We start from the raw sequence: 55326 nt of genomic DNA, 5'->3' as shown, positions 1-55326 counted from the left end.
GTGCCAGCGCAGGCCCGCGTGGGCGTTGAGTCCCAACAGTGCCGTCCGGCTGGCGTTGGAGAGCCCGATCAGCGGAAAGTGTTCAGCAAGGCGGGCAAGCCCCAGCACAGTGTCGGGCCAGGTCGGCAGGCGCCGGCCAGCCAAGGCAAGCGCGGCGACGGCGGCAGGGTCGTCGATTCCGGCGGCGTCGGCGACGAGACGGGCGGCTTCGCGGTCCAGAGCGTCGCTGGCGATGTACGGCCGGCTGCCGTCGACGATGCGCCGTATCTCGATGTCGATATGCCGTTGCCACAGCTGCAACAGCCCGTCGACAGCGGGACCGGCAAGCGACGGAGCGAGATCACGGATACCGGCGCGGATCCCGGCGGGTTCGTCGACGAGCGTGCCGAGGACGTCGAGCACGAGGGCATCGATCTCCAGGGCGTCGAACTCAGGGACGTCGAACTCAGGGGCCTCGACCTCAGGGGCGTCCATCCCGAGGGCATCGATCTCAGGGGCTGGCATGAGCAAAGCCTCCCTGGCGCAGAGGTGGCGGCCGCGAACGTCCACCCCGTACCATCATGTAAGAGCTAAAATGATTGTTAGCCGTGAACCTAGCGAGAGGCCGGTAAGAGATGCAAGTTGCGTTAGACGATTACGTCTGGGCGGCGGGCATCGCGACCGAACTGATCAACACCACCGCCGAGGTCTGGCGCGGCGACGACCGCCTGCCCGACCTGGGCGCCCTGATCGCGTTCGTCGATCTTCACGCGAGAGACGGCCACGAGGGCCCCGGCGAACTGTCCGCGCTCGCCCGCCGCGCCCGTCCCGCTGACCTACAGGCGGTCCGTTCGCTACGCGCCACGGTGCGCGACCTGGTCGATCACCCCGACCAGGGCCATCTCATCGCCGGCGCCGCCGCACTCACCTCCTCCGCCGGTGGCGCCACCCTCGTTCCCGACCCCGCGTACGATCACCGCACCCGCTGGGCCGTATCGCTCCGCCCAGAGGCGACCATCTACGACGCTCTCTCACTGATCTGCGGCGTCGGAATCCTCGGCGTTGTCCACACCCTCGGCGAGGGGCGATTCCGCCCATGCGGCGCGCCCACCTGCCGCGGCGCGTTCATCGACACCACCCGGCCAGGCCGGCGGCGCTACTGCATGCCCGGCCTGTGCGGGAACCGCATCAACGTCGCCAACCACCGCGCCCGCCAGGCTGCGGCACGCGAACCGGACACCACTGAATAGACCTCAGCGAGGAACGCTCAGGCATCGAGAAAGCTCCCATGACCGAGCCGCACCTCGCGCGACCGTCATGCGTCGAGATGTCGTCAGCGGGTTGGTGACAGGTTCGTGTCAGCCGGTGAGGCCACGTTCCAGCAGCCGGCGCAGTTCGGCGGCCGGCTGGACACCCAAGACCGGTGGCCTGCCGTCGATCACCAGAGAGGGGACGCTCGTGACACCGTGCTCGGTCGCGCGACGCCGGTCGGACCGAACCCGTTCGGCGTAGTCGTCACCGACGAGGACGGCGCGCACTCGGGTGGCGTCCAGTCCGGCCTCCTCCCCCAGACGCTGCAGGATCTGGAGGTCGGCCACGTTGAGTCCTTCGGAGTGATAGGCGGCGAGCAGGCGCTCCATCATCCGGTCGGCCCGGCCATCCTCGGCGGCCAGCCCGCACAGCCGGTGGGCGTCGAAGGTGTTCACCGGCCGGGCCAGACGCAGGTCGAGCTCCAGCCCTTCCGCGGCGCCCAGGGACTGGATCCGGGCGATCCGGTCGGCCGCCTGATCACCCCACCATCCGGCCATGGCCTCGGCGGCCGTGAGGCCGGGAACCCGGCCTGCCTCCGGCCCCAGCTCGTAGCCGCGCCAGACGATCTCCACACCGGTGCGATCGGCGAGGCCCTCCAGCGCCGTGGTCAGGCGTCTCTTGCCGATGTAGCACCACGGACACAGCACATCGGCATAGATCTCGACCTTCATGGGACGTCCTTCGCTGTGATCGGCCTTCATTGCGATCGGCGGCGTACAACAGACGTGCCGCCCGGGTGTACGCAGCACGGGGGTTCGCCGGCACTGGGGTAAGCGCTGCCCCAGCGCGCCCTGCCATCTGGCGAGAGCGCGGCTGAGGCTTCCGGTTCGATCAGGGGTCCAGGCGCTGCGGCCCAGGTGCGACCTCTGCGACGACGGTGTAGGTCGGAATCCCGCTCATGCGCGCTTCCGCCTTGCCCGACAGGCCCTGCAGGGCCTGGTCGATGGCGGCCATCCGGCCTTCGGTGTCGGAGATTTCCACGAAGTTGCGGTAGTCGGCCTCACCGGCCCAGTGCACGATGTTGTACACACGGGTGCCATCGGTGCTGACGTGCAAGCGGGCCGACCGGTAGCCGGGGTAGAAGCGCACCCACCGCTCCTGGATCTCGGCGAAGGCCGCCACGAGCTCCCTTTGGGTGTCGACGCCGTCGACGGTGTAGTCGATGATCGAGTAGAAGCCTGCGTCCGTGCTCACGGAGATCCTCCTCAGCCAGCGGCAAGGGCGGCGCCCCTGATCACTGCTGATCTTTGAGCCTCAACCGCAGTTGAGGTCAAGGGTGACTCTGGTCGCCGCCGTTCGCCACGGCTCACCCGGCCGCACGACGCCCCGCCCGCCTCGGCCGCCTCGGCCGCCTCGGCAACCGTTGCCTGCGAGCTCCAACGCGAGTGCCCCCGCGATCATCGGCCCTACCAGCCCGGCTCCGCCTCGACGGGGAAGTGCGGCGATCCGCGGGGCGAGTCGCGGCAGCCGGTGGAGCGTTCCCGCAGCCACGGCATGCGCGATGTGCAGGGCTGCGAGCGGGTGAATGTCGAACGCGCTGTGCGCCGTACCGGGCAGCGGAACGAGGACGCCTTCGGGGAGCAGGCCGACGACGCGTTCGGCCACCGGACGTGGCGTCCGCAGGTCACGTTCACCGGAGACGACGGCCGTCGGCCAGTGGAATCCGGGCAGTTCGGCGAGCATGTCGACGGGGAACCCGGCGAACGCGGGCCCCCGCCGCGCGGCGTCGGCGAACACCTCCTCCGGGTCGAGCGGCAGGCCGTCGGGCGCGGCACCGTACCCGAGCTGGCCGTACGAGATGCCCGCGACCAACTCCGGCTCCATGACGTAACGGCTACCCGGGCCGTCGATCTCGCCGGCGCCCAGTTCGGCGACCCACCGCCAGGTTCGCCGGGCACGGCCGCGCAGCCGGGCCGCGAGCAGCCGTTCAAGGGTGGCTGGACCGGCGAACTCGTATACGACCTGAACGACGTGGCCGGCCTCGGCGACGGGTACCTTGCCCGAGCCGACGAGCTCGCGCAGCAGCGCCGACGCGCGGCCCGTACCGTCCCAGAGGAGCCCGCGACGGTACGCGCGGACGGTGTCGACATCGTCGGCGGAAAGGATCGGCGAGTCGAGCACCATGCCCGCGACCCGCTCCGGGTACCGCACTCCGAACACCTGGGCCAGATAACTGCCGTACGACGCGCCGTACACGACCGCCCGTTCGACGGCGGCGGCATCGAGGACGGCGGCCAGGTCGTCGGCGGCGTTCTCGATGGTCACCTGCTCGATGGCCAGATCGGCGCCCGTCGTGTCCGTCCGCGACAGCCCGACGCCCCGGTGCTCGACCATGAGCACGTCCAGCTCCCGCCGGGCGGCCTGTTTCCTGAAGCCGCGATAGGGCAGCACCGACGCCACTCCCGGCCCGCCCGGAATCACTAGGATCGGCACGGTGCTTCCGTCCCCGTGACGCGAGCGCACCGCAGCGATCTCGACGGTACGTCCGTTCCCCGCCTGCCTGAGCACCCGTATCCCGGCCGGCGGCCGCATCTCCCGCTCGGCCAGTGCCGGCGCCCGTTCGTGCCTCACATCTTGATCAACGAACGGGAGTGATCACAGGTGCCCCTGATCAAGACCGCCCTGGTCGAACGCCTCGAACAGGACGCCGCGTGAGCGCCGTCGTGCTGCGGCCGGCCACGCCCGCCGACTGCGAGTTCTGCTTCCAACTGCACAAGGCCGCCATGGGCGACTACGTCACCGCGATCTGGGGGTGGGACGAGCAGGCCCAGCGCGACTTTCACACGCGCGGATTCGACCCCGGCCACTGGCAGATCATCACCACCGACGGCGCCGATATCGGCATGCTCAACGTCGAGTACCGCGCCACCGAGATCTACCTGGGCCGCATCGAAGTCCATCCCGACCATCAGGGACGCGGCATCGGCACCCGCCTCATCACCGCGCTGCTGAACGAGGCCGAGCGGCGAGAACAGGACCTGGTCCTGGACGTACTGGTGGTCAACCACCGTGCACACGCCCTCTACCAGCGACTCGGCCTGCGGGAAGTAGCACGCCACGGCGACGGCAACATCAAGATCACGATGCGCTCCACCCGGCGACCCCGCTGACCGCACGTGATCCGACGGACCGTTCAGGCGCACATGATCGCTGGCCGCGCGCGCAGACCCGCGACGATCATGACCAGGCCTATCGTGACCAGGCCTTGACTCTGTCAGCGGGCCGCAGCGGTGCGAGTGCGGCGCCTGTAGTAGGCGACGGTGACGATGGCGAGCAGCGGCCCCCACGCGATCAGCGGCGCGTACGTGATCTCCAGCGCGAGCGCGGCCGGTCCGGTGGTCGGCAGAGTCTGCCCGGTGTCGTTCATCGGCGGTACGAAGTGGAAGAAGTAGTTCAGGATGCCGTAGGCCCACACGGCGGTGATCACCACGGCCCCGACCGCCGCGGGGACAACGACCGCCAGCGTCGGGATACGCCTGCCGCCGACGACGGGCACCCACCCGGGCACCGTCTCCCCCCAGGGGCGGACGAGCCCCAGAGTGAGCAGCGCCAGCCCTTCCGTGATGATGGACAGCGAGAGAATGTAGAGCACTTCCGACGTCGGCAGGGTGCTGGTGTCCAGGCCTGCCACCCCGGCCACAAGAGCGATCCGCCACAGACCAGAGGGCAGCACGCACAGCGGGACCGCGTGAGCCAACCAGACGAGCCGGCGCGACACTGGTGGGAAGACAGGTGCCGGGGTACGCACGGCGAGAGTGTTCGTCAACGTTTCCTACTTACGGTCGGGAAGCCATCGCTTCCACGATCTCCTGCACCCCTGGCCAGAGACCTCCCCCGCCGGCACCACCCCTCTCCCCCTCGCGGGTGAACCCTATCCAGGCTCTCGAGCCGTGGCCCGGTCTACGAGGCCACAGTTCACCAACCAATAACGCTTTCGGGGGTATTTCTGAGAATGAATGGTTTTCAGTACCTCTCTGCGTCAAGCGGCGGCGAGCAGAGAGATATTCGTTAACTGGATACAACCGTATTTCTCCAGGTTTTTCCGAGACTTCCGTGGTGACGGATGGTGCTCACGCGAGGAGTATCCGTTTTCGGAGTAGTGGTAGCCGGGCTCGGCCGTAGGTCTGCCGATTGAGCAGCTTGATCTTGTTGACGACTCCATCCCAGGGGCCGCTGCTGTAGGGCAAGGCGAGACCGGCGGCGACGGCATCGTGGTGGACGAGCAGGCCCTCGGTGAGCAGGCGTAGGTGAGCAGGCGCAGGGCAAGCACCGCCGGGGACGGCGCGGACCTGCGCGATCCAGGAGTCCAGGCGTGCGGTGTGCTGGTGGAGGTTCCCATCGTGGTCGGCGTGAGCAGCGCGGCAAAGAACCGCACGTGTTCGGCGTCGGCGCGCGGTTCGGGGCAATGCTTGAGGCCGTGTTCCGGGCGCGTCTGCGTGGTCGCGGTGAGGCGGGCGGGGCCGCGGTGAGGCGGGCGGGGTCGGTGGTGATCTAGCCGGCCAGGCGGCGAGGCAGGGGCGGTGGGATGCTCGCCGTCGGCGCGACCTGGTCCAGGTAACGGTAGAGCGGCCTGGATCCGCCCTGGTAGCCCATCGCTTTGATCTCGCCCAGCAGGATCCACGGGGGTGACGGTGGGCTCCCGGGCGTGGCGGCGGCGCAGGCCTGGGTGATCTCGTAGTCGATCAGGCTCGTCATTGCTGTGGTGGAGTGGCGTCGGAGTGCTCGCGTGATGTTCACGCCGCTGTGGTGTGGGGACCGGCGCGGTTGCGGTGGAAGATCGTCTTTGTTGGGCGCCCCTCTCCCGGTGACCAGGGGTAGAGGGTTCGGGGTCTGTGGTCGTGTCCGGACGGTGGCAGGAGTTGGTAGACGAATCGTCCGTTCTTATCTGTCTCGATGCTGATTTGGTGGGGGTTGGTGTGGCGCCAGCGGTTGTGCCAGCCGCAGCACAGGGTGAGGCGGTCGATGTCGGTGCCGCCGTTGTTCAGGGCCCATCCGTCGACGTGGTCGACTTCGGCCAGGGTGCCGGGGACTTGGCAGCCTTGGACGGCGCAGGTGGGGTAGAGGGCTTCCAGGACGCGGCGCTGGGCAGGGCTGGCGAACCGGGCCCGCCGCCCCAGGTACAGCGGGAGACCACCAGATCCCAGCAGCAGGGGCGACACCCCGGCCGACAGCGCGATCCGGCGTGCCTGTGCGGCGGGGATGGGGGTGCCGTCGGGCAGCCGTGCGGGGGTATCACCGCCGGTGAGGGTGTCCAGATCCACGATCAGGGTGACCTTGGTGGTGTGGTGGCCGCCGGACAGGACGGTGGTGAGGGCGGCGGCGGTGCGTTCGGCCAGGTCGCGCAGGTCCTCGGGACCGGCAGGCTTGGCCAGCGGCCCTAAAGTGCCGTCGAGGACGGCGGCGTCTTCGGCGTTCAGCCAGCCTTTGATGTACCGGCCGCCGTCCAGGGACCGCGTGGAGGTGAGCCAGGAGCGCTGGTACCCCCGTACCGCGTCGTCGGGAGCCTGCTCGGTGCCGTCGCGTTCGGCGATGACGTCCCGGATCCGGGAACCGAACGCGGCGACCTTCCCGGCGGAGAACCCGTCGTCGGCCATGGCCAGCAGCAGCGTCTCAGCCCTGCCGCAGTCCTCATCGTCCAGCCGCGCCACCGATTGAACGATCGCGACCGCATGCCCCAGCGACAGCGAACCGCCGGCGAGCCGCTCAGTGACCACCGACAGCCGGGGCAGGTGCCGGGCCAGCAGGACGCGTTCCTTGGCGCGGGCATCACGCATCCCCAGGCGGGAGCGCAGCCACGCCTGCGCCGATGGATAACCCCACCGGCGCATCTCACCAGCGGCGTCCACCTTCGCGATCAGACGAGCCAGGAAGCTCTCCTGCACATCAGACGCGCGCGCCAGGATCTCGGCCTGCTCCATGCAGGCGGCGGCCGATTCGGGGGTGTCACGGCGGGCCAGTTCGGCCGCGATCGACGCCGCCGCGTCCACCAGCTTTCCGGTGGACAGCGACTCCACATCGACTCCGCTCGAACACATGAGCTAATACTACTGACCGCATCCGCATGATCACAATGAGTTTCCTCATGAAAGCCCACCATCTTCGCCTCACCCGGCTCCGCCGGCTGACTACACAGCGGTCTTAACTACGCCACCGGCAGTTCCGTCGCTGCTCGGACGCCGGTTGCACCCGATGCGGATGGACGACAGCGTGCATAGCTGCTGCGCTAGATGGTGTCTCAAAGGGGCGCGGCGGGCGGCCGGTGAGGCGGCGCAAAAGGATCATGCTCATCTTCGGGTAGATGACGCTCTCGGAGGTATTGGCCCCCGAGTCGGCCGCCCGTCCAAGTTCGACGTCCAAGTTCGGCAGGACGAACGACTGCAAGCAAGCGGCATGCGGTCGAGTGCGGGATCAACCGGCTCAAGCGCTGCGGCGCGGTCGCCACCAGGTACGGCGAACCCGCAGTCCGCTGCCATGCGAGCGTGCTGGTCGCCGCCAGCAACGAATGGCTTTGACCAGCGCATTGTCAGCCGGGCCTATCCGCCTTGCACGATCTGGCCCGCTGGAGTTCCGTAGTACCAGTGCCGCTCGGCCGGAGCCGGAGGGAGGGTGCCGGCAGCCAGGTCGACCAGAGCCTGTGCCAGTTCAACAAGCGGAGCCGCGTTGATGTGCTCTGCACCGCGCAGGAAACTGGTCGCGCTCTCCTCCAGTTCGGGCCAGGTCGAGACTTCGGCTCGGTCCACGCCGCCCCGAACCTCGATCCGGCGAGCCGCCTCCACGACACAGTTCAGGAGCACCTGTCGCCGGTCCTCGCCGAAGCCGTCCAGCAGGACTGCGGAACTGCTGCCTACCAACGCATGTGTGCGGAGATCCTGCTCCAACTCCGGCCACCATGAGGGCCGGAGGTCCGTCGGCGCCTCCGCACCGACTCGCGCCGCTTCGATGAAGAGAACGCCGAGCGCCACGTCATAGGCCCACAACATCGTGCCATCGAAGATCACCGGTACTGCCTTGCTCAACGGCGCTCCTCCGAAGCCGATTGCTTCCAGCGCAAATCACTGCCTAGCGCACATCATGGCTTATCGACCTGAGTGCGCTTCCCTCGGCAGATCGCGCCTTGAACAGCGATCAACACTTTCACAACAGGCCCTAGTCCTCGTCCAAGGGCTCATCGCTCCAGCGGAACCACGCCTGATCGTCCTGGATGTGAAGTAGGAACTCCGCTACCGGTCCATGAGGCGCCAGCAGTTGCACACTACCGGCGATCTGCTCATAGACCGCCTCCCACGCCTCATAGTCACAATCGATCTGGTCGAGAAGCGTCAACTCTTGGGAGAACAACGGTTCCAGGCGGGGGAATCCAGGCCCCGCAGCGAATCGCCCGTTGAGCCAAGGCCAATCCGCCGTCTCGATGGTGATCTCGCCGACCAATTCGTCCTGGCACATGACCCGCCAGACGTTGCCCTCGAAGCCCACTGCGAGCGTCCTCTCCGCACACCGCCCAATCCAAGCGGCTCACCCTACTCAGGGACACCGACACTGACCGAGCCTCGGGTGGAGACCCTCATGTGACCCGCCGGGTCGGTGGCGGCCCGCGTCATGGCTCCGTTGCCCGCCGGGCGCGGAGGGCCCGGAGCTTGTGCCGGTTGCCGCACCGTTCCATCGCGCACCAGCGTCGGGCCCCGGGACGGGACGTGTCGACGAACACCAGCGGGCAGTTGTCGCTCGCGCATTCGCGGATGCGCTCGGCGAACGGTCCGGACAGCAGCTCGATCATCTCCCGCGCCAGTGTCGACAGCGCTTGCGTCGCCCGTACCGGCGGCGCCCACCCCGCGATCGAGGTGTCGGCGGCCAACTCGGGGACCAGCGGCGCAGCAGCCGCGGCCCGGTTGATGGTCGCCACCGCCCCGTCGGGGAGCGCGCCCCGCGCCGCCCGTACGTGCGCCACGTCCCAGATCGCCTGGCGGAGGGTCTTGGCCGCGGTCAGCTCACGGGCCGTCACAGGGACCGTCATGACTGCCGCCAGCGGCGGCTGGGCCAGCCATTCGCCCAGGTCGGCAGGCTTATGGAGGGACTCGAAAACCGCGTACCGACCCTCACCGCCCGTGTGGGCGAAGTCCAGGCAGACGGCGCCGGCGTCGAACCGGAACGACCCGCCCTTGGGGTCGTGCAGCACTCGTCCGCTTGTGTTCGCTCGCATGCAACCACTATAACTGGTGTCGTACGACACCGCTATTACCGGTGTTATCACCCACTATCGCCAGTGGCATCACCTAGGAGGGCGACACATGACCACACGGCACATCAACCCCGAGGGACTCCACCGCAGCCCGGCCTTCAGCCAGGCCGTCGTGGTCGAGCAGCCCACGAAGACCATCTACATCGGCGGGCAGAACGGCGTCGACGCCGAGGGCAAGGTCGTCGGTTCGACGATCGGGGAACAGTCCGTCCAGGTGTTCCGCAACCTCGCGACCATCCTGGAAAGTGAGGGAGCGACCCTGGCGAACATCGTGCACTGGACCATCGCCACGGTGGAGGGCCACTCGTTCGACGAGGGTGTGGCCGCCTTCCAGCAGGTGTGGAACCAGGCCGACCCGCCGCCGGCCATCACGGTCCACGTCGTCGCAGGCCTCAACCCCGGCTGCCTCGTCGAGATCGACGCCATCGCCGTCGTGTGACACCCATCGCCAGAAGACCAGACGTCGAGGTGGCCGATTTTCAGAGCACCACCGAGGTGCCCGGGATCAGGTGCCCTACTGTCGTGGACGCCAACACGGTCGTGGTAGAACCGGGCAGCGGCCGTAGCGTCGTCCACCTCGACAAGGACGAATTCAATGGAAGCCATGCGGTGAGTCTTCGGCTGGCGGCGTACGCCGTGTGCATTGAGGGCGGGCGCGTGCTGCTCGCCCGTCACGTACCTCCAAAGGGCGGGACCAACTGGACTCTTCCAGGCGGAAGGGTCGAGCACGCGGAGGATCCGTTCGACGCGGTGATCCGGGAGGTCGCCGAGGAGACCGGCTGCGACGCGGTGGTCGAACGGCTGCTGGGCGTGGACTCAAGGGTGATCCCCGCGGCTGAGCGCACCATCCCCGGCGGACCCGAGCACCAGAATGTCGGCATCTTCTACCAGGTCCGCGTCACCGGCGGCCGGCTCCGGCCTGAGCCGAACGGCGAAACCGCCGAGCCGACCTGGACTCCGATCCCCGACGTCGCCCGCCTGCGCCGATCGTCACTGGTCGATATCGGGCTCACCCTCTCGCAGACCCTCCCGGCGACCGGCCACGTCGCTTCCGTCCCGGTCGGTGGCCTGATCCAGCACTGAGGCGGTGGCCTGATCCAGCACTGAGGTCAACGGTCAGACTGGATCGTTGCACCACCGCTATGGGGTGGACTCCCGCCAGCGCTCCATGATCCCCCTCCCGTACCGAAGCCGGAGAGGTGCTCGCCCCCGGAACGACAGGTCAGGTGTCGAGGTGGCCTTGCTTCACAAGGTCAAGAAGCTCCGCAAAGCTCGCGGCAGGGAGGGTGAGATGTCCGGCGTCGGGGGCCTTGCTGTCACGGAGGCCGATGCCTTCGTTGAGAGATGCCAACTCAACGCACTCCTGGCCGCCTGCGCCTCCGCCACCGCTGTGCCTCGACTTACGCCAGGTGATCACGAGAATCGCTTTATCGCTTGCGCTATCAGGTCTCGAGAAGAGTCCCATGGCAGGGCACTTGCGCCGATTCGATCCCAACGTACCCTGAACTCGCTTACCTCTGTACTCCCTTGGATCAGCCTCCCGCCACCCGGCGCCTCAACGAAGGCCAGTTCTCCTGTCTCCAGGCTCAGGCTGTTGAACGAGCCCTCCAGGCTAAGATAGAAGCCCGCCGCATGAGGCACGACTCGTATCATTACATGCGGCATCTCTACCGCTTCACGCAGTCGATCAAGTTGCTTATACATCACACCAGTACTCCCTATCTGGCGATAGAGAACGCTCTCGTCTATCAAGCCCCAGACAAGCGGCGGATCTTGTCGAGCGAGCACCTCTTGCCGCATCATGCGAGCCTCCACTGCAGCTTCGATGTCGTTCACCATTCGTGACGCAGAGAGGAGGGCGCAAGTGTAGTCGGGGATTCGAAAGAGGCCGGGAATGTTCAGGCGCTCTCGCAGGAATGCGGCGTACGGCGGACCGAGCCCACGGGCAAATGGGTCTGGTCGCGGCTCAAGGTCTGATGACGGAAGGTCAGCCCGTACGGGCCGTGATCACCGCCGTACGAGAAAGGTGGAACCCACGTTGGGGAAGCTCTCACTGCCGGACGCGTCGGCGGGCATGGTCGCCGCGCATCCAGAGGTGGCGCAGGCCAGGGTGTTGCTGCGGCTCGTGTACGACGAGGCGATGCGGCGGGGCGGGATACGCGCAAGACGGGTCGCGAAGATCCATGTGCTCGCGGACCGGATCCTGAACGACTTGGACGATCAGCCGGTGTAAGGCACGGCGTAGGGCACGCTGCTGACGAGAGCATGTGGAGAAGCCCGCAGGCAAGCTCGGGATGCTCGGGATGAATGTGGCGCCCGGCCCCGGAGGTGAGCGACGGTGGTCCTATGCGCCAGGCTCGACCGCCGTGTCGACGTGGAAGCGTTCCGTGAGGAGGAGGCGTGACAGTGGCACGAGTACTGGTGGTCGGCCTCGATCCCGCCAAGCTCGAAGGCTGGGATCCGGAGCCGGTCCAGGCGGCGATGGCGCGCGGTCAAGCCCGTTTCGACGATCTCGGCCTCGGGGCCGACTGGTGCCTCGTGGCACCCGATGAGAACCCCGAAGGAACGATCGTCGAGTCCCTGACCCGTGAGAAGTACGCCTGCGTGGTGATCGGGGGCGGCATCCGCAAGCACGAACCGTTGCTCGAACTCTTCGAGCAGGTGGTCAACCTGGTCCGGCAGCACGCACCCGACGCCGCGATCGCGTTCAACAGCAGCCCGGAGGACTGCGCCGACGCGGCTCTGAGGTGGCTGCGCTAGCCGCGGGCGGCGGACGGCGGCCTGCCAGAACCACCGTTCACAGGCCCAAACGCCCGTGGCAGAATCAGCGGGTGCAGATCGGAATGCTTGGCCCATTCGAGGTCCGCACTAACGCAGAGGTCGGCACTGACGCAGAGGTCCACACTGACGCAGAGGGCCACACTGACGTCGAGGGCCACACTGACGTCGGCGGTTTGGCCGACGTGCCGGGCGCACGGCTGCGCGGACTGCTGATCGCCCTCGCGCTCAGGCCGGGTCATGCGGTGCCGAAGGCGTCGCTCATCGACTGGATCTGGGGAGAGCACCCGCCCGCCGATGCGACCAACTCCCTGCAGCGCCTGGTCTCCCGGCTGCGGAAGGCGCTGCCGGACGGGGTGATCGAGGGGCGGCCGGACGGTTACCGGCTGGCAGTGGAGCCCGACGCCGTTGACGCCGTGCGGTTCGAGCGCCTCCTCGTCGCGGGCCAGGCCCGTACCGAGGACGGTTCCCGGCGGGTACGGCTGCTGCGCCAGGCCCTCGGACTGTGGCGCGGTACGGCCATGCAGGACGTCGGTCTGCATGACAGTGCCGCGTTCGACGCCGCGGTCGCCCGGCTTGAGGCGTTGCGCCTGACGGCCACGGAGGAGTGGGTCGACGCGGAGGTCGCCCTCGGGCGCGGTGCGGAGATGGTCACGGAGCTGACCGACCTGGTGGCCGCTCATCCGGTACGGGAACGGCTCGTCGCCGCGCTGATGCGTGCCCTCGCCGCAGCCGGTCGCGGCAACGAGGCGCTGCTCGTGTTCCAGCGTACGAGAGAGGCTCTGGCCGACGCGCTGGGCGTCGATCCGTCCCCGGAACTGTCCGCGTTGCACGTCGCGCTGCTGCGGGGCGAGTTCGGAGGGCGGGAGGAGAACCGGAAGACCAACCTGCGTGCCGAGCTGACCAGCTTCGTCGGCAAGGACGCCGATGTCGCCGCGGTCCGCGAACTCGTCGCCGAGCACCGGCTCACCACCCTGATCGGGCCGGGCGGTTCGGGAAAGACGAGACTGGCCGCGGAGGCCGCGCGCACGCTGCTCGGCGACCTGCCGGACGGGGCCTGGCTGGTGGAGTTCGCGGCCATCGGCGCCGACGGCGACGTGGCGCAGGCGACGCTCGACGGGCTCGACCTCCGGGACGCCCTGCTCAGCGAGGCATCGAGCTCGCAGCAGTCCGACCGGGAGCCGGCCGACCGGCTCATCGCCGCGATCCGCGAGCGGGAGGTGCTGCTGATCCTGGACAACTGCGAGCACGTGATCGAGCCGGCGGCGGTGCTCGCCCATCGCATGCTCGGCGAGTGCCGGCGGCTGCGGATCCTGGCGACGAGCAGGGAACCACTCGGCATCACCGGCGAGGCGCTGTGGCCGGTCGTGCCGCTGGCCTTGCCGGAGGGGGACGCCGGCCCTGGCGAGATCGAGTCCTCGCCTGCCGTCCGGCTGCTGCGGGATCGGGCGAGCGCGGTGCGCAAGGATCTGGTGGTCGACGCCCCCACGCTGGCGACGATGGCGCGCGTCTGCCGGACGCTGGACGGGATGCCGCTGGCGATCGAGCTGGCGGCGACCAGGTTGCGCACCATGTCCATCGATCAGCTCGCCAACCGGCTCGACGACCGGTTCCGCCTGCTGACGGGCGGCAGCCGTACCGCGTTGCCCCGGCACCGGACGCTGCGCGCGATGGTCGACTGGAGCTGGGAGCTGCTGACCGTCCCCGAACGGATGGTCCTGCGCAGGCTCTCGGTGTTCTCGGGCGGGGCGAGCCTGGAAGCGGCCGAGCGGGTCTGCGCCGGCGCTCCGGTGGAGCAGGTGGAGCAGGAGCGGGCGCGGGGACAGGTGGGCGGGGAGCAGGTGTTCGAGCTTCTCACCGCGCTGGTGGAGAAGTCGCTGCTGGTCGCCTCGGATGACGGCGCACCGCGCTACCGGATGCTCGGCACGATCAAGGAGTACGCCGCCCAGCGGCTGGCGGAGGCGGGGGAAACGGACCTGACTCGCCAGGCGCATCTCGCGTACTTCACCGAACTCAGCGAGACCGCGGATACGCACCTTCGCCGCGCCGGCCAACTGGAATGGCTCGCCACGCTCGATGCCGAGCACGACAACATCGGTTCGGCGATGCGCGGTGCGCTCGCGGCCGGGGAGGCGCACGCGGCGATGCGGCTCGCGGCGGGCGCCGGCTGGTACTGGTGGCTCGGCGGGCGCAAGGCCGAAGGCATCGAGCTGATCATCGCGGCCACGAGGACGCCCGGCGAGGTGCCCGACGAGCTCCGGGCCATGGTGTACGGGCTGGTCGTGCTGTTCGAGACCTCCGGGCTGGGCGACGAGCACAACGCCGAGGAGTGGATCCACCAGGCCTACCGGCTCAGCAAGGGGGGCTACGGCCGCTACCCGCTGCTGAGCCTCATCGTCGCGATGGAGCACATGTTGCAGGCACCGGACGCGATCCTGCCCGTGTTCGAATCCTTGCTGGACGATGACGACCCCTGGGTACGCGCACTGGCCCGCTTCCAGCTCGGCAAGATGCGAATCTGGCACGGCGACAGCGACGACGGGCAGGAGGCGGACGCCCATCTCGAGCTGGCGCTCACCGAGTTCCGAGCCCTCGGCGAACGGTACGGGATCTCGCTGGCCCTCACCGAGCTGGCGAACCGGATCGCCATGCGCGGCGAGTTCGCCCGCGCGTGCGAGCATCTGGAGGAGGCGATCGCGGTCGTCACCGAGATCGGCGCCGTCGACGATGTCATCCGGATGCGGTCGCGACAGGCACAGCTGTACCGGCTGCTGGGCGATGAGGACTCGAGCGCCGCCGCGATGGCCGAGGCCGAGCAGTGCGCGGAACGGGTCACCTGGCCGGACTCGCTGGCCGCACTGGCCCTCACGAAGGCGGAGCTCGCTCGCTGGGGCGGCGACGGCGAGGAGGCCTACCGGCAGCTCGGCGTCGCGACGGCGCTGCTGGGCGATGAAGCGGAGCAGGCGCCCATCCGCATGATGATCGACGACCTGCTCGGCTACCTCACCGACGACCTCGGTGAGGCCCGTACGCACCGCATCGCGGCCTTCCGGGCGGCGTCCGAGCTGGGCAGCGTACTCATGATCGCGCAGGTCCTCGTCGGGGTCGCGGACCTGGCACTCCGCCGCGACGAGTACGAGCAGGCCGCGCGGCTGCTCGCGGCGAGCACCGGCTTGCTCGGGCTGCCGCTTCGCTCCCAGCCGGACACGGCCAGGATCGAGCGGGACGCGAAACGTCACCTCGGCGAGGCACGGTTCGCCGAGGTGACGCGGGAGGGGGCGCGGACGAGCCCGTCCGAGCTGGTCGAGGCCACGCTCGCTTCCTGAGGTCAGGCTCGTTCCCAGGGTCACGCTTGCTTCCCAGAGTCAGGCCCGACTTCTGGAGTCGGGCCCGCTTCCTTGGTCGGGCCCGCTTCCTTGGTCGGGCCCGCTTGCTTGGTCGGGCCCGCTTGCTCGGTCAGGCCCGCTTCTTGAACGTGGACCGCGCCCACAGGTACCCGACGAGGGCGATGCCGACGCACCACGCGACGGCGGTGATCGCGTCGCCGGAGGACGGGGTGCCGTTGAGCAGCCCGCGCAGCGTCTCGATGATCGACGTGAAGGGCTGGTACTCCGCGAACTGCCGGATGCCCGGCCCCATCTTGTCCGCCGGGACGATCGCGCTGCTGAAGAAGGGCAGCATGACCAGCGGCACGGCGGCCATACCCGCCGTTTCCGGAGACTTCGCCGCCAGTCCCAGGGCGACCGTGAGCCAGCCGGCCGCGAAGCCGAGCAGCAGGATCATGCCGGCCACGCCGAGCCAGTCGACGAGACTCGCCGACGGGTCGAACCCCAGCAGGAAGGCCACCCCGACGAGCGCCACGATGGCGATCAGGTTGGTCAGCAGGCTGGCGACGACGTGACCGGTCAGCACCGCGCCGCGGGAGACGTCCATGACCTTGAACCGGTTGATGATGCCCTTCGTCATGTCGGAGTTCACCCCCGTCGCGGTGGCCCCCAGCCCGTAGCAGACGGCCATCAGCATCAGCCCCGGGGTCGCGTAGTCGATGTAGTCGACACCGACGTTGAAGGCGTCTCCGAGCATGTAGACGAACATGAACAGCATCACGATCGGCATCAGGACCGCGTTGAACACCGAGGTCGGATTCCGGGCGATGTGCTTGAAGTTGCGGCGCAGCATCACCGTCGAATGGCTGGTGCTCATTTTGCGGCCTCCGTGGTGCGGCCCGTCAGGGCGAGGAAAACGTCATCGAGATCGGGGGTGTGGACGGAGAACTCCTCCGCGCTGAGCGAGTACTCGCCGAGCCTGTCGAGCAGGGCCCGGAGCGATTCCGTACCGCCATCGCTGGGAACCCGCAGCGCCAGGGCCTCGTCGTCCCGCGTGGCGTCGGCGAAGAGGCGCTCGGCGGCGTCGAGCTGGGAGACGGTGGTGAACCGGAGCCGGACGTGCGTCCCGGGCATCTGGCGCTTGAGCTCGCCGGGAGTGCCCTGGGCGACCAGGCGGCCCTGGTCGAGGACCGCGATCCGGTCGGCCAGCTGGTCGGCCTCCTCGAGGTACTGGGTGGTGAGGAAGATGGTCACGCCGTCGGCCACCAGCTCCCGGATGATCGTCCACATCGTGCGGCGGCTGCGCGGGTCCAGTCCCGTCGTCGGCTCGTCCAGGAAGATGATCCGCGGTTCACCGACGAGCGTCATCGCCAGGTCGAGCTTGCGGCGCATGCCTCCCGAGTAGGTCGTCACCGGCTTCTTCGCCGACTCGACCAGATCGAACCGTTCCAGCAGCCCGGTGACGATCCGCTTGCCGTCGCGGGAATTCACCCGGCGGTTCAGATCCACCATCAGCTGCAGGTTCTCCAGCCCTGTCAGCAGTTCGTCCACCGCCGCGAACTGACCGGTGACCCCGATCGTCGAACGCACCGCCTTGGCCTCGGTCGCGACATCGTGGCCGGCGACGCGGATCGTCCCACCGTCGGCGCTCATCAACGTGCTCAGCACGTTCACCGTCGTCGTCTTCCCGGCCCCGTTCGGACCGAGGAGGGAGAAGACCGATCCGGCGGCGACATCGAAGTCGATGCCGTCGAGCACGACCTTGTCGCCGAATGCTTTGCGCAGTCCTGAAACTGCAATCGCTGAACTCTTCATGGCTTCACGATCTCGGCCGGGCCTGTCACCCGTCTGTCACGCCCCTGACGCGGCCAGTGACGCGGCCAGTGACGCGGCCAGTGACGCGGCCTTCGTGCAGATCAGCCCTGGTCAGGGCGTCGCACAGCCCGCAGTCCTCAGCAGGGACGGCCGTTCAATCAGCAGGGACGGCCGTTCAGGATGCAGGGGCTCGGGGGTCCCGCACGGCCGCTGCCCTGGAAGTTGATGGTGGTACGGCCGCCGGGCGGCAGGGAGGGCCCGAAGCCGCGGAGCCGGTCACCGTGATGGCCGATGCGGACCGTTCCATCCGACGACCAGGCCGAGTAGATCCTCCGGCCCGGGAACACCGCCGACAGGTGCCAGCCGGAGATCCGGGACGAGCCGCGGTTGGTCACGGTCACGCTGCCGATGAACCCCGAGCCCCAGGTCCTGGACGTCGCGTACGAGGCGCCCAAGCCGCCTCCCGCCGACGCGGGCTTCGGTGACGCGGTCGTACGGGCAGGCGACGGGGAGACCGTGGGGGTGGCCGAGGCGGTGGGACGAGTGGTCTGCACGGCCGAAGAAGGACGGGTCGGAACGAATTCGCCGATCGTGTGCTCGGCCGACGGCGTCGCGGCCACCATGGCGCAGCCGCCCGGACATTCCTCCGCCGCAGGCTCCCCGCCGCCATCGTTCATCGCGTTCACGCCGAATCCCGCCACCAAGCCGACGGCCAGAATCCCGGCGGCGAAAGCGCCCATCCGGCGCGGCGAGGAAAGGCGCAGGCGCTCGCGCACTGCGGGCTTAGGGCGGCGACGCCGTCCACCATGTCCACCGGGGCGGTTCTGGCCGCTCGCCGCATCGTCGCCCACCCGGACACCCCGTTCACGCTGCCATGACACGCTCGCGCACCCATGAGGCCACCGGGGTGGCGGCCACGCCATGAATGCCAGAAACCTACCATTTAGTCTTTGGAAAGCAACGCAGGATCTTTGGAAAGCAACGCAGGGCATTCGGCGGCCGCCTGCCTGCCCCGGCAACAAAAGTTCGATGCCGGGACCGGCCCGGGGACTTTTCGACGAATCGGCTGTCCAGGATCGGCCGTCCAGGAAGGAGTGCCCCTCAAACGCGCTTCGAATCGTTCGGGTAGCGGAGAGTGATCACGGTGCGAGGCGGGCCTAAGACAGGACCAGGAAAGGGCGAGGGGCTAGGAAAGTGGTGCAGCGTTGAAATCCGAGCTGGAGAAAGGCGCGTCGGCCTTTCCGGTACGGCGCAGGAAGTAGGCGCCCGTGACGATCAGGAGCAGCGGGCCCCATGCCAGCAGGGGCGCATAGCAGGCGGTCATCAGCACTGCGGCCGCGCCGTCGGGAGCTTCGGGAACGCTCATCTGCTCCAGCCAGCCGCCCATGCCGAGGAAGGTGATCAAGGTCATGGCCACGGCGCCCAGGGTCGCGGCGGTGACGGCCGCCATCGTCGGTACGCGCCGTCCGCCGAGGAACGGGATCCAGCGCGGGAAGACCTCCCCCCACGGCCGGACGAGCCCGAGGGTCAGCAACGCCAGCGCCTCCACGAGGATGCTCAGCCCGAAGACGTAAGGCGTACCGATCGGGTGCGGGAAGTCCGCCAGATCGCTCCCCTCCGCGAAGCCCAGCGGGACTCCCAGGCCCATCGCGAACCTCCAGAGCCCTGAGGGCAGGGCCGTCAAGGCGGTGACGCGGGCGGTCCAGACGACCCAGCGGGGCACTGGGCGGGCTGTGGTCGTGGCTGCGGCGGTGGCCATGAGTTCTCCAGGTGAGGCGGGCTTCGCGGTCACCTCATGCTCTTGGCGCGGCCTTGCTCGTCGCTTCCCGCTGCGGTACCGCGGGATTCCCCCGCAGGGGTGATCCACTTTGCGGTCGCCCAGTGTGGGTGGCCGGTGTGGGTGGCCGGTGTGGGGGCGGGAGTGTGCGGCGCCACGTGAACCTAACCCCCAGCCCCGCAACCTTTGGTCATGGGGCGTTCGTTGTGTGGGTAGGGCTCCGGTCCCCGACCGGGGGCCCGCCACCCAGGAGGAACCATGGCACTCGTCGACAAGATCAAACGCTTCATCTCCGGCCCCCAGGGCCAGAAGGCGCGTGCGCGTGCCGAACGGCTGGCCCGCGACCCGCGCAACCAAGCGAAGGTACGCGGGCTGCTGGCCCGGTTCAAGGGCGGTGGGCGCCGGCACTGATCGCCACGGGCGATTTCACCGATCACCGGTTACCAGGGAGTACGTACACTGGCCGCCGTGAATGCGGACTACTTGCACTGGTTGAGCGTCCCCACGCGCTGGAAGGACAACGACCTCTACGGCCACGTCAACAACGCGGTGCACTACTCGCTGATGGACACCGCCATCAACGAGTGGATGATCAACCGGGCGGGGTTCTCGCCGCAGGCGGCCGACGAGATCGCGCTCTGCGTCGAGTCCCACTGCGCGTTCAAGGCGGAGGTCTCCTTTCCCGACACGATCGATCTGGGCCTGCGGATCGGCAAGCTCGGCCGTTCCAGCGTGCGCTGGGAGGCCGGGCTGTACCGCTCGGACGGCACCCTGATCGCCGAGGGGCACTTCGTGCACGTCTTCGTGGGACGCGAGGACCGGCGGCCGACGCCGATTCCCGACCCGATCCGCGCCGAGATGCAGAAACTGGTGGCCAGCCCGTGATCGGAGACACAGCCTGATGGGGACGCGAGAGCCGCAGGAGACGCGGGCGGCGGTGCTGGTGGAGTCGGGACGGCCGGGGCCGTACGGCGAGTCGGGGCCGATCGAGATCGCGACGCTGGCGCTGGATCCGCCCGGGCCGGGCGAGATGCTCGTCAAGGTGGGTGCGGCCGGGCTGTGCCACTCGGATCTGTCGGTGATCAACGGATCCCGGGTACGGCCGCTGCCGATGGCGCTCGGGCATGAGGCCGCGGGCGAGGTCGTGGCCGTGGGCGAGGGCGCCGAGTTCCAGCCGGGCGATCATGTGGTGATGGCGTTCGTCCCGGCCTGCGGCAGTTGCGACCGGTGCGTGGGCGGACGACCCGCGCTGTGCGGGCCCGGCGCGCAGGCGAACGGGGCCGGGACGCTGCTGGGTGGCGGGATGCGGTTCACCGCGCAGGACGGGAGCCGGCCGTTCCACCATCTGGGTGTGTCGGCGTTCTCCGAGTACACGGTGGTCTCGTCGAAATCGGCGGTGAAGGTCGATCCTGAGCTGCCGTACGAGATCGCCGCGCTGTTCGGCTGTGCCGTGCTCACCGGGGCGGGGGCGGCGTTCTACAGCGCCGAGGTCAAGCCGGGTGACAGCGTCGCGGTGTTCGGCCTGGGCGGGGTGGGGCTGGCGGCCCTGCTCGCGGCCAAGGCCGCCGGGGCGTCGCGGATCGTGGCGATCGACGTGGTGGCGTCCAAGCGGGAACTGGCGCTCAAGCTCGGCGCGACGGACGTGGTCGCGGGCGGGCCGGACGCGGTGGACGCGATCCGCGAGCTCACCAAGGGCGGCGCCGAGAAGGTCATCGACACCACGGGTGTCGTGCCCGTTCTGGAGCAGGCGTACGCGGCGACCAGGGCCGGCGGTACGACGGTGACCGTCGGGCTGCCCGCGCCGGGCAAGCCGGTGACGCTGCCTGCGCTGAGCCTGGTCGCGGAGGAGCGCACGCTGCGCGGCAGCTACCTGGGCTCCAGCGTTCCGAGAAGGGACGTACCGCGCTTCATCGACCTGTACCGGGCCGGGAACCTGCCGGTGGACGCGCTGCTCTCGCACCGGCTCAGGCTGGAGGAGATCAACTCCGGGTTCGACCGGCTGCACGGCGGCGAGGCCGTACGGCAGGTCATCACGTTCACCTGACCCTCAGCCCCACCCGACGCCTCGACGCCCCGACGTCAGCCCTGCCAACGTTGACTCGTGGCATGTTCGCCCTTCCAGGGCGGGAGAACAGGCGAACACGCCACGAGTCAACGGAGGCGGGCGAGCTAGTCGTTTCGGGCCAGCAGGGAGTGGCGGCGGCTGTAGACGAAGTAGATCAGCGTCCCGAGCAGGAACCAGGCGGCGAAGCGGAGCCAGGTCTGCCACTGCAGGAACGTGATCAGCCAGACCGAGAACACGACGCCGATCGCCGGGATCACCGGCATCCACGGCGTACGGAACTCGCGCTCCAGGTCGGGCTCCCGGTAGCGCAGGACGATCACGGCGATGCAGACGACGATGAAGGCCAGCAGGATGCCGATGTTGGTCAGCTCGGCGGCCTCGGCGATCGGCAGCAGGCCGGCGATCAGCGCGGAGCCGATGCCGAGCAGCCAGGTGATCCGGGTGGGGACCTTGCGGGTCGCGTGGGTCTTGGCGAACCACATCGGCAGCAGCCCGTCCCGGCTCATCGAGAACCACACCCGGGTCGCGCCCATCATGAACGTGAACAGCACGGTCAGGATGCCGAGGATGGCGCCGACCGCGATGATCAGGCCGACCGTCTCCATGCCCACGGACTCGAACGCCGACGAGAACGCGGCGGTCGGGTTGATGTCCTGGTAGGAGACCATGCCGGTGAGGACCAGGCAGGCCAGCACGTACAGGACCATCGAGAACACCAGCGAGTAGACGATCGCCTTCGGCATGTGCTTGCGCGCGTCGTGCGACTCCTCGGCGGCGGTCGACATCGCGTCGTAGCCGAAGACCGCGAAGAACACCGTCGCGGCGCCGGTGACCGCGCCGCCGACACCGAACGGGAAGAACGGCGAGTAGTTACTGGTGTTGATCTTGAAGACGCCGACCACGATGACCAGCAGCACGATGCCGACCTTGAGGTAGACCAGCGCCGTCTCGAACCGCGCCGCGCTCTTCATGCCCAGGTTGAGCACGTACGCGATGAGCAGGCAGAGCACCACGGCGAACAGGTTGACCTTGTAGCTGCCGGCGGCGACGCCGTCGGGTTCGGTGCCGGGCGCGCCGGACATCCACAGCGGCAGGTCGATGTCCATGAAGCCGAGCAGGTCGTTGAAGTAGCCGGAGATGCCGATCGCGACCACGGCCACGATCGCGGTGTACTCCAGCAGCAGGTCCCAGCCGATGGCCCACCCGGCGAACTCGCCGAGCACCACGTAGCCGTAGGTGTAGGCCGATCCGGCCTTCGGGATCATGCCGGCGAACTCGGCGTACGAGAGCGCGGCGGCGGCGCTGGCGATGCCGGCGATCAGGAACGAGAGCAGCACGGCCGGTCCGGCCTTCTCGTTGGCGACGGCACCGGCCAGCGAGAAGATCCCGGCGCCGATGATGCCGCCGATCCCGATCGCGGTCAGCTGCCAGAGGCCGAGCGTCCGGCTGAGCCCGGTGGTGTCCTCGTCGATCTGCTCGATGGGTTTGCGGCGGATCAGATCGTTCAATGCCTTGTGGGCCATGGCCCTTTCTTCCCCCGAACGTGGGATTCGGGCAAGGCGCACCCGATCACGATTTCGGCAAGGGTTTGTTCAGAGGGCTTTGTCCAGGCAGAACGTGTTCAGGCGGGGCTCGTTCGGGCGGACAAAGACCTGGTCCCGGCCTCAGGCGAAGATGTGCTCGGCCAGCAGGTGCTCGAAGCCGGTCTCGAAGCGTTCGTAGTGCTCGCGCAACTCCGGACCCGGCCAGTCGGCGGGGAGTAGCTCGGCGGGCAGCAGCGGGTCGCGCAGGAGGTGGCGCAGTACGGCGGCGGACACGGTGAACTGCTCGGCCAGCGAGCCCGCCCGGTCGAGCGATGCGCGCAGCTCGCGCGCCGTACCGGCCCAGCCGTCCAGGTCCCACAGCGTGCCGGCCAGCTCGGCCGGATCCTCTTCGGGACGCCCGGTGAGGAACGCGCACTGGCGCTGAACGATCTCGGGCCGCGGACGGTTCAGGTTGGCCGGGCGAAGCCAGGTGCCCTCGCGCAGCTCGGCCAGGCGCAGCGCCGACATCGCCTGGCGGAGGGCCGCTCGTTCGGGGGCGGCGCGGCGTTCGGCGGTGATGACGGCGATCTCCCAGGCGCCTTCCCAGGGGCGGGTACGGGGGAAGCGGCTCTCGTCCTGGCGGGCCTGGCGGCGAACGAGCCGTTCGGGCAGCTCGTACGCGCCGTCGGCCTGGACGAGATCGCCGGCGGCGACCATCCGCGACAGCGCGACCCGGATCGTCCCCTCGGCGATGCCGAACAGCTCACCGACCCGTACGAACTGCCGCGCGCCGAGCCGGGGCGGGTGCGACCCCAGCAACGTGCTCAGCACCACCGAACGCGCGGTGAGCGGTCGCAACCCCAGAACCTTCGCCATGGCAGCCAGCATGCACCAGCCCGCACCCCCCGGTTGACTCGTGGCGTGTTCGCCGTGGAGGCCCGCTCGGAATGGCGAACACGCCATGAGTCAACGGGAGAGAGGGCAACGGGTGAGGAGGCGACAGGTGAGGGGAGTTTAGGACAGGAACTGGCCTATATGGCTTCTAACGTCTGTGATGACGGTGAGCGAGAGCGGCGAAAGAGGGAGCATTCATGTCGGTCAAGGCGATCCCCGAGGGCTACACGAGCGTGACGCCGTGGATCATCAACCGGGACACGGCTGGGCTCATCGACTACATGACTCGGGTGTTCGGTGCCGAGGAACTTGCGCGGGTCACCGACGAGCACGGCCGGATCGGGCATGCGGAGGTACGGGTCGGCGACACGTTCATCGGGATGTTCGACTCGGCGCCCGAGTGGCCGGAGACGCCGGCGTTCCTGCGGCTGTACGTGGAGGACGCCCGGGCCGTCCACGAGAAGGCGGTGGAGGCCGGCGGTACGTCGGTCTCCGAGGTCACTCACCTGGCCTTCGGCGATCTGATCGGGCGGGTGCGCGACCCGTTCGGCAACCTGTGGTGGATCATGACCCGGATCGAGGACGTCACCGAGGAGCAGATGGCCGAGCGCTGGGCCGACCCGGTCTTCGTCAAGGCGATGGAGTACGTCGCGGGAGCCGACTTCTTCCCGGGACGGTGAGCACGTTCCCGGGACGGTGAGCACGGTTTTCCCGGAACGGTGAGCACGGTTTTCCCGGAACGGCTAGCCCCGAATTACAGTCTTTTCACACGTGTGTTGAGAGTGTAATGTCCGGGACATGGCGTCCTATCTGATCGAGCCCGTGGACCGGCTTCCGTTCGGTGGTCCTGAGAAGGCCCGCCGGTACGCGACCGAGCGCTACCAGGGGGCGGTGGGCCTCAACTGGTACACCAGCGATCCCACGCTGCGGTTCCTCATGCGCCAGCACCTCGGCGCGGAGGGGCTGGCGTGGGCGGAGCCGCGGCTCACCGAGCTGGGCGGGCTGATGGGCGGGGCGATCGCCGAGCGGGCCGAGGAGACCGACCGCAACCCGCCCCGGCTGGAGAAGTACGACCGGTGGGGCCGCGACATCAGCCAGGTCGTGATGCCGCCGTCGTTCGAGGCGGCCCGGCGCGATCTGGTCGCCACGAGCTTCACCCGGCCGGACTTCATCGCCGAGGCGCGGGCGGCCGGGGTGGACCCGGCGCCGATGGGGGTGGCCTGGAGCTACCTGCTCGACCAGGCCGACATCGGGATGGCGTGCGCGCTCGGGACCGGCGGCGACATGGTCGTGGGGCTGAGCGAGCTGTTCGCGCCCGAGGACGTCAAGGCGCGGGTACGGGAGCTGTTCGCGGCCGGGGAGTTCTCCGGCGAGGCCGCGCAGATGCTCACCGAACGGTCGGGCGGCTCCGATCTCGGCGCGCTGGAGGCGACCGCCACGCAGGACGGGGACGCCTGGCGGCTGAACGGCTTCAAGTGGTTCGCGTCCAACGCCAACGGGTCCGCGTACGTGGTGCTGGGCAAGCCCGAGGGCGCCGTGGACGGGGTACGCGGGATCGCGCCGTTCCTCGTACTGAGGGAGCGCCGGGACGGCTCGCGCAACGGCATCCGGATCCGCCGGCTCAAGGACAAGCTCGGTACGCGCTCGGTCGCGAGCGCGGAGATCGAGTTCACCGACGCGGAGGCGTTCCTGCTGGCACCGGCGACCAGCGCGCCCACCGTGGGGGGACCGGGCGCGGGCCAGGCGGGCGCGGTGCAGGCGGGTGACGGCCGGGGCCTCGCCCGGATGATGGAGTTGACCAACGGCGCGCGGCTCGGGATCTCGATGATGGGCGTGGGTTGCGCGCGCCGCTCGCTGGTCGAGTCGCTGTGCTACACGCGGGCCCGGGAGGCGTTCGGGGCGCCGCTGTACGAGCAGCCGCTGATGCGCCGCAAGCTGGCCGAGCTGATCGTCGAGACGGAGGCCGCGCAGGCACTGGTCTTCGACGGCTACCTGGGCCGGCCGCGGCTGCGGATCGGCGCGGCGCTGATCAAGATGCGCGCCGCGCGGCTGGGCGTGACGGCGGCGAGCGACGCCATCGAGATCCACGGCGGCAACGGCTACATCGAGCAGTGGCCGGTGGCCAGGATCCTGCGGGACGCCCAGGTCAACCCGATCTGGGAGGGCGGCGACAACATCCTGTGCCTGGACGTACGGCGCGGGATGGAGCGCGAGCAGGCGCACCTGCCGTTCCTCGAACGGCTGGAGGAGGCCGCCGGGCGAGCACCCGAGGGCGATGGCGCGACGGCCGACCTCGTCCAGCGGCGCATCGACGACCTGCGGAAGGCGATCGGGCGCTGGCAGGGGCTCGACCGGACCACCGCCGAGGCGCGGCTGTACCCGCTGGCGCGGTACATGGCGGACGTGTACGCGGCATCGCTGCTGCTGGAGCAGGCCGGCTGGGAGCGTTCGGAGACGGGCACGGACCGGAAGGCGCTGGTCGCGCGCCTGTACGCGGACGCGCATCTGGCGGATCACGGCGCGATGCGCGGGATCGACACGCCCGCCGAGGACCTGGACCGCTTCAAAGAGCTCGCGGACGGATCTCTGACGGATTCCCGCACCGGATGAACGCTGATCCCCGAAACGGAACGCTGCTTCCCGAACGGTGAATCCTGTTTCTCGACCAGCTCGACCTTGGCTTTTTCGAAACCGGTGAACGCTGTTACCAAGGCGCCTGAACGCTGCTTCGCAACTCGCGTGAACACTGTCCCTGACCCGGATGCCCACGGGGCGCGCGGCATGATTGGGTGATCTCTGGCGATATGTGATCGATCCGGTTGACCGAATAGGATTCGGGTTCTAGGTTCCTAGCGGGCGGCCTCGTTCGTGAAGGAGTCGAGAGATGAGTCTCACCGTGGACGAGGCGGGCCGCGCGCTCGCCGATCCGGCGGCGTACGCCGACGATGAGCGGCTGCACGCCGCGCTGGCGCTGCTGCGCCGCGAGAGTCCGGTGCATTGGGTCGAGCGGCCGGGCTACAACCCGTTCTGGGCGATCACCAAGCATGCCGACGTGCTGGAGATCGAGCGCGAGCACGAGGTGTTCCTGAACGCGCCGCGCCCGCTGCTGGCCTCGGCGCTCCAGGACGAGATCAACAAGCAGCGGGCCGAGGCGGGCATCGGGCTGCGCACGCTGATCCACATGGACGACCCGGATCACCGGGTGATCCGGGCGATCGGTGCCGACTGGTTCCGGCCCAAGGCGATGCGTGATCTGGAGCCGCGGATCCGGGAGCTGGCCCGCCGGTACGTGGACCGGATGGCGGTCCTGGGCGACAGCTGCGACTTCGTCAAGCAGGTCTCGGTGCACTACCCGCTGTATGTGATCCTGTCGCTGCTGGGGATGCCCGAATCCGACTTCGACCGGATGCTCAAACTCACCCAGGAACTGTTCGGCGGGGACGACAGCGAGATGCGCCGCGGGGAGACCCCCGAGGAGATCCAGCAAGTCCTGATGGACTTCTTCGCGTACTTCCAGGAGCTGACCGAGGCCCGGCGCGCGAACCCGACCGATGACCTGGCCTCGGCGATCGCCAATGCCCGGATCGATGGTGAGCCGCTGAACGACTTCGACACCACCTCGTACTACGTGATCGTGGCCACCGCCGGGCACGACACCACCAGCTCCACGATCTCCGGTGGCCTGCAGGCCCTGATCCAGAACCCCCGCCAGCTCACCCGGCTGCGCGCCGATCCGGGCCTGATGCCGCTGGCGGTCGACGAGATGATCCGCTGGGTCACCCCGGTCAAGGAGTTCATGCGGACCGCCACCCGCGACTACAAACTGCGCGACGTCACCATCCGCGAAGGCCAGTCGGTGCTGCTGTCCTACCCCTCGGCGAACCGCGACGAGGACGTCTTCGACGACCCGTTCAGCTTCGACGTCGGCCGCGACCCCAACAAACACCTGGCCTTCGGATTCGGCGTGCACTACTGCCTGGGCGCCGCACTCGCCCGAATCGAAGCCCGCGCCTTCTTCGAAGAACTACTCCCCCGCCTGGAGTCGATCGAACTCGCCGGAACACCCGAGAACACCGCCACCACCTTCGTCGGCGGCCTCAAACGCCTACCCATCCGCTACTCACTCCGGGGCTGACGGCAGATGCGCATCGACGCCGCGGTGCTGCGCACCGAGGACGGGCCGTACACGATCGAGCCGCTGGAGCTGGCCGATCCCGGGCCGGGGGAGGTACTCGTCCGGATCGCCGGTGCCGGGATCTGCCACACCGACCTGCTCGGCCGCGTGCCCGGCGGCTTCATCCCCAAGCCCGTGATCCTCGGGCACGAGGGCTCCGGCGTGGTCGAGGCCGTCGGCCCCGGGGTCACCGAGGTCGTGGAGGACACGCACGTCGTCCTGTCGTTCGACTCCTGCGGTGCCTGCGCGAACTGCCATACGGCCCATCCCGGCAACTGCTCCGAGATGACGATGCTCAACATGGCCGCCGTACCGCTGGACGGTAGGCCCCGCGCGACGGACGCCGACGGGAAGGCCGTCCACAACCGGTGGTTCGGCCAGTCGTCGTTCGCCACGCACGCGCTCGCGACCGCCCGCAACGTCGTCCCCGTGCCCGACGAGGTTCCGGTGCACCTGCTCGGCCCGCTGGGCTGCAGCATCCAGACCGGCGCGGGATCGGTGTTCTTCTCGCTCGGGGTCCAGGCGGGCGACAGCATCGCGATCTTCGGTACGGGCGCGGTCGGGCTGGCCGCCGTGATGGCCGCCCGGGTCGCCGGCGCCACCACGATCATCGCCGTGGACCTCAAGGAGAGCCGCCTCGAACTGGCCCGCGAGCTGGGCGCCACCCACACCTACAACGGTGCCGAAGACGGGATCGCCCTGCGGATCAGGGATCTCACCGGCGAGGGCGTCCAGTACTCGTTCGACACCACGGCCGTGCCCGAGGTCGTGTCGACGGCCGTCGCCTGCCTCCGTACGACCGGGGTCTGCGGCCTGGCGGGCGTCGGGCAGCAGGAGTACCGGCTCGACCCGAGCCTGCTGCTGCTGGGCCGTACGGTCAAGGGGATCATCGAGGGCGACGCCGTACCGCAGACCTTCATCCCGGTCATGATCGACCTGTGGCGGGCGGGCCGCTTCCCGTTCGACCGCCTGATCGAGACCTACCCCCTCGACCAGATCAACGAGGCCGAGGCGGACACGCTGGCCGGCAAGACCGTCAAACCGGTGCTGCTTCCCGGTAGCTGATGCTTCCCGGTAGCTGATCCCCGGTACCTGAGAGGACCCGAGTGACCCTGCAAGACGTAGCACCCGAAGACTTCAACGCCCCTGCGTCGTCTCCTCAGCCAGCGTCTCCTCAGGACGTGTCCTCTCAAGATGTGTCCTCTCAAAACGTGTCGGCCCAAGACCGGCTGCTCGCCCTCGTCCAGGGAACGGGATCCGCCGCCCCCGGCGAGCTGGAGCGGCTCTACGACCGGCTGGCGCCCGTCTCCCCGACCTTCATGCTCGGTACGTGGCAGGGCGGCGTCTTCGAGCGGGCCGACGCCATGGCCGCGATGCTGATCAAGATGCGCTGGTACGGCAAGCGCTTCGCCGGCATCGAGAACGTCGAGCCGCTGCTGTGCCGCGACGACGCGGGCGAGATCTACTCGTTCACCGGCATGGGGATGGCCCGGCTGCGCGAGATGTCGTACCGGGGTACGGTGTCGGCCGCCATGATCTACGACGATCAGCCCATCATCGATCACTTCCGCCGCGTCTCGCACGACGTGGTGATCGGTGCCATGGACGCCAAGGCGCAGGAGTCCGTTCTCTACTTCCACCTCACCCGGGTGGAAGAGGCGTGATGAAGATGCCTGTGCTGAAGGTCCGCGTCGTCATGGCGGCCGTGTTCGCGCTCGGCCTCCTCTTCAGTACCGCGTCGAGCTGCACCAGCGCCAAGTGCCACAACGGCGAATGCACCGTGACGTTCGAGGGCGGGCCGGGCTCCACCACGGTCAGCGGCCTGGACGACGCCGAGGTCGCCCTGATCGCGGTCGAGGGCGACCGGGTCCACGTGTCGATCGGCGGGCAGCAGGCCGAGCTCACCAAGGGCGTGCTCGCCCGGCTCGCCGGCAAGCAGGTGGTCGCGACCGAGGTCACCGCCGAGAAGGTCGTCCTCAGGATCGTCTGAAGCCCCGAGAACGACAGAAGCTCGAGAACGAAAGACCCACTCGTACGGCCGGTCAGTGAACGCGGTATCAGTGAACGCGGTGTCAGCGGACGCGGTGGAGGAGGTCGTCGCCTCGGACGAGGCGGTGGCAGTTCTCCACCGCGACGCCGAAGTAGCGGTTCCAGGTCTCGCGGGTCAGCCAGGCCACGTGCGGCATGACGACCACGTTCTCCAGGGCCATCAGCGGGTTGGCGGCCGTGGCCGGCTCCTGCTCGAAGACGTCCAGGCCCGCTCCGGCGAGGTGGCCTGAGGCCAGCGCCTGGACGAGCGCGGACTCGTCGATGATCGCGCCGCGAGCGGTGTTGACCACGATCGCGCCGGGCGGCAGCAGGGCGAGGCGTTCGCGGTCCAGCAGGTGATGGGTATCGGCGGTCAGCGGGATGTGGACCGAGACGATGTCGCTCTCCCGGAGCAGATCGTCCAGCTCTCGCCAGGACGGGTCGTCCGGACGGGGGCGGCGCGAGGTGTAGAGGACGTTCGCTCCGATGGCGGTCAGCATCCCGCGCAGCAGGCCCGCGATCTGCCCGCCGCCGAGCAGGCCGACCGTACGGCCGCTCAGCTCGCCGCCCACGAGGGCGCGGTCGGCCGGCCAGCCACGGCCTTCCCTGGTACGGGCGTCGAACGTCACCACGCGGCGCAGCGCGGCCAGCATCAGGAGCAGAGCCGATTCCGCGACCGCCTGGGCGTTGGTGCCAGGCATGTTGGCCACGGCGATGCCGCGCTCGGCGGCGGCGTCCAGGTCGATGGTGTTCACCCCGGTACCGAGCTTCTGGATCAGGCGCAGCTTCGGCGCGCGGTCGAGATCCTCGGCGGTCAGCGGGCGCAGCACGTGCCAGAGGACCTCGGTGTCGGGCAGCAACTCGGCGAACCGCTCGTCGTCCTCCTCCGCGCAGCTCACCACATCGAGATCCGCGCCGTCCTGGGCCGCGCCGTCCTGGGCCGCGCCGTCCTGGGCCGCGCCGTCCTGGGCCGCGCCGTCCTGGGCCGCGCCGTCCTGGGCCGCGCCGTCCTGGGCCGCGCCGTCCTGGGCCGAATAGTCCGTGTCGTAGTGCAGCAGTACCCGCATCCAAGCCCTCCTCAAGGTCTCTCGTAGTATTTCGCGCATGCTGGAACGGCTGGACCGCCCCATCGTGCAGGCTCCGATGGCGGGCGGCGGCTCGACGCCCGCGCTGGCCGCGGCGGTGTCCGGCGCGGGCGGGCTCGGGTTCCTGGCCGCGGGCTACAAGAGCGCCGAGGCGATGCGCGAGGAGATCGCCGCGACCCGGGCGCTGACCTCGCGGCCCTTCGGGATGAACGTGTTCATGCCCTCGTCCGATCCGGTCGACGAGGCCGCGGTCGCCGCGTACCGGGAACGGCTCGTTCCCGAAGGCGAGCGGCTCGGCGTGGCGCCCGGCACGCCGGGAGGCGACCGGACCGACGGCTACGCGGCCAAGATCGAGAGCCTGGTGGCCGAGGCCCCGGCCGTGGTGAGCTTCACGTTCGGCTGCCCGGAGGCCGAGGTCGTCCGGGCCCTGCGGGATCGCGGCACGTACGTGATCGTCACGGTGACCACCCCGGACGAGGCCCTGATCGCGGTCGAGTCGGGCGCCGACGCGCTCTGCGTGCAGGGGGCGGAGGCCGGAGGCCATCAGGGATCGTTCACCAACGCCGTTGGACCACCCATCGAATTGCGCCCCTTGCTGGCCGCCGTACACAGCGTCACCGGTTTGCCACTGATCGCGGCCGGCGGGCTCGGGACGCGCGAGCATGTCGCCGAGGCGCTCGCCTTGGGCGCCGTCGCGGCCCAGCTCGGCACCGCCTTCCTGCGAAGCCCGGAGAGCGGGACCAGTGCGGTCCATCGGGCCGCGCTCACCGATCGTCGCTCTACACGTACGGCTCTGACCAGGGCTTTCAGTGGACGGCCCGCGCGGGGCCTGGTCAACGGCTTCATGACGCGGTACGAGGAGTTCGCGCCCGCCGTCTATCCCGAGGTTCACTACGTGACATCGCCGTTGCGCAAGGCCGCCGCCGCGCAGGGCGACCCCGAGGGCGTCAACCTGTGGGCCGGAACCTCGTACAGGCTGGCCTCCGACGCCCCGGCAGCCGAGATCGTCGCCGCCCTCACCCCCTAGCTCCGCGCCTGCTTCGGGCCGCGATGGCGTCTTTGCGGCACGTTGGGCATAGGGCCCGATCTCCCGGGTAGGCGGGCCATCGAATCAGATGGCACGAGACCGGGGGTAGGACGATATGGCGGACTCCGCCGATCGTGATGACGACAAGCAACGGCAGCTCGCCGGCGACCGCGTGAGCCCCGAGGGCCCGGCGCTGACCACCGACCAGGGCATTCGGGTCGACGACACCGACAACTCGCTGACGGTGGGCGAGCGCGGCCCGACGCTCATGGACGACTTCCACTTCCGCGAGAAGGTCACCCATTTCGACCACGAGCGGATCCCCGAACGGGTCGTACACGCGCGCGGCGCCGGGGCGTACGGCCAGTTCCACGTGTACGACGGGTCGCTGGCCGAGTTCACGGCGGCGGAATTCCTGACCGATCCGTCCCTGACCACGCCGGTGTTCGTCCGGTTCTCCACCGTGGCCGGATCGCGCGGATCGGCCGACACCGTACGGGACGTCCGGGGATTCGCGACGAAGTTCTACACCCGGCAGGGCAATTACGACCTGGTCGGCAACAACATGCCGGTCTTCTTCATCCAGGACGGGATCAAGTTCCCCGACTTCGTGCACGCGGTGAAGCCGGAGCCGCACAACGAGATCCCGCAGGCCCAGTCCGCGCATGACACGCTCTGGGACTTCGTCCAGCTCCAGCCCGAGACCATCCACATGATGATGTGGCTGATGTCGGACCGGGCGCTGCCGCGCAGCTACGCGATGATGCAGGGATTCGGCGTCCACACGTTCCGGCTGGTCAACGCCCAGGGACGTGGCACGTTCGTGAAGTTCCACTGGAAGCCCAAGCTCGGCACGCATTCGCTGGACTGGGACGAGACGCAGAAGATCGCGGGCAAGGACCCCGACTTCAACCGGCGCGACCTGTGGGACAACATCGAGTCCGGGCACTTCCCCGAATGGGAGCTGTGCGTGCAGCTCGTACCGGAGGAGGACGAGCACAGGTTCGGCTTCGACCTGCTCGACGCCACCAAGCTCATCCCCGAGGAAGAGGTCCCGGCCCGGCCGGTCGGCAAGATGGTCCTCAACCGCAACCCGGACAACTTCTTCGCCGAGACCGAGCAGGTCGCGTTCCACCTCGCCAACGTGGTCCCGGGCATCGACTTCACCAACGACCCGCTGCTCCAGGGCCGGCTGTTCTCGTACCTGGACACCCAGCTCATCCGGCTCGGCGGCCCCAACTTCCCGCAGATCCCGGTCAACCGGCCCGTCGCCGACGTCCGCAACCACCACCGCGACGGCTACCACCAGATGGGGATCCACCAGGCGCGGTCGGCGTACCACAAGAACTCGCTGTCGGGCGGCTGCCCCGCGATCGCCGGGGACGGCGCGTACACCCACTACCAGGAGCGGGTGGACGGGCAGAAGATCCGCAAGCGCAGCGAGAGCTTCAACGACCACTACAGCCAGGCCACGCTCTTCTGGAACAGCATGGCGGGCTTCGAGAAGGAGCACATCGTCGCCGCGTTCCGGTTCGAGCTGGGCAAATGCGAGACGATGTCCATCCGCGAGGGCGTCGTCCGGCACCTCAACCACGTGGACCACGAGCTGGCCGTCCAGGTCGCCGAGGGCATCGGGGTGGCGGCGCCCGCCGCCGCCGGTTCGCCCAACCACGGCCGCAGCTCGCCCGCGCTCAGTCAGGCGAACGCGCCGACCGACACCATCGAGGGCCGCAAGGTCGCGATCCTGGTGGCCGACGGGGTGGACTCCGGCGACATCGCGTCCGTCGGCGAGGCCCTGGTGGACGCCGGCGCGGTCTGTGAGGTGCTGGCGGCCAAGGGCGGCGAGGTGCAGGCCGCCAACGGCGCCCAGGTCGACGTCACCAAGGCCATGCCGACGATGGCGTCGGTCCTGTACGACGCCGTACTGATCCCCGGCGGCCCCGAGAGCGTCCGCGCCCTCAAGGCCGACGGGCTGGCCGTGCACTTCGTGGCCGAGGCGTTCAAGCACGGCAAGGCCATCGGCGCCATCGACGCGGGGATCGAACTCCTGGAACGCGCCGGCGTCACCGGGGTACGGGTCGCGAGCGAGGGCGCCCTCACCGACCAGGGCGTGGTCACCCGGCGCGGCGGCGACCCCGGCTTCGCGAACCAGCTGATCACCGCCATCGCCGCCCACCGCCACTGGGAGCGCGACCGGGACTCGGTGCCCGCATGACCGCCCCCGGCCGCCCGACGATCACCGGCCGCTCGACGATCACCGGCCGCTCGACGATCAAGGAGAGAGCACGATGACCGACAGCACGCCCGCGGATGTCGAGCTTCTGTGGGACGAGTTCCACGAGGTCGTCAACATGACCTCGGACGAGATCCGGACCTGGCTGCTCACCGACGCCTCGGGCGAGGAGGCCTTCCCGGCCGATCCGGGGATGCGGCTGCCCGAACTCGGCGTCCAGGTCGTCGACCTGCTGCGCAAGCGCAAGGTCGACCTGACCCGGGAGGACACCGAGGTCATGCGGAAGGTCGTGGAGTTCGTCGAGGAACGGGTCGACGACCGTCCCGCGGACGCCGTCCAGAACGAGCGGTGGCGGCACGAGCTGATGTCCGTCGGCCACGACCCGCTCAAACCGTAGACAAGCCGAAGACAAGGGGGGAGAGAACCATGCCGAACCCGCAGCAGCGCGAGATCAGCAGGACCGAGCGCACGGCGGTGAACCAGGAGCCGCCGGCGGAGGCGACCGACCCGAAGGGCACCAAGCCCAAGGGCCACGCCCACGGGACCGACAAGGGCAAGAAGGGCGGCGGCAAGGGCGGCGGAGTCCCACCGGACCAGCAGCCCGACCACCCCGCCTGACCAGCACGCGAAACGGGCGCGGACCACCACGGTCCGCGCCCGTTCGCGCGCGTTTCCGGAAAGTCGAGCAAGGCGGCATAGTTGCGGGGCCCCTGCGGTGTCTGAGGAGATGACACCCCAAAGGAGGCCCCTTTGAACCGAGAGGCCCGAGAGAGCTTCAGCGCGTTCGTCGCGGCGCGGTCGAACAGCCTCATTCGGACGGCGTACGTCCTGACCGGTGACCAGCACGCCGCCGAGGAACTGCTGCAGAACGCGCTGGCGAAGACGGCCGCGCGGTGGGGACACGTGCGCGACAATCCCGAGGGCTACGTCCGCCGTGCCATGTACAACGAACAGGTGACCCGGTGGCGGTGGCGCGGCCGCGAGTCGGCCTTCGCGGAGCCGCCGGACCTCCCCTCGTCCGGGCCGGACGTCGATCTGCGGGTGACACTGGAACGCGCGTTGCTGGCACTGCCGCCGCGCAAACGGGCGGTACTCGTCCTGCGCTACTACGAGGACCTGCCGGAACGTGAGATCGCCGAGATCATGGGCTGCTCGGTCGGCACCGTCCGCAGCCAGACCCACCGCGCCATCGCCCGGCTCCGGGAACTGGCCCCCGACCTGACCGCCCACCTCACGCCCTCGGGAAGCCGACCATGACAGACCCGATGCTCAGGGAAGCCTTCACCGCTATCGCCGACCGCGCCGAGCCCGTCGACGACCTCACCGACCGCGCCCTGCGTACCGCCACCCGCCGCCACAAGACCAGGGTGGTCGCCGGCGCGGCGGCCCTCGCCCTGGCGGTCGCCGTGCCCGTGACGGTCGTCGCGGTGGGCGGGGACTCCAACACCGAGGTCCTCGGCCCGTCTGACCGGAGCCCGAGCGGACCGCCGCAGAACGCCCCCAGCGGCCTGCCAGAGAACACCCCCGAAGAGCGAGCACTTGCCCGCGCCTGCATGCGGAACGGCCCGCCCGTCGGCTCCATGGGCGAGAACCGTCCTGACATGGGCAGTGCTTCGGACTTCCGGCTGCTGACGACGATGCCGGTGCGGGGCGGACGGCTCGCGGAGGTCGGAAGCCGGCACGGCTACGTGCTCTGTGTGAGCGACGGGCGCGGCAACACCGAACCACCGAAGTTCAACGCCTGGCCAGGGAAGCCGCACGGAGGACTCTTCGGGTTCGGCGCGCCGTTGCGCGTGGACGGGATCCGGCAGGTTCAGGCGGTGAGCGGATGGGACGAACTGCACGCCGTGGTCGTCGGCCGCGCCAAGCCTGAGGTGGTCAAGATCAGCGTGGCCTGGGCGGGCGGGCGCACGGACGAGGCCGCCGTCCGGAACGGCTTCTTCCTCGCCCAGACCCCGGCCAAGATGATGCCGGACCATGGGGTCACCGGGCCCATGGCGAACGGGGCGATGTCCTCGCCCACGATCCGCGTCCTGAGCGTGACCGGGTACGACGCCGGCGGCAGGGTCCTGCACACCTGGCGGCCGAAGGTCAGAACCGAGGAGGCGGGCTTCACACCCGAGGACTGCACCGACGGGCTGACCCGCCCCCGCCCCACGCTCTGCGACTGAGCCGTTCCCATCCCGCACCGCCGCGTACGAGATGGTCCCGTCCCAACGCCACCCCGAACGCCCGTCCGTACACCGGCGCCGTTCTAGGGCGGCGGAGTCCCGCCGGTGTCAGCCCCGGCCGTTCTGGGCCTAGCCTCGACTTGCTCGGTCGCGAGCCCTGTCTGAACTTGAGGAGTCCAAGATGCTCGTTGCCTTCTCCATCACCCCGCTCGGTGTCGGCGAAGATGTCGGCGAGGTCGTCTCCGAGGCCGTGCGGGTCGTTCGGGCGAGCGGCTTGCCGAATCAGACCGACGCGATGTTCACCACCATCGAGGGTGAGTGGGACGAGGTCATGGCCGTGATCAAACAGGCCGTCGACGCGGTCGCCGAGCGTGCTCCGCGGGTCGGGTTCGTGATCAAGGCCGACATGCGCCCCGGCGTGACGAACGGGCTGACGTCGAAGGTCGAGACCGTCGAGCGCTACCTCGCCGACACCTGATCCCGGACGGCGCTCCAGGGGGTTAGGGGATTTCGGTTTGGGGGGTGTAGCCCTCTTCCTCGCCGCCTGGGCCGTCGGCCGGGGCGTTGGGCGGGTCTGTGGGGCCGGGCTCGTGTTCACCTGCGATGTCCGGGTCGTCCTCCTGTGGTGCTCCGGCCTCCGCTCGCCGGTCGGCCAGCGGCTTGTCCCGGTCGTCGCCGCCCTGGTCCTTGCGTTCGGTCATCTCGCCCACCCTCGTCTGGATCGCCTCTGAACTGGATCGCCTCTGTCTGGATCACCGCTGCCTGAACGGCGCGTACCCACACGAGGCGCGTCCATCCAGGGCCGCCAGAATCGGCTCATGACCGAACGCTTCGTCGTGCTGACCGGCGGCCCGGGGTCGGGCAAGAGCACGCTGATCGACCGGCTGGCCGGGTACGGGTACGCCCGTTCGGAGGAGGCCGGGCGCGGTGTGATCCGCGACCAGATGGCGATCGGCGGCCCGGCGCTGCCCTGGAACGATCCGGGCCTGTTCGCCGAACTCATGCTCTCCTGGGAGCTGCGCTCGTACCGGATGGCGGAGGCCGCCGAGGGAACGGTCCTCTTCGACCGGGGTGTCCCGGACATCGTGGGCTACCTGCGGCTGGAGGGTCTGCCCGTACCGGATCATGTGGCCGGGGCGGCGCGGCGCTTCCGCTACCGGAGCACGGTGTTCATCGCGCCGCCGTGGCCGGAGATCTATGAGCACGACGGCGAGCGCAGGCAGTCCCTGGACGAGGCCGAGCGGACGTACGCGGCGATGGTCGAGACCTACCGGGGGTACGGCTACGAGCTGATCATTCTGCCGCGTGTGTCCGTCGAGGCCAGGGCCCGGTTTGTCGTGGAACGACTCGGTTAGGGTTGCCGACATGCGCTTGCACGGCCGGGACGAGGAGATCACCCACATCGACCGGCTGGTCCGCCGGGCACGGGAGGGGCGCAGCGAGGCCCTGATCCTGCGGGGCGAGGCCGGGATCGGCAAGACGGCGCTGCTCGAACGGGCCGTGGACACCGCCGCCGGTGAGGGCATGCAGGTGCTGCGCGGTACCGGGATCGAGACCGAGAGCGGGATGCCGTACGCGGGCCTGCACCTGCTCCTGCGCAAGCATCTGGACCGGATCGGCGCGCTGCCGGACGGGCAGGCGGGGGCGCTGCGCGCCGCGCTCAGCATGGGCACCGCGGAGGGCTCCGGTGACCGGTTCCTGGTCGGGCTGGCGGTGCTCACGCTGCTGGCCGACCTGGCCGAGGAACGCCCGCTGCTGTGCGTGGTCGACGACGTCCAGTGGCTGGATCCCGAGTCGGCCGGGGCGCTGCTGTTCGCCGTCCGCCGGCTGGAGGCGGAACCGCTCGCGGTGCTGCTGGCGGCGCGGGATCAGGATGGGCCAGGGACCAACGGACCGGAGAACGGCGGGGCGGAGAACACTGCCGAGTTCGCGGCGCCGGGGGTTCCCGAGTTGCGGCTGCGTGGGCTGGACCAGGACGCCGCCGCGAGCCTGCTCGCCGAGCGCGCGGCCGAGCTGCCCCGGTACGAGGTGACCGAGATCCTTGTCGCGGCGTCGGGCAATCCGCTGGCGCTGGTGGAGCTGCCGACCGTCCGTTCCAGTGGGTCGCCGTCCGCTCCGTCTTCGACGTTCAACCGCATCCAGCGCTCCTTCGCCGAACGGATCGCCGGGCTGCCCGCCGCGACGCGGACGCTGCTGCTGATCGCGGCGGCCGACGACGTGGGCGATCTGGCCGTGATCCTGCGCGCGGCCGAACGGCTCGGGGGCTCCGTGGCCGATCTCGAACCGGCCGAGCGGCGGGGCCTGCTGGCCTCGTCCGAGGGGCGGCTGGAGTTCCGGCATCCGCTGATCCGTACCGCCGCGAGCGCGGGCGAGCCGCTGAGCGCCCGGCTGGCGGCGCACCGGGCGCTGGCCGACGCGTACCGGGAGCTGGGCGACCCCTGCCACCACGCCTGGCATCTGTCCAGTGCCGTCACCGGGCCGGACGAGAGCGTGGCCAGGGTGCTGGAGGACGCGGCGGAGCTCGACCGCAACGCGGGCGGGTACGCGGGGGTGACCGCGATGTACGAGCGGGCCGCCGCGCTCAGCCCCGACCCCGCGCAGCGCGGCCGGCGGCTGGCGGCCGCCGCGCGCGCCGCGGTCGACGGCGACCTGCCGGAGAAGGCGATCGCCCTGGCCGAACGGGCCGCGGCCGACCTGGCCGATCCGGTCGACCGGGCCGATCTCGTACTGATCAGGGCCTCGCTCGCCGACGAGGCCGACCGGGGCAAGGAGGCGTACCGGCTGCTGTACGACTCGGGCGTCGCGGTGGCGGAGGCGGCGCCCATGACCGCCGGCTTCCTGTTCTTCAAGGCCGCGTCCGCCGCCGCCAACACCGGCGACATCGAGGCGCTGCGCGAGGCCGCCGACCACGCCGAGGGCCTCGGCCTGCCGAACGCGTATCTCGTCCGGGCGATCGCCACGATGTTCATCGGGCAGGACCCGCTGGCCGAGCACGAGACCGCCGAAGGCGCGTCGGCCCTGCGCGTCCTGCTGGCCGACACCGGGCCCTGCGTCGGGATCCGGGACGTCCTGAACACCGCCTGGTGGCAGCTGCTCTTCGGAGACATCGAGGGCGCGTACGAGGCCGCCGAGGACCTGGCCCGGCGCTGCCGCGACCAGGGCGCGATCGGCCTGCTGTCCCTGGTGCTGCCGCTGCTCGCGCGGACCGGGCTCATCCTGGGCCGGTACGGCGAGGCGCTGACGGCGGCGACCGAGGGGATGCGGATCGCCGAGGACACCGGCCGGCACCGGCTCCGGATCTACAACGCGACCGTACTGGCGCTGCTGGCGGCGATCCAGGGGGACGAGCGGCGCTGCGAGGAGCTGACCGCCGAGGCGCTGCGCCGGGGGCTGCCGCCGAGCGGGGCGCACGCCGCCGGGGCGCTGAGCCTGCTCGACCTGGGACTCGGCCGGCACGAGGCCGCGCTGGCCCGCCTGTCCGACATCGTGGCGGGGCCGGGACGGCAGGGCGCCATCGCCAGCCTGCCCGATCTCGTCGAGGCCGCCATACGCGCCGGGGATCCAGAGTCGGCCCGCGACGCGGCCGGCCGGTACCAGGAGTGGGCGGCGCAGATCCGGCGGCCATGGGCGGAGGCGGTCGCGCTGCGATGCGCCGCGCTGGTCGCCGACGACCCGGGCAAGGCCTACGCGCGAGCGGTCGAGGTGCATCGGGAGGACGGGACGATTCCGTTCGAGCGGGCCCGTACCGAGCTGCTGTACGGCGAGTGGCTGCGCCGGTCCCGCCGCCGCAACGACGCCCGCACGCATTTGCACTCGGCGCTTGACCTGTTCGAGCGGCTGGGCGCCGTGCCGTGGGCCGAACGCGCCCGTACGGAACTGCGCGCGGCCGGGGAGAGCATCGCCGCCGGAGACGTGAAGGGCCAGAGCGGCGGTGGATCGGGGCCTCTCGCCGCCCTCACTCCGCAGGAGCTCCAGGTCGTACGGCTCGCCGCGACCGGGCTGAGCAACCGCGACATCGGTGCCCAGCTGTTCCTCAGCCCGCGCACCATCGGCTACCACCTGTACAAGGCGTTCCCCAAGCTCGGCGTGGCCTCCCGCGCCGAACTCGCCCGCCTGGACCTCGCCGCGGCCTGACCCCGCCCGTCACCCGGGGCGTGAGGGGGTCACCTCGCGGGAGTGGACGGCCACGTCCAGCCATCCGGCCACCGTGCCGCCGGCCATGTGGTGGTCGGCGTCGTCCTCGGGGCGGTAGCCGGGGCCGATCACGCGCAGCTTGGACGGGGCGTTCAGCCAGGCGGTGACCTCGGGCGCGGCACCGGGATCGCGCAGGTCGACCAGGTAGTGGCCGGTGGTCGCGGCCGTGTCCAGGACGGAGTCGGCGTAGTCGCCGGGCGGCGGCGGTACGGGGACGCCGCCGTGCACCGCGCCCTGGCCGAAGGTGACGCCCATGGAGAGATAACCCTTGCCGAGGTGGCGGCGGAGAGTGCCGCCGGTGTTGAGTTCCGCGTCGCCGTTACCAGGGTTACCAGCGCCGGAGTCGCCGCTACCGGAGTCGCCGATCGAACGGCCGGGGGCCGAGTGGGCGGTGCCTCCCCAGTAGACGACCTTGGAGCCGGTGTACTGGTGCCACCAGAGGAGGTTCTCTGCCATCCGCCGTTCCGCGTACGGGAGGGCCTCCATGATCGGGCGCGAATGGAAGATGTGGAAGTCCACGACGGCCCGAGCCTGCTGCAGCGCGACGTCCCGTCCGGCGGTAGGTGGCAGCGCTGCGGCCAGCTCGTACGCGCGCTCGGCGTGTGCGATGTGCGGTGCCTTGTCGGGCAGGCTTCGGTAATGCCCGACATGCTCGTCGATCTCGCCGGTGGGGCGGAGCGGCGCGTAGTGCGCGTCCAATTCGGGAAGCCGGTCCGGTGCCGCCCGGCGCACGTACTCGGTGACGGTGTCGTACGCGACCTCGCGGATGCCGGTGAAGTCGATGCCGACGAACCGGACGGGGTCGTTCGGATGCCGCTCGTTGAACTCCCGCATCCAGGTGATGACATCGAGGATCTCCCGGGTCCGCCAGGGCAGCCACATCTCGGCGAGGAGCTCGCGCGGGTCGCCCTCGCCGGTACGCACGTACGCGTCGAGGCTCAGGCTTCTCGTCCAGTCCTCTTCCAGCGCGAGCGTCCGGTACCCGAGCTCCTCGACCAGGAACCGGGCGACCCGGTGCTGCAGGACGGACACCTCGCGAGCGCCCCGGGTCGACGCTCCCATCCCCACGACCGTGGCATCGGCCGCGAGCGCGCGCAGCGGTTCGAGATCGGTGAGCGGCGCGCCGGCCTCAGGCGCGTCCAGCGGGTGAGCCCGTCCGGAGATCCACCGGGTCGCCGCGGCCCGTCCTGCGTCGTTCTGCCTGGTCATGGGAACCCCCTTGGTCCGAACGTGTCCGGTGTGGACGTGTCGTCTTCGACGCTAGGAGGGGCCGGTGAGGCCGGGCATCCGTCAGGTGACCGGTCCGGTGTCGGTGCGGGTGCGGGTGCCGGTGCGGGTGTCGGTGTGGGTCAGGAGGGCGGCGGCCAGTTCGTCCAGGACCTGGGGCGGGAGGGTGTGGCCCATTCCCTCGATCATGAGCAGTCCGGCGCCGGGGATCTCCGCCGCGATGAGCGCGCCGTGGCCGGGCTTGGCGGGCTCGCGGGTGCCCTCGACGACCAGCGTGGGGGCGGTGATCCGGCCCAGCAGGCCGACCGGCTCGACGGTCAGGTCGGCCATGCCCGCCCGCTGGTGCCCGGCCTCGGAGCCGGGACGGCGGGCGCGGTCATGGATCCGCTCCTCCTGGCGGCGCTGCTCGTCCTCGTCGAACGGCAGGTCCGGGCCGGCCAGCATCCGGGCCGTCTCGATCGCGAAGTCGATCATGGACTTGCGGTCGGGGGCGGGCGGGTTCGCCGCGACCCTGGTGAAGAAGTCCACGAACTCCGGGGTGGGCGGGGGCAGGTCCCCCGGGCGGGCCGGTTCGCCGGTGAGCGCTCGGACGATGACCTCGCCCTCCCGGCGGCCGAGCGGGGAGGAACCGATGACCGTCAGGCTCAGGGCGCGGCCGGCGTGCTCGCCCGCGATCCACTGCGCCACCAGCCCGCCGGCCGAATGCCCGACGAGGTGCGCCGCCTCGATCCCGTACGCGTCCAGCACCGCGAGCGCGTCGTCCTTGAGGTCGGCCCAGGTGTACGGATCGGCCTCGAAGTCGATCACGCTCGACCGGCCGGTGTCCCGGTGGTCGTACCTGATCACCCGGCGGCCCGCGGCGGCGAGCCGGCCGACGAGCGCGTCGGGCCACAGCAGGCCCTGCGACATCGAGCCCGCGATCAGCAGGACGGGCGGGTGCGCCGGGTCGCCGAACTCCTCGGTCCACAGCTCGATGCCGTTGGCGTTGATCATGCGTCCCGTCGTCAAAACGTCTCCTCGTGTCCGTGCTCCTTGAACACTTATGAGCTTGGCCCGTGTCGGCCCCCGTGGCTTCAGTAGGACCACTGGGCTCGCGTCACTGGGCCGCGCGCGTCACTCGGCTCGCGTCACTGGGCTCGCGTCACTGGGCTCGCGTCACTGGGTAGAGAGCCGGACCAGTTCGGTACGGGAGGAGATGCCGAGCTTCGGATAGATCTTGTAGAGGTGGTACTCGACCGTACGGGGGCTGAGGAACAGCCGGGCGGCCACGTCGCGGTTGGAGGCGCCGTCCGCGACGAGGCGGGCGATGCGCAGTTCCTGCGGTGTGAGCTGGTTGAAGGCGTCGGGCTTCGCGGGTGCCGAGGCCCTTTCCCCTGTGGCGCGCAGCTCGTTCAGGGCGCGCTGGGCCCAGGGGTCGGCGCCGAGCCGCTGGAACGTGTCGGCGGCGGCCCGGAGGGGCCGGCGTGCCTCGCTCGTACGGTGGCCACGGCGGAGCCGTTCCCCGTAGAGGAGCTGGGTACGGGCCAGCTCGAACGGCGATCCGCCGTCCACGGCGTGCAGCCGCAGGGCCTCCTCGTAGAGCGGGATCGCCTTCTCGCCCGACTCCAGCAGCGCCCGGCAGCGGGCCAGCAGCGCTCGCGACTGCGGGGTCTTGGCCTTCACCGACCATCGCTCGTAGGCCGACACTGCGGCGCGGGCGGCTGCCGCCTCGCCGCAGCCGATGGCGGCCTCCACCCGGTCGGGGGTCGAGCGCCAGACCGAAGTGGGATGTCCCGCGCCTGGGCCCGCCGTGACCATGCTCTCGAAGCGGGCGTGGGCGGCGGCGAACCGGCCGAGGCCGAGATCGAGCAGCCCCAGCGCGTACGAGGCGATCCCGACGCGCAGCCCGAGCCGGTGCGGGATCGCGATCGCCAGGGCTTCCCGCGCGTACCGCTCGCACTCCTCCTGGCGTCCCTGGACGGCCGCGACCGCCGCGAGGTTGGCCAGATGGGCGGCGGCGGAGTTGACGTACCCGGCCTCCCTGGCGAGCCCGAGCCCCTCGTCGGCGATGGCGGCGCTGAGCGCGAACCGGCCGTTGATCCGTTCCGCGGTGGCCAGGAACTCCAGGACCACCGGGAGCTGGCCGGTCATCCCCGACACCCGTGCCACCTGGCCCGCCCGTACGATCCACGCCGCCGCCGCGTCCGCCTCGCCGAGGTAGCTCGCGGCGGCCGAGGCCCACAGGAACCCGGCCGCGTCGGTCCGCTCGTCGGCGGACTCCAGGGCCGCGCGCAGCAGGGCACCGCCGCGCTCGGCATCACCGTCGAGCATGGCCCCGATCCCCGCCACCGCCTGCCGGAGGAAGCCGCCCGGGAGGGCCTCGGCGCGCCGCCCGATGTCGATGATCGCCGCGTCGTCACCGACGCCGCCGGCGGCTTCGGAGGCGTCGGCCAGCAGTTCCAGCGCCCGGGACGGATCGGTCCCGCCGGCCAGCGCGGCGCCCTCCAGGAAGATCCGGCAGGCCTCGTCGGCGTTCCCGAAGATCAGCTCGAACCGGCCGCGCAACCCGAGCAGATCGGCGCGCAGCGACGGCTCCTCGGCCAGCTCGCGGGCCTCGGCCAGGCAGGTCTCGGCCAGTCCGGGACGGCCGCCGAGCCAGGCGGTGGTGGCGGCGCCGGCGAGCCGTCCGGCCCGTACGGCACGGTCGGGGGTGAGCTCGGCGGAACGGATCAGCGCGGTGGCCGCGTCCGCGTAACCGCCCCGGGCCTGGGCCCGTTCGGCCGCGCCGGCAAGGGCGGCGGCGACATCCTCGTCCTGTCCCAGCGTCGCGGCGGCCCGGTGCCAGGCCCGCCGGTCGCGGTCGCCGGTCTCGCCCAGCACGTCGGCGAGGGCCGTGTGTACGCGCCGCCGTTCCGAGGGGCCTGCCGTCGCGTGGGCGGCCGGACGGATCAGGGGATGCCGGAGCCGGAGCCGCGCCCCGTCCACCTCGGCCAGACCGGCGGCCTCGATCGTGTCCAGGGCCGCCGGGTCGCCGCCCAGCCGCTCGGCGGCGCGCAGGATCAGTTCGAGATCGCCCTGGCCTTCGGCGGCGGCGACGAGGAGAAGCAGGCGGGCCGCGTCGGGGAGCCGCTTCACCTGGTCGCCGAAGAGATCGGAGCCGACCGGGAGCGGGTCGGGCAGCGGCGCACGGCCCGCCATTTGCCCGGGTGTCAGCAGGTCGGTGGCCTCGCGAAGGGCGAGCGGGTTGCCGCCGGTCAGGGCCACGATCCGGTCCCGTACGGGCGCGGCCATGGAAGATCGTTCCGTCAGGAGTTCGGCGGCGCTCCGCGGGTCGAGGTCGCCCACCTTCAGTTCCGGTACGTCGCGTACGGCCGGGCCTTCGCGCAGTGCGAAGAGCATCGCCACGCCCTCGTTCGCCAGCCGCCGGGCCGCGAAGAGCAGCGCGTCGAACGAGGCCTGGTCGAACCACTGGAAGTCGTCGATCAGGCAGAGCAGCCCGCCGTCCACGGCGGCCTCGGTGAGCAGCGAGAGCACGCCGGCGGAGACGAGGAAGCGGACGTCGGAGGGGGACCGCGCCAGCCCCAGCGCGCCGCGTACGGCGTCCCGCTGGGGCTCGGGCAGGGCTTCCAGAAGGCCGGTGCCGGGGAGGGTGACAGGCAGGAGGAGTTGGTGGAGCGCGGCGAACGCCATTTCCTGCTCGGGCTCGGAGCCGGTCGCGCGCAGCACCCGCATACCGGGAGCCGTGGTGGCCGCGTACTCCGCCGCGTACTCCAGGAGCGCTGACTTGCCGACGCCTGGACGTCCGCGCAGCACCAGCCCGCGCCCGGCACCCGCCGCGGCGGCGGTCACCAGCTCGGCGACCGCCGCCGTTTCCGTCTCCCGTCCCCGCAGCATGCGGAGATTGTCCCGCACGCGCTCGGGAGTCGTTGCGGTAGGCCCCGCAGGCCCGGACAGGCGGAGACTTCCCCGCACCCGCTCCGGTCAGGCGTTGCGGTAGGACCCGGCGGGGCGCCGGATGGTCACGTTGATCCGGTTCCAGGCGTTGATCGTGGCGATCGCCGTGATCAGCGCGGCCAGCGTCTCCTCGTCGTAGTGATCGGCGGCGTCGTTCCAGACGTCGTCCGGTACGCCCGCCGGGTTGTCGGCGATCCGGGTGGCGGCCTCGGCCAGCGCCAAGGCGGCGCGCTCCTCGTCGGTGTAGTACGGCGCCTCGCGCCAGGCGGCCACCGACCACATCCGCTCGTCGGTCTCGCCCGTCTTGCGCATCTCGTGGGCGTGCATGTCCACGCAGAGGCCGCAGCCGTTGATCTGGCTGGCGCGCAGCTTGATCAGGTTCAGCGTGCGCTCGGGAAGGCTGCTGTCGTGCAGGGACTTCTCCAGCGCCAGCAGCGCCTTGTAAGCGCCGGCCGTGAGGGTGTTGATGCCGTCCATCCGTGACTGCATGTCACTCCTTCTAAAATGGATATTCAGTATCCAGATTCGCTACCTGAAGCGGCGGTCCCGCTCAGGGGTCAGGGGGTCGGAAGGCCAGGGGGTCAGAAGGTCAGGGGGTCAGAAGGTCAGGGGGTCAGAACAGATCAGTTGCGGGCGTACCAGGTGCGGATGCGCTCGCCCAGGCGGGGTGCGACCCGGTCGGCGTCGGCCTGGACGTCGGCCAGGGTCTGCGCGGCCAGTTCCCGGCGCCAGGCCAGCTCGGCGCGGCGCATCGCGGTGCTGATCGAGCACGGGGTACGGAACGCGTCCTCCAGCGACTCGGCGCCCATGCCGCGCTGCCGGATCTCGGTGCACTGGAACGCCTCGTCCGGGCCCTCGATCGCGGCGACCAGGTCCATCATCGTGATCGCGGTCAGCGGGCGGGCCAGCCGGAAGCCACCGCGCGCCCCCGCCGTCGAGCTGACGATCCCGGCTCTGACCAGCGCCTGGAGCTGCTTGTTGAGGTACGCGGGCGGCAGGTCGTAGCCCGCCGCCAGCCGTGTCGTGGACACCGGGCGATCGGAGTCCAGCCAGTCGAGGAGGAGGCAGACGTGCGCCGCCCACTCGACGCCCTCGTTCATCCTCATGGCGCCCCGAGGTGGGCGAGGACGCCGGCGGTGTCCGCGGCGTCGAGTTCGATGCCGAAGACGCTCGCCAGGATCCCGGGGACCTCGGCGGGCTCCAGGACGCTCTTCTCGATCGCGTCGGCGCGGCCGTCGGCGTGGGTGGTGATCAGGGTGGTGTCGTCCAGCGCGTGGTGGATCTCCGGCCCGTAGCGCTGGCAGAAGATCCGGCCGGTGAACGGGGAGTTCGGGCTGGTCGAGATGAAGTGGTTCCCGAGGTCGTAGTCGATCCGGTACGACGGGGACAGGATGAACGTGTGCCGCTGGATCCGGCCTTGCGGGCCGTTCTGGAACAGCGTCCAGTGCTCCACCCCCGGCAGCCCGCCCAGCGACGCGTCGAGCTGGTGCAGCTCGTACGACCAGCCGCCCTGCTCGGACACGGTGCCGTCGATGAACGGGAGGGGCTCCAGCGGCCCGGCGCCGAACCCGACATCGCAGAGCCAGAGCCCGCCGTCCACCTCGACGCGCAGCACGGCGTGGGTGGCGGGCAGCAGCTTCGGGATGCCCATCGAGACCCGTGCGGACAGGGCCGTGAACGTGAACCCGAGCCGTTCCAGCACCGCCGCGAGCAGCTCGGTGTGCTCGAAGCAGTAGCCACCGCGCCGATGCCGTACAAGCTTGTCCTGGACGGCCTCGACGCCCAGCAGCACCGGGCGCCCGAGCACGACCTCCAGGTTCTCGAACGGGATCGCCGTGACATGGGCCCGATGCAGCGCGCGCAGCGTCTCAAGGGTCGGGGAACGGTCCCCGTCGTACCCGATCCGCTCCAGGTAGGCGTCGAGGTCCAGCAGCTCGCCCTGCCAGGCGAAATCCTCGGCCGGAAACGTCATCGGGCCCTCCACGCGCTTGATCAAGTTTCTCGGTCAACCAAGATGTTGGTTCATCGGGATGGTCGGTTAATCGGGATGTTCGATGTCCAGATTAAATCATGCCGGTGATCTTCTTGTGAAGGAACCTCGTGTGAAGGAACCTCGTGTGAAGGAACCTCGTGCGAACGCCCTGGCGAAATCTTCCTCGCCCAGCGCGGCCCGCGCGGAGGAGGCGATCCGGTCGACGTCGCCGCGTTCGGCGGGCGGGAGCGGGGCCCCGGCCGCCGCGCGCAGGGCGGCGGCCGTACCGAGCAGCCGCGCGGCATGGGCGTGGTGACCGGCCAGCGCCCGCGCGCCGGCGATCCCCTCCACGGCCAGCGCCACGGCCCGTGGATCACCGGTCGAGCGGGCGGCGTCGAGCGCTTCGCGATGCAGCGCCAGGGCGCCCGCGGCGTCGCCGCGTTCCGCTGCGACGAAGCCGAGCTGCGCCAGGATGAACGAGATCCCCGACCGCCCGCCGATCCGGCGCAGCCCGCCCAGGCAGGCGCGCAGATGGCGCTCTGCCGTCTCGTGCTCCCCCAACCGCCGGGCCACCAGCGCCAGCCCGACCTCCGCGAACTCCGTGACGTCCCGGCTGGCCAGCTCCGTCCCCATCCGCAGCGCCCGCTCGTGCAGCTCCCGGGCCTGGACGAGATCGCCGGTCAGCAGGGCGACCCGGCCCAGTTCGGCCATCCGGAACGCGGCCTCGGGCCCCATCTCCAGCTCCTCCGCCAGCCGCAGGCCCTCGCGGCGGAGGGTCGCCGCACGCCCATAGTCGCCAGTGATCTCGGCATGGCGGCCCAGCGCCTCGGTGGCCTCCAGCCGTCCCCACCGATCGCCCAGCTCGTCGAACAGCACCAGCGCGCGCTCGCCGTCGCGGCGCAGCCCGTCCAGGTCGCCCCGGACCATCGCCTGCTTCGCCCGGGTGCTGAGGGCGGCGGCCGTCCCCCAGCGGTCGCCGTGCTCCTGGAACGCGGCGAGCGCCCGATCGGCTCGTACCTCGTTCGCGGCCAGATCGCCATAGGGCCAGTGGACGTACGCCAGGAACCACTCCGCCCTGGCCCGCGCCAGCACATCGTGCTCGTTGCCCACGTCTTCGTTGCCCACGTCTATGTTGCTCACGTCCTGGTACGCGGCGAGTGCCTCCAGCCGGAGCCGCTCGGAGTCACCGCCGTCGCCGGACATCATGGTCATGCCGTTCCGCCAGGTCAGCGCCTCGGCCCGCCGCCCGGGCGCGGCCGGGCCCGGAACGTCCAGCGCGAGCGCCAGCGAACGCCGCGCCTCGCCGTACCGGCCGCGCAGGTACCAGTGCCAGGCGAGCGCGTTGACCAGGCGCAACGCCAGATCGGCGAACCCGTTCCCGGCCGCCCACTCCAGTGCGGCGCTCAGGTTGGCGCCTTCGCGGTCGAGCCGTTCGATCGCGTCCCGCTGGCCCGTGCCACGGAGCAGGGGCGCGACGCGTTCGGCGAGACCGGCGTAGTGGCGCGCGTGGCGGTGCCGGATCTCCTGCTCCTCGCCGGCCTCGCGCAGCCGTTCCAGCCCGTACGCGGCCACCGACTCCAGCAGCCGGTACCGGGCCTCGCCGTCGTGCGTGACCGTCACCAGCGAGCGGTCGACCAGCCCGGCGAGCAGGCCGACCACATCCAGCTCGGGCTCGCCGCAGACCCGTTCGGCGGCCTCCAGCGCGCAGCCGTCGGCATGGACGGCGAGCCGGCGCAGGAGCAGCCGCTCGGGCTCCTCCAGCAGCTCCCAGCTCCAATCGATCACCGCCCGGAGGGTGCGCTGGCGGGCCGGGGCGTCCCGCCGCCCGGCGGCCAGTACCCGGAACCGGTCGTCCAGCCGGGCGGCCAGCTCGGTCACGCCGAGTGCGCGGACCCGGGTGGCCGCCAACTCCAGGGCGAGCGGGATCCCGTCCAGCCGCCGGCAGATCGTCGCCACCGGACCGGCCGTCCGCTCGTCCAGCGCGAACCCCGGCGCCGCTGCGGCGGCCCGCGCCACGAACAGCCGTACGGCACTGAATCGTTCCGGCTCCTCCGCGCCGGGGCCGGGCAGATCGAGCGGCGGTACGACCTGGAGCCGCTCGCCCTCGATGCCCAGCGGCTCCCGGCTGGTGGCGAGGATCCGCAGCTCCGGCGCCGCCGCCAGCAGCCGCGCGGCCAGCTCGGCGGCCGTCGCGATCACGTGCTCGCAGTTGTCCAGGACGAGCAGCGTCCGGCGGGCCTTCAGGACGGAGGCGAGGCGCTCGACCGGGGACGCCGGGCCCGGCTCGTCCCGTACGCCCAGGACCCCGGCCACGGTGTCGGCGAGCGCGGCGACGTCGGCGGGGTTGCCCGGGGCCAGCTCCACCAGCCACACGCCATCGGGGTACGAGGCGTCCGGGTACGAGGCGTCCGGCCGCGTGGCGACCGCGGCGACCTCCAAGGCCAGGCGCGTCTTGCCGACACCACCAGGGCCCGTCAACGTGACCAGGCGGTCGGTCTTCAGCAGCGCGCGGGCCTCGGCGGCGGCCCGCTCGCGGCCGATCAGCTCGCTGCGCGACCCGGGAACGTTCGTACGGGGACGCCCGGCGACCGGGACGGTCACGGCGAGCGCGGGATCCTGGGTGAGGATCGCCTGATGGAGGGCCATCACCTCCGGGCCCGGATCGAGGCCCAGTTCCTCGGCCAGGTTCTCGCGCAGATCCTGGTACGTCGCGAGGGCCTCGCTCTGGCGACCGGCGAGGTAGAGGGCGTGCATGTACGCGGCGCGCAGCCGTTCGCGGGACGGGTGCCGTTCGACCAGCTCGGCCAGCTCGCCCGCCACTCGCGCGTGCTCGCCCAGCCGCAGCCGGGTCGCAGCCAGCTCCTCCAGGGCCGCGAGCCGCCGTTCCTCCAGGCCCGCGATCGCCGCCCGGGCGAACTCGGCGTCCCCGAAATCGGCGAACGCCGGGCCCCGCCACAGCGCGAGCGCGTCCGCGAGCAGCCCCGCCTTGACGCGCGGATCGCCCGCCTCGCCCGCCTCGCCCGCCCGTACGATCAGCGTCTCGAAGCGCTCGGCGTCCACCGCGCCGGCCGGGGCCTGCAGCGCGTACCCCGGCGGTCGGAACACCACGAGATCGCGATCACCCAGCGCCTTGCGCAGCTGCGAGACCCGCGCCTGGAGCGTGCCGGAGGGATTGCGCGGCGGGTGATCGCCCCACAGGTCGTCGATCAGCCGGTCGGACGGAACGGGCCGTCCAGGGGTGACGAGCAGGCCCGCCAGCAGCGCCCTGACCTTGGCCTCCGGAACGGGCACGGGACGTCCGTCGTCCGTCCACACCGAAACCGGACCGAGCACCCCGAAACGCACGCTGCCAGGCTAACCGCCTGAACAGGAAAAGCGGCCGGACCCCGCGCACGACTCGTTGCAGTTCTGGGGACGCGGCGTTTTGATCACGGCCCCAGTGTCGCGCTGCCTTCGCGCACGTCAAGCCCGTACCCGTAGCGGATCCGAAGGGATTCCGTAGGGGCTCGGCACATCGTGGTCTCCGACGAAGGGAGCACGAAATGACTGAGCAGAACCTCCCCCCGGTGACCGTCATCGGCCTGGGCCCCATGGGTGCGGCGATGGCCGAGACGTTCCTTGCCAAGGGGCATCCGACGACGGTGTGGAACCGTACGGCGAGCAAGGCCGATCCGCTGGTCGCCAGGGGTGCGACGCCGGCCGCCACCCCCGAAGAGGCCCTCGCGGCGAACGAGCTCGTCGTGATCAGCCAGACCGACTACACGGCCATGTACGACTCGATCGGCGCGGCGACCGGCGCGCTGAAGGGGCGGGTGCTGGTCAACCTCAGCTCCGGAACGCCCGACGAGCTGCGCGAGGCGAGCGTCTGGGCCGTCGAGAACGGCGCTGAGCTGCTCACGGGCGGGATCATGACTCCGCCGCCGGGGATCGGCCAGCCGGGCGCGTACGTGTTCTACAGCGGCCCTGAGGCGGTCCTGAACCGGCACCGTGGCACGCTCGAGACCCTGGCCGACGCGACCTACGTCGGGGCGGACTCGGGCCTGTCGATGCTCTACTACCAGGCCCAGCTCTTCCTCTTCTGGACCACGCTGGTCGGCTACATGCAGGCGGTCGCGCTGGTCGGGAGCGCCGGGGTGAGCGCCCGGACGTTCCTGCCGTACGCCGCCCAGACGGTCGCCGACCTGGCCGTCGACGGGCCGATGGGCTTCCTGAAGATCATCACCGAGGAGATCGAGGCGGGCGCGTACCCGGGCGAGCTCAACAGCCTGCACATGCAGGCCGTCGGCTCGGACCACGTCGCCGCGGCGAGCCGGGCCGCGGGGATCGACACCGGCATGCCGCTCGCGCTCAAGGACCTGTTCGGCCGCGCGGTCGCGGCCGGGCACGGCGCCGAGGGGCTGGGCAGCCTGTACGAGATCATCCGGCGTCCTGCCGGGTGAGACGCGGTCGGGGGCAGGGGCCGGGCAAACGTATCCTCCATAACGGTACGTGCACATACAAAAGTCGCCCGAAAACGTCGAAGGAGCATGTATGCCCCTGTCCCCCGGGAGCTCCGCCTCGCCCGCCACGGTGTCCGCGCTGAAAGAGTCCTACGAACGGATCCTGCGCCGCAACCCGGGCGAGCCCGAGTTCCACCAGGCGGTACGGGAGGTACTGGAGGCCCTCGCCCCGGTGCTGGACGCCCGTCCCGAACTGCTGGACGCGAAGATCGTCGAGCGGGTCACCGAGCCCGAGCGGCAGCTCATCTTCCGCGTCCCCTGGCAGGACGACAAGGGCGAGATCCACATCAACCGGGGCTTCCGGGTGGAGTTCAGCGGCGTCCTCGGCCCGTACAAGGGCGGCCTGCGCTTCCACCCGACGGTCAACCTCGGCATCGTCAAGTTCCTCGGCTTCGAGCAGATCTTCAAGAACGCGCTCACCGGGCTGAACATCGGCGGCGGCAAGGGCGGCAGCGACTTCGACCCGCACGGCCGCTCGGACAACGAGGTGATGCGGTTCTGCCAGTCGTTCATGACCGAGCTGCACCGCCACCTGGGCGAGCACACCGACGTCCCGGCCGGGGACATCGGCGTCGGCGGCCGTGAGATCGGCTACCTGTTCGGGCAGTACCGGCGGCTGGCCAACCGCTGGGAGGCCGGCGTCCTCACCGGCAAGGGCCTGGCCTGGGGCGGCTCCGCGGGCCGTACCGAGGCCACCGGGTACGGCAGCGTGCTGTTCACGGCCGAGATGCTCAAGCTGCGCGGCGAGGACCTCGAAGGCCAGCAGGCCTCGGTCTCCGGCTCCGGCAACGTCGCGATCTACACGATCGAGAAGGCCCAGGCCCTGGGCGCCAACGTCGTCACCGTCTCCGACTCCGGCGGCTACGTCGTGGACGAGAAGGGCATCGACCTGGAGCTGCTCAAGGAGATCAAGGAGATCAAGCGGGGCCGGGTCAGCGACTACGCCGACCTGCGCGGGCCGTCCGCCCGGTACGTACCCGGCGGCCGGGTCTGGGACGTCCCGGCCGACATCGCGTTCCCGTCCGCCTGCGAGAACGAGCTGAACGCCGACGACGCGGCCACCCTCGTCCGCAACGGCGTCAAGGCCGTGTCCGAGGGCGCGAACATGCCGACCACGCCGGACGCGGTGCACCTCTTCCAGAACGCGGGCGTGTCGTTCGGTCCCGGCAAGGCCGCCAACGCGGGCGGTGTCGCGACCAGCGGGCTGGAGATGGCCCAGAACGCGGGCCGCGAGATCTGGTCGTTCGAGAAGGTCGAGACCGAGCTGGCCCGCATCATGAAAGCCGTCCACGACGAGTGCTACGAGACCGCCGAGCGCTACGGCGCCCCCGGCGACTACGTCAAGGGCGCCAACATGGCCGGCTTCGAGCGCGTCTCGGACGCCATCCTCGCCCAGGGTCTCATCTAAGCCGGCCTCATCCAGGCCGGTCTCGTCCAGGCCAGCCTTATCCAGGCCGGTCTCGTCCAGGCCGGCAGGCTCTTCCGTCCACGCAGATCGCCTGGGGCCCCCGGCCCAGGCGCTCAGTGTGGGCGGGTATGCGCGATGCTGGCCTCTATGACCAACAGCACAGCCAACAGTGCGCCCAACGGCACCAGGACGCTCAGCGACACCGACTTTCCCACCCCCGCCGGGGAGCGCTACTTCGAGGACTACCAGGCCGGCGCGGTCTACGAGTACGGGCACCTCACCGTGACCGAGGCGGAGATCCTCGATTTCGCGGAACGGTTCGACCCGCAGCCGATCCACATCGACCGCGCGTACGCCGCGTCCGGGCCGTTCGGCGGGATCATCGCCAGCGGCTGGCACACCTCGTCCCTGTGCATGCGGCTGTTCGCCGATCATTACCTGTCCCGCATCGCGAGCCTCGCGTCCCCGGGCATCGACGAGCTGCGCTGGCCGTCCCCGCTCCGCCCCGGGGACGCGGTGCGGCTACGCGCGACGATCGTCGAGGCGCGGCCGTCCCGGTCCAAGCCCGACCGCGGCCTGATCGTCACCGGCGGTGAGCTGATCACCAGGGACGACGACCGTACGGTGCTGACCCTGCGCGCCATGAACCTCATCGGCCGCCGCCCGGCCTGACGGAGCGCCGAGCCGATGGAGGCCCCGTGCCGATGCAGACCCCCGTTCAGATCACCCCTTTGATCGTTCCCGGTGCCACCGCGCACAGCCGCCGCTTGGCCTGGCTGGCCTCCGACTCGGAGGGCGCCCCTGTGGGATCGGCCTTCCTGCTCGTGTTCCTGCAGGAGGGCCAAGGCCATCTGGCGGAGCTGGAGCTGAACGTCCATCCCGCCGAACGGCGCAAGGGCGTGGGCACCGCGCTGCTGGCGCGGGTGATCGAGTGCGCCCGGGACGAAGCGCGGCGTTCCGTTGTCGCTCAGGCCAGAGCCGGTGCGCCCGGAGACCTGTTCCTCGCGGCCTCCGGATTCAGGAAGGTGCTCGGCCTGAGATTCAGCAGGCTGGACCTGGCCGACGCCGCCTTGGAGACTCCCCGGCCGTCCCCCGGCTACCGGCTGCGTTCCTGGGAAGGCATGGTCCCGGACGAACTGGCCGACACGTTCACCGCCTCGCGCCGCGCCATGGACGACATGCCGATGGACGACACCGACTACGGGATCGTGGTCTGGGACGTCGAGCGCGTACGGGCCGCCGCCGAGGCGGTCGCGGATCGCGGCGAGTCGCTCCACACGGTCGTCGCCATCGACGAGTCCGACGGCTCGGTCGCCGGTTTCACCGAGCTGGTCGTCCCCGGCGATGGCAAGGGGGACGGCCAGCACTACGGGACGGGTGTCCTGCCCGAGCACCGGGGCCACGGGCTCGCGCGGTGGATGAAGGCCGAGGCCATCCGGCAGGCCCGCGAGCGGCACCCGCACCTGGACGGGCTGCTCGCGGACACGGCCGAAAGCAACACCCACATGCGAGCCGTCAACGACTCGCTCGGCTACCGCCCCACCCACAAGGAGCACCAGTACCAACTGGGCCTCTAGCGCAATGACCACGACCCCACCGTGCCGCCCGCTTCCGTTGACTCGTGGCGTGTTCGCCTACACGGGCGGTGCGAGGGGCGTACACGCCACGAGT

56 protein-coding genes (1 of these 56 only partly in view) are annotated in these 55326 nt (G+C 70.4%); 29 read left to right on the top strand and 27 right to left on the bottom strand.

Annotation, left to right across the window (positions count from 1 at the left end; genetic code table 11):
• On the bottom strand, positions 1-474 hold the 5' portion of the coding sequence (locus tag ACH34Q_RS32710; RefSeq protein WP_395987068.1) for a haloacid dehalogenase type II. It extends 267 nt beyond the left edge of the window; only the first 474 of its 741 coding nucleotides appear in the window; it begins with the start codon at positions 472-474; its stop codon lies off the left edge, out of view.
• Between the two features lie 140 nt (positions 475-614).
• Between ACH34Q_RS32710 and ACH34Q_RS32705 the strand changes: the two genes are divergently transcribed.
• The gene (locus ACH34Q_RS32705; protein WP_395986982.1) at positions 615-1229 is read left to right on the top strand and encodes a CGNR zinc finger domain-containing protein; all 615 of its coding nucleotides are present in this window, start codon (positions 615-617) and stop codon (positions 1227-1229) included.
• 108 nt (positions 1230-1337) lie between these two features.
• Here the strand turns inward: ACH34Q_RS32705 and ACH34Q_RS32700 are convergent, their stop codons facing one another.
• The 3 genes from ACH34Q_RS32700 to ACH34Q_RS32690 all read right to left on the bottom strand — a co-directional run bounded on the left by ACH34Q_RS32700 (position 1338) and on the right by ACH34Q_RS32690 (position 3723).
• Positions 1338-1961 carry a DsbA family protein gene (locus tag ACH34Q_RS32700; RefSeq protein WP_395986981.1) on the bottom strand — a complete coding sequence of 208 codons (624 nt, stop codon included), beginning with the start codon at positions 1959-1961 and terminating at the stop codon, positions 1338-1340.
• 160 nt (positions 1962-2121) lie between these two features.
• Positions 2122-2484 (bottom strand): antibiotic biosynthesis monooxygenase, encoded by a 363-nt coding sequence (locus ACH34Q_RS32695; protein ID WP_395986980.1) that lies wholly within the window; start codon positions 2482-2484, stop codon positions 2122-2124.
• Between the two features lie 60 nt (positions 2485-2544).
• On the bottom strand, positions 2545-3723 hold the full coding sequence (locus tag ACH34Q_RS32690; RefSeq protein WP_395986979.1) for an alpha/beta fold hydrolase: 1179 nt from the start codon (positions 3721-3723) through the stop codon (positions 2545-2547).
• A gap of 218 nt (positions 3724-3941) precedes the next feature.
• On the opposite strand from ACH34Q_RS32690, the gene ACH34Q_RS32685 reads away from it, so the two are divergent.
• On the top strand, positions 3942-4400 hold the full coding sequence (locus tag ACH34Q_RS32685) for a GNAT family N-acetyltransferase (RefSeq protein ID WP_395986978.1): 459 nt from the start codon (positions 3942-3944) through the stop codon (positions 4398-4400).
• 104 nt (positions 4401-4504) lie between these two features.
• On the opposite strand, the gene ACH34Q_RS32680 is transcribed toward ACH34Q_RS32685, so the two are convergent.
• The 6 genes from ACH34Q_RS32680 to ACH34Q_RS32655 form a co-directional block, all read right to left on the bottom strand.
• Positions 4505-4987: a hypothetical protein gene (locus tag ACH34Q_RS32680; protein WP_395986977.1), complete on the bottom strand. Its 483-nt coding sequence runs from the start codon at positions 4985-4987 to the stop codon at positions 4505-4507.
• Positions 4988-5781: 794 nt separating this feature from the next.
• Positions 5782-5985, bottom strand: coding sequence for a hypothetical protein (locus tag ACH34Q_RS32675; RefSeq protein WP_395986976.1), 204 nt, complete (start codon positions 5983-5985; stop codon positions 5782-5784).
• A gap of 38 nt (positions 5986-6023) precedes the next feature.
• Positions 6024-7325: a DUF222 domain-containing protein gene (locus tag ACH34Q_RS32670; RefSeq protein WP_395986975.1), complete on the bottom strand. Its 1302-nt coding sequence runs from the start codon at positions 7323-7325 to the stop codon at positions 6024-6026.
• A gap of 498 nt (positions 7326-7823) precedes the next feature.
• Positions 7824-8306 carry a hypothetical protein gene (locus ACH34Q_RS32665; RefSeq protein WP_395986974.1) on the bottom strand — a complete coding sequence of 161 codons (483 nt, stop codon included), beginning with the start codon at positions 8304-8306 and terminating at the stop codon, positions 7824-7826.
• Positions 8307-8436: 130 nt separating this feature from the next.
• Entirely contained in the window at positions 8437-8763 is a 327-nt protein-coding gene (locus tag ACH34Q_RS32660) for a hypothetical protein (protein WP_395986973.1), read from the bottom strand.
• Positions 8764-8884: 121 nt separating this feature from the next.
• Positions 8885-9487 (bottom strand): CGNR zinc finger domain-containing protein, encoded by a 603-nt coding sequence (locus ACH34Q_RS32655; protein ID WP_395986972.1) that lies wholly within the window; start codon positions 9485-9487, stop codon positions 8885-8887.
• An 88-nt stretch (positions 9488-9575) separates the two neighbouring features.
• Between ACH34Q_RS32655 and ACH34Q_RS32650 the strand changes: the two genes are divergently transcribed.
• Entirely contained in the window at positions 9576-9965 is a 390-nt protein-coding gene (locus ACH34Q_RS32650) for a RidA family protein (RefSeq protein WP_395986971.1), read from the top strand.
• A 170-nt stretch (positions 9966-10135) separates the two neighbouring features.
• The gene (locus ACH34Q_RS32645; protein ID WP_395986970.1) at positions 10136-10609 is read left to right on the top strand and encodes an NUDIX hydrolase; all 474 of its coding nucleotides are present in this window, start codon (positions 10136-10138) and stop codon (positions 10607-10609) included.
• Positions 10610-10748: 139 nt separating this feature from the next.
• Here ACH34Q_RS32645 and ACH34Q_RS32640 read toward each other — a convergent pair whose 3' ends face one another.
• Together ACH34Q_RS32640 and ACH34Q_RS32635 are read right to left on the bottom strand one after the other, a co-directional pair.
• On the bottom strand, positions 10749-10991 hold the full coding sequence (locus ACH34Q_RS32640; RefSeq protein WP_395986969.1) for a DUF397 domain-containing protein: 243 nt from the start codon (positions 10989-10991) through the stop codon (positions 10749-10751).
• Positions 10940-11422, bottom strand: a complete 483-nt coding sequence (locus ACH34Q_RS32635) for a DUF5753 domain-containing protein (protein WP_395987067.1) — start codon at positions 11420-11422, stop codon at positions 10940-10942. Before ACH34Q_RS32635 ends, ACH34Q_RS32640 begins: the two co-directional genes overlap by 52 nt.
• Positions 11423-11564: 142 nt before the next feature.
• Here ACH34Q_RS32635 and ACH34Q_RS32630 point away from each other — a divergent pair, with 142 nt between their 5' ends.
• The 3 genes from ACH34Q_RS32630 (at position 11565) to ACH34Q_RS32620 (ending at position 15630) form a co-directional block, all read left to right on the top strand.
• Positions 11565-11759 carry a hypothetical protein gene (locus tag ACH34Q_RS32630; RefSeq protein WP_395986968.1) on the top strand — a complete coding sequence of 65 codons (195 nt, stop codon included), beginning with the start codon at positions 11565-11567 and terminating at the stop codon, positions 11757-11759.
• 167 nt (positions 11760-11926) lie between these two features.
• The gene (locus ACH34Q_RS32625) at positions 11927-12286 is read left to right on the top strand and encodes a hypothetical protein (protein ID WP_395986967.1); all 360 of its coding nucleotides are present in this window, start codon (positions 11927-11929) and stop codon (positions 12284-12286) included.
• Positions 12287-12489: 203 nt separating this feature from the next.
• Entirely contained in the window at positions 12490-15630 is a 3141-nt protein-coding gene (locus tag ACH34Q_RS32620; protein ID WP_395987066.1) for a BTAD domain-containing putative transcriptional regulator, read from the top strand.
• Between the two features lie 130 nt (positions 15631-15760).
• On the opposite strand, the gene ACH34Q_RS32615 is transcribed toward ACH34Q_RS32620, so the two are convergent.
• The 4 genes from ACH34Q_RS32615 to ACH34Q_RS32600 all read right to left on the bottom strand — a co-directional run bounded on the left by ACH34Q_RS32615 (position 15761) and on the right by ACH34Q_RS32600 (position 19204).
• Positions 15761-16507, bottom strand: coding sequence for an ABC transporter permease (locus tag ACH34Q_RS32615; protein WP_395986966.1), 747 nt, complete (start codon positions 16505-16507; stop codon positions 15761-15763).
• The gene (locus tag ACH34Q_RS32610; protein ID WP_395986965.1) at positions 16504-17445 is read right to left on the bottom strand and encodes an ATP-binding cassette domain-containing protein; all 942 of its coding nucleotides are present in this window, start codon (positions 17443-17445) and stop codon (positions 16504-16506) included. Before ACH34Q_RS32610 ends, ACH34Q_RS32615 begins: the two co-directional genes overlap by 4 nt.
• Before the next feature lie 158 nt (positions 17446-17603).
• Positions 17604-18185, bottom strand: coding sequence for a cellulose binding domain-containing protein (locus tag ACH34Q_RS32605; RefSeq protein WP_395986964.1), 582 nt, complete (start codon positions 18183-18185; stop codon positions 17604-17606).
• 446 nt (positions 18186-18631) lie between these two features.
• Positions 18632-19204: a hypothetical protein gene (locus ACH34Q_RS32600; RefSeq protein ID WP_395986963.1), complete on the bottom strand. Its 573-nt coding sequence runs from the start codon at positions 19202-19204 to the stop codon at positions 18632-18634.
• A 276-nt stretch (positions 19205-19480) separates the two neighbouring features.
• On the opposite strand from ACH34Q_RS32600, the gene ACH34Q_RS32595 reads away from it, so the two are divergent.
• The 3 genes from ACH34Q_RS32595 to ACH34Q_RS32585 are packed head-to-tail and all read left to right on the top strand — an operon-like array spanning position 19481 to position 21266.
• Entirely contained in the window at positions 19481-19633 is a 153-nt protein-coding gene (locus tag ACH34Q_RS32595; protein ID WP_395986962.1) for a hypothetical protein, read from the top strand.
• 57 nt (positions 19634-19690) lie between these two features.
• Entirely contained in the window at positions 19691-20107 is a 417-nt protein-coding gene (locus ACH34Q_RS32590) for an acyl-CoA thioesterase (protein ID WP_395986961.1), read from the top strand.
• Positions 20108-20123: 16 nt separating this feature from the next.
• The gene (locus ACH34Q_RS32585) at positions 20124-21266 is read left to right on the top strand and encodes a zinc-dependent alcohol dehydrogenase family protein (protein WP_395986960.1); all 1143 of its coding nucleotides are present in this window, start codon (positions 20124-20126) and stop codon (positions 21264-21266) included.
• Between the two features lie 125 nt (positions 21267-21391).
• Here the strand turns inward: ACH34Q_RS32585 and ACH34Q_RS32580 are convergent, their stop codons facing one another.
• Together ACH34Q_RS32580 and ACH34Q_RS32575 are read right to left on the bottom strand one after the other, a co-directional pair.
• Positions 21392-22810 carry an amino acid permease gene (locus ACH34Q_RS32580; RefSeq protein WP_395986959.1) on the bottom strand — a complete coding sequence of 473 codons (1419 nt, stop codon included), beginning with the start codon at positions 22808-22810 and terminating at the stop codon, positions 21392-21394.
• 141 nt (positions 22811-22951) lie between these two features.
• Complete coding sequence (locus ACH34Q_RS32575) at positions 22952-23686, bottom strand: PaaX family transcriptional regulator C-terminal domain-containing protein (RefSeq protein ID WP_395986958.1); 735 nt, start codon at positions 23684-23686, stop codon at positions 22952-22954.
• Between the two features lie 215 nt (positions 23687-23901).
• Here ACH34Q_RS32575 and ACH34Q_RS32570 point away from each other — a divergent pair, with 215 nt between their 5' ends.
• From ACH34Q_RS32570 to ACH34Q_RS32545, 6 genes are all read left to right on the top strand, one after another.
• Positions 23902-24384, top strand: a complete 483-nt coding sequence (locus ACH34Q_RS32570; protein WP_395986957.1) for a VOC family protein — start codon at positions 23902-23904, stop codon at positions 24382-24384.
• Between the two features lie 118 nt (positions 24385-24502).
• Positions 24503-26314, top strand: coding sequence for an acyl-CoA dehydrogenase family protein (locus ACH34Q_RS32565; RefSeq protein WP_395986956.1), 1812 nt, complete (start codon positions 24503-24505; stop codon positions 26312-26314).
• A gap of 274 nt (positions 26315-26588) precedes the next feature.
• Positions 26589-27839 carry a cytochrome P450 gene (locus ACH34Q_RS32560; RefSeq protein WP_395986955.1) on the top strand — a complete coding sequence of 417 codons (1251 nt, stop codon included), beginning with the start codon at positions 26589-26591 and terminating at the stop codon, positions 27837-27839.
• A gap of 6 nt (positions 27840-27845) precedes the next feature.
• Positions 27846-28943, top strand: a complete 1098-nt coding sequence (locus ACH34Q_RS32555; protein ID WP_395986954.1) for an NAD(P)-dependent alcohol dehydrogenase — start codon at positions 27846-27848, stop codon at positions 28941-28943.
• Between the two features lie 146 nt (positions 28944-29089).
• On the top strand, positions 29090-29542 hold the full coding sequence (locus ACH34Q_RS32550) for a DUF4334 domain-containing protein (protein ID WP_395986953.1): 453 nt from the start codon (positions 29090-29092) through the stop codon (positions 29540-29542).
• Positions 29542-29868 (top strand): hypothetical protein, encoded by a 327-nt coding sequence (locus tag ACH34Q_RS32545; RefSeq protein ID WP_395986952.1) that lies wholly within the window; start codon positions 29542-29544, stop codon positions 29866-29868. The genes ACH34Q_RS32550 and ACH34Q_RS32545 overlap by 1 nt, the downstream gene beginning before the upstream one ends.
• An 82-nt stretch (positions 29869-29950) precedes the next feature.
• Here the strand turns inward: ACH34Q_RS32545 and ACH34Q_RS32540 are convergent, their stop codons facing one another.
• A complete protein-coding gene (locus tag ACH34Q_RS32540; protein WP_395986951.1) occupies positions 29951-30973 on the bottom strand; it encodes a 2-hydroxyacid dehydrogenase in 1023 nt (340 codons plus the stop codon).
• Positions 30974-31010: 37 nt separating this feature from the next.
• On the opposite strand from ACH34Q_RS32540, the gene ACH34Q_RS32535 reads away from it, so the two are divergent.
• From ACH34Q_RS32535 to ACH34Q_RS32505, 7 genes are all read left to right on the top strand, one after another.
• Positions 31011-32018, top strand: a complete 1008-nt coding sequence (locus tag ACH34Q_RS32535) for an NAD(P)H-dependent flavin oxidoreductase (RefSeq protein ID WP_395986950.1) — start codon at positions 31011-31013, stop codon at positions 32016-32018.
• A gap of 115 nt (positions 32019-32133) precedes the next feature.
• Complete coding sequence (locus ACH34Q_RS32530; RefSeq protein WP_395986949.1) at positions 32134-34233, top strand: catalase; 2100 nt, start codon at positions 32134-32136, stop codon at positions 34231-34233.
• A gap of 73 nt (positions 34234-34306) precedes the next feature.
• Positions 34307-34648: a DUF3140 domain-containing protein gene (locus tag ACH34Q_RS32525; RefSeq protein ID WP_395986948.1), complete on the top strand. Its 342-nt coding sequence runs from the start codon at positions 34307-34309 to the stop codon at positions 34646-34648.
• A 29-nt stretch (positions 34649-34677) separates the two neighbouring features.
• Positions 34678-34869: a hypothetical protein gene (locus ACH34Q_RS32520; RefSeq protein ID WP_395986947.1), complete on the top strand. Its 192-nt coding sequence runs from the start codon at positions 34678-34680 to the stop codon at positions 34867-34869.
• Between the two features lie 132 nt (positions 34870-35001).
• A complete protein-coding gene (locus ACH34Q_RS32515) occupies positions 35002-35508 on the top strand; it encodes a SigE family RNA polymerase sigma factor (protein WP_395986946.1) in 507 nt (168 codons plus the stop codon).
• Positions 35505-36422 carry a hypothetical protein gene (locus ACH34Q_RS32510; protein WP_395986945.1) on the top strand — a complete coding sequence of 306 codons (918 nt, stop codon included), beginning with the start codon at positions 35505-35507 and terminating at the stop codon, positions 36420-36422. Before ACH34Q_RS32515 ends, ACH34Q_RS32510 begins: the two co-directional genes overlap by 4 nt.
• 181 nt (positions 36423-36603) lie before the next feature.
• Positions 36604-36900, top strand: coding sequence for an MTH1187 family thiamine-binding protein (locus ACH34Q_RS32505; protein WP_395986944.1), 297 nt, complete (start codon positions 36604-36606; stop codon positions 36898-36900).
• A 22-nt stretch (positions 36901-36922) separates the two neighbouring features.
• Here ACH34Q_RS32505 and ACH34Q_RS32500 read toward each other — a convergent pair whose 3' ends face one another.
• On the bottom strand, positions 36923-37123 hold the full coding sequence (locus tag ACH34Q_RS32500; protein WP_395986943.1) for a hypothetical protein: 201 nt from the start codon (positions 37121-37123) through the stop codon (positions 36923-36925).
• 117 nt (positions 37124-37240) lie between these two features.
• On the opposite strand from ACH34Q_RS32500, the gene ACH34Q_RS32495 reads away from it, so the two are divergent.
• Together ACH34Q_RS32495 and ACH34Q_RS32490 are read left to right on the top strand one after the other, a co-directional pair.
• Complete coding sequence (locus ACH34Q_RS32495) at positions 37241-37777, top strand: AAA family ATPase (protein WP_395986942.1); 537 nt, start codon at positions 37241-37243, stop codon at positions 37775-37777.
• A 10-nt stretch (positions 37778-37787) separates the two neighbouring features.
• Positions 37788-40556 (top strand): AAA family ATPase, encoded by a 2769-nt coding sequence (locus ACH34Q_RS32490; RefSeq protein WP_395986941.1) that lies wholly within the window; start codon positions 37788-37790, stop codon positions 40554-40556.
• 9 nt (positions 40557-40565) lie between these two features.
• Here ACH34Q_RS32490 and ACH34Q_RS32485 read toward each other — a convergent pair whose 3' ends face one another.
• From ACH34Q_RS32485 to ACH34Q_RS32455, 7 genes are all read right to left on the bottom strand, one after another.
• On the bottom strand, positions 40566-41825 hold the full coding sequence (locus ACH34Q_RS32485; protein WP_395986940.1) for an erythromycin esterase family protein: 1260 nt from the start codon (positions 41823-41825) through the stop codon (positions 40566-40568).
• An 81-nt stretch (positions 41826-41906) separates the two neighbouring features.
• Positions 41907-42851: an alpha/beta fold hydrolase gene (locus tag ACH34Q_RS32480; RefSeq protein WP_395986939.1), complete on the bottom strand. Its 945-nt coding sequence runs from the start codon at positions 42849-42851 to the stop codon at positions 41907-41909.
• Between the two features lie 147 nt (positions 42852-42998).
• Entirely contained in the window at positions 42999-45716 is a 2718-nt protein-coding gene (locus ACH34Q_RS32475) for an AAA family ATPase (protein ID WP_395986938.1), read from the bottom strand.
• Positions 45717-45803: 87 nt separating this feature from the next.
• On the bottom strand, positions 45804-46265 hold the full coding sequence (locus ACH34Q_RS32470) for a carboxymuconolactone decarboxylase family protein (RefSeq protein ID WP_395986937.1): 462 nt from the start codon (positions 46263-46265) through the stop codon (positions 45804-45806).
• 134 nt (positions 46266-46399) lie between these two features.
• Positions 46400-46882, bottom strand: a complete 483-nt coding sequence (locus ACH34Q_RS32465) for an RrF2 family transcriptional regulator (RefSeq protein ID WP_395986936.1) — start codon at positions 46880-46882, stop codon at positions 46400-46402.
• Positions 46879-47748, bottom strand: coding sequence for an arylamine N-acetyltransferase (locus ACH34Q_RS32460; RefSeq protein WP_395986935.1), 870 nt, complete (start codon positions 47746-47748; stop codon positions 46879-46881). The genes ACH34Q_RS32465 and ACH34Q_RS32460 overlap by 4 nt, the downstream gene beginning before the upstream one ends.
• A gap of 96 nt (positions 47749-47844) precedes the next feature.
• Positions 47845-51093 (bottom strand): AfsR/SARP family transcriptional regulator, encoded by a 3249-nt coding sequence (locus ACH34Q_RS32455; RefSeq protein ID WP_395986934.1) that lies wholly within the window; start codon positions 51091-51093, stop codon positions 47845-47847.
• Positions 51094-51290: 197 nt separating this feature from the next.
• Between ACH34Q_RS32455 and ACH34Q_RS32450 the strand changes: the two genes are divergently transcribed.
• The 4 genes from ACH34Q_RS32450 to ACH34Q_RS32435 all read left to right on the top strand — a co-directional run bounded on the left by ACH34Q_RS32450 (position 51291) and on the right by ACH34Q_RS32435 (position 55232).
• Entirely contained in the window at positions 51291-52187 is an 897-nt protein-coding gene (locus ACH34Q_RS32450) for an NAD(P)-dependent oxidoreductase (RefSeq protein WP_395986933.1), read from the top strand.
• Positions 52188-52278: 91 nt separating this feature from the next.
• Positions 52279-53655, top strand: coding sequence for an NADP-specific glutamate dehydrogenase (gene gdhA, locus ACH34Q_RS32445; RefSeq protein ID WP_395986932.1), 1377 nt, complete (start codon positions 52279-52281; stop codon positions 53653-53655).
• A 147-nt stretch (positions 53656-53802) separates the two neighbouring features.
• Positions 53803-54327, top strand: a complete 525-nt coding sequence (locus tag ACH34Q_RS32440) for a MaoC family dehydratase (RefSeq protein WP_395986931.1) — start codon at positions 53803-53805, stop codon at positions 54325-54327.
• 32 nt (positions 54328-54359) lie between these two features.
• Positions 54360-55232, top strand: coding sequence for a GNAT family N-acetyltransferase (locus tag ACH34Q_RS32435; protein ID WP_395987065.1), 873 nt, complete (start codon positions 54360-54362; stop codon positions 55230-55232).
• The last annotated feature ends 94 nt before the right edge of the window (positions 55233-55326 follow it).

This window comes from Actinomadura sp. 9N407, assembly GCF_044326315.1.
Lineage (GTDB): Bacteria > Actinomycetota > Actinomycetes > Streptosporangiales > Streptosporangiaceae > Spirillospora.
This window is presented reverse-complemented; position numbering and strand designations above follow the sequence as displayed.

What these genes read in the sequence shown, in the direction of transcription:
- ACH34Q_RS32510 (WP_395986945.1), top strand. Translation starts at nt 35,505, where the DNA reads ATGACAGACCCGATGCTCAGGGAAGCCTTCACCGCTATCGCCGACCGC.
- ACH34Q_RS32560 (WP_395986955.1), top strand. Translation starts at nt 26,589, where the DNA reads ATGAGTCTCACCGTGGACGAGGCGGGCCGCGCGCTCGCCGATCCGGCG.
- ACH34Q_RS32470 (WP_395986937.1), bottom strand. Translation starts at nt 46,265, where the DNA reads ATGCAGTCACGGATGGACGGCATCAACACCCTCACGGCCGGCGCTTAC.
- ACH34Q_RS32450 (WP_395986933.1), top strand. Translation starts at nt 51,291, where the DNA reads ATGACTGAGCAGAACCTCCCCCCGGTGACCGTCATCGGCCTGGGCCCC.
- ACH34Q_RS32520 (WP_395986947.1), top strand. Translation starts at nt 34,678, where the DNA reads ATGCCGAACCCGCAGCAGCGCGAGATCAGCAGGACCGAGCGCACGGCG.
- ACH34Q_RS32650 (WP_395986971.1), top strand. Translation starts at nt 9,576, where the DNA reads ATGACCACACGGCACATCAACCCCGAGGGACTCCACCGCAGCCCGGCC.
- ACH34Q_RS32605 (WP_395986964.1), bottom strand. Translation starts at nt 18,185, where the DNA reads ATGGGCGCTTTCGCCGCCGGGATTCTGGCCGTCGGCTTGGTGGCGGGA.
- ACH34Q_RS32705 (WP_395986982.1), top strand. Translation starts at nt 615, where the DNA reads ATGCAAGTTGCGTTAGACGATTACGTCTGGGCGGCGGGCATCGCGACC.
- ACH34Q_RS32610 (WP_395986965.1), bottom strand. Translation starts at nt 17,445, where the DNA reads ATGAAGAGTTCAGCGATTGCAGTTTCAGGACTGCGCAAAGCATTCGGC.
- ACH34Q_RS32475 (WP_395986938.1), bottom strand. Translation starts at nt 45,716, where the DNA reads ATGCTGCGGGGACGGGAGACGGAAACGGCGGCGGTCGCCGAGCTGGTG.
- ACH34Q_RS32570 (WP_395986957.1), top strand. Translation starts at nt 23,902, where the DNA reads ATGTCGGTCAAGGCGATCCCCGAGGGCTACACGAGCGTGACGCCGTGG.
- ACH34Q_RS32600 (WP_395986963.1), bottom strand. Translation starts at nt 19,204, where the DNA reads ATGGCCACCGCCGCAGCCACGACCACAGCCCGCCCAGTGCCCCGCTGG.
- ACH34Q_RS32545 (WP_395986952.1), top strand. Translation starts at nt 29,542, where the DNA reads ATGAAGATGCCTGTGCTGAAGGTCCGCGTCGTCATGGCGGCCGTGTTC.
- gdhA (WP_395986932.1), top strand. Translation starts at nt 52,279, where the DNA reads ATGCCCCTGTCCCCCGGGAGCTCCGCCTCGCCCGCCACGGTGTCCGCG.
- ACH34Q_RS32525 (WP_395986948.1), top strand. Translation starts at nt 34,307, where the DNA reads ATGACCGACAGCACGCCCGCGGATGTCGAGCTTCTGTGGGACGAGTTC.
- ACH34Q_RS32505 (WP_395986944.1), top strand. Translation starts at nt 36,604, where the DNA reads ATGCTCGTTGCCTTCTCCATCACCCCGCTCGGTGTCGGCGAAGATGTC.
- ACH34Q_RS32700 (WP_395986981.1), bottom strand. Translation starts at nt 1,961, where the DNA reads ATGAAGGTCGAGATCTATGCCGATGTGCTGTGTCCGTGGTGCTACATC.
- ACH34Q_RS32655 (WP_395986972.1), bottom strand. Translation starts at nt 9,487, where the DNA reads ATGCGAGCGAACACAAGCGGACGAGTGCTGCACGACCCCAAGGGCGGG.
- ACH34Q_RS32565 (WP_395986956.1), top strand. Translation starts at nt 24,503, where the DNA reads ATGGCGTCCTATCTGATCGAGCCCGTGGACCGGCTTCCGTTCGGTGGT.
- ACH34Q_RS32495 (WP_395986942.1), top strand. Translation starts at nt 37,241, where the DNA reads ATGACCGAACGCTTCGTCGTGCTGACCGGCGGCCCGGGGTCGGGCAAG.
- ACH34Q_RS32530 (WP_395986949.1), top strand. Translation starts at nt 32,134, where the DNA reads ATGGCGGACTCCGCCGATCGTGATGACGACAAGCAACGGCAGCTCGCC.
- ACH34Q_RS32460 (WP_395986935.1), bottom strand. Translation starts at nt 47,748, where the DNA reads ATGACGTTTCCGGCCGAGGATTTCGCCTGGCAGGGCGAGCTGCTGGAC.
- ACH34Q_RS32675 (WP_395986976.1), bottom strand. Translation starts at nt 5,985, where the DNA reads ATGACGAGCCTGATCGACTACGAGATCACCCAGGCCTGCGCCGCCGCC.
- ACH34Q_RS32435 (WP_395987065.1), top strand. Translation starts at nt 54,360, where the DNA reads ATGCAGACCCCCGTTCAGATCACCCCTTTGATCGTTCCCGGTGCCACC.
- ACH34Q_RS32580 (WP_395986959.1), bottom strand. Translation starts at nt 22,810, where the DNA reads ATGGCCCACAAGGCATTGAACGATCTGATCCGCCGCAAACCCATCGAG.
- ACH34Q_RS32595 (WP_395986962.1), top strand. Translation starts at nt 19,481, where the DNA reads ATGGCACTCGTCGACAAGATCAAACGCTTCATCTCCGGCCCCCAGGGC.
- ACH34Q_RS32490 (WP_395986941.1), top strand. Translation starts at nt 37,788, where the DNA reads ATGCGCTTGCACGGCCGGGACGAGGAGATCACCCACATCGACCGGCTG.
- ACH34Q_RS32540 (WP_395986951.1), bottom strand. Translation starts at nt 30,973, where the DNA reads ATGCGGGTACTGCTGCACTACGACACGGACTATTCGGCCCAGGACGGC.
- ACH34Q_RS32585 (WP_395986960.1), top strand. Translation starts at nt 20,124, where the DNA reads ATGGGGACGCGAGAGCCGCAGGAGACGCGGGCGGCGGTGCTGGTGGAG.
- ACH34Q_RS32670 (WP_395986975.1), bottom strand. Translation starts at nt 7,325, where the DNA reads ATGTGTTCGAGCGGAGTCGATGTGGAGTCGCTGTCCACCGGAAAGCTG.
- ACH34Q_RS32440 (WP_395986931.1), top strand. Translation starts at nt 53,803, where the DNA reads ATGACCAACAGCACAGCCAACAGTGCGCCCAACGGCACCAGGACGCTC.
- ACH34Q_RS32575 (WP_395986958.1), bottom strand. Translation starts at nt 23,686, where the DNA reads ATGGCGAAGGTTCTGGGGTTGCGACCGCTCACCGCGCGTTCGGTGGTG.
- ACH34Q_RS32465 (WP_395986936.1), bottom strand. Translation starts at nt 46,882, where the DNA reads ATGAGGATGAACGAGGGCGTCGAGTGGGCGGCGCACGTCTGCCTCCTC.
- ACH34Q_RS32535 (WP_395986950.1), top strand. Translation starts at nt 31,011, where the DNA reads ATGCTGGAACGGCTGGACCGCCCCATCGTGCAGGCTCCGATGGCGGGC.
- ACH34Q_RS32500 (WP_395986943.1), bottom strand. Translation starts at nt 37,123, where the DNA reads ATGACCGAACGCAAGGACCAGGGCGGCGACGACCGGGACAAGCCGCTG.
- ACH34Q_RS32640 (WP_395986969.1), bottom strand. Translation starts at nt 10,991, where the DNA reads ATGGGACTCTTCTCGAGACCTGATAGCGCAAGCGATAAAGCGATTCTC.
- ACH34Q_RS32485 (WP_395986940.1), bottom strand. Translation starts at nt 41,825, where the DNA reads ATGACCAGGCAGAACGACGCAGGACGGGCCGCGGCGACCCGGTGGATC.
- ACH34Q_RS32615 (WP_395986966.1), bottom strand. Translation starts at nt 16,507, where the DNA reads ATGAGCACCAGCCATTCGACGGTGATGCTGCGCCGCAACTTCAAGCAC.
- ACH34Q_RS32555 (WP_395986954.1), top strand. Translation starts at nt 27,846, where the DNA reads ATGCGCATCGACGCCGCGGTGCTGCGCACCGAGGACGGGCCGTACACG.